54 protein-coding genes (1 of these 54 running past the window's edge) are annotated in these 57,671 nt (G+C 51.8%); 24 read left to right on the top strand and 30 right to left on the bottom strand.

Annotated elements, in window-relative coordinates:
- The 10 genes from AB1656_20780 to AB1656_20825 form a co-directional block, all read left to right on the top strand.
- Positions 1-361, top strand: a 361-nt coding sequence (locus AB1656_20780; protein ID MEW6237829.1) for a hypothetical protein, incomplete at its 5' end; no start/stop codon positions are given.
- A 185-nt stretch (positions 362-546) separates the two neighbouring features.
- A complete protein-coding gene (locus AB1656_20785) occupies positions 547-696 on the top strand; it encodes a hypothetical protein (protein ID MEW6237830.1) in 150 nt (49 codons plus the stop codon).
- Between the two features lie 234 nt (positions 697-930).
- The gene (locus AB1656_20790; protein ID MEW6237831.1) at positions 931-1,365 is read left to right on the top strand and encodes a hypothetical protein; all 435 of its coding nucleotides are present in this window, start codon (positions 931-933) and stop codon (positions 1,363-1,365) included.
- 149 nt (positions 1,366-1,514) lie between these two features.
- Positions 1,515-3,035, top strand: a complete 1,521-nt coding sequence (locus AB1656_20795; protein ID MEW6237832.1) for a DASS family sodium-coupled anion symporter — start codon at positions 1,515-1,517, stop codon at positions 3,033-3,035.
- A 206-nt stretch (positions 3,036-3,241) separates the two neighbouring features.
- The gene (locus AB1656_20800; GenBank protein MEW6237833.1) at positions 3,242-4,204 is read left to right on the top strand and encodes a KpsF/GutQ family sugar-phosphate isomerase; all 963 of its coding nucleotides are present in this window, start codon (positions 3,242-3,244) and stop codon (positions 4,202-4,204) included.
- A 228-nt stretch (positions 4,205-4,432) separates the two neighbouring features.
- Entirely contained in the window at positions 4,433-7,186 is a 2,754-nt protein-coding gene (locus tag AB1656_20805) for a TrlF family AAA-like ATPase (protein ID MEW6237834.1), read from the top strand.
- A complete protein-coding gene (locus tag AB1656_20810; protein ID MEW6237835.1) occupies positions 7,179-8,435 on the top strand; it encodes an ATP-binding protein in 1,257 nt (418 codons plus the stop codon). Before AB1656_20805 ends, AB1656_20810 begins: the two co-directional genes overlap by 8 nt.
- Positions 8,436-8,525: 90 nt before the next feature.
- Positions 8,526-9,371 carry a 3-deoxy-8-phosphooctulonate synthase gene (gene kdsA / locus AB1656_20815; GenBank protein ID MEW6237836.1) on the top strand — a complete coding sequence of 282 codons (846 nt, stop codon included), beginning with the start codon at positions 8,526-8,528 and terminating at the stop codon, positions 9,369-9,371.
- A gap of 111 nt (positions 9,372-9,482) precedes the next feature.
- Positions 9,483-11,015 (top strand): sodium/solute symporter, encoded by a 1,533-nt coding sequence (locus tag AB1656_20820; protein MEW6237837.1) that lies wholly within the window; start codon positions 9,483-9,485, stop codon positions 11,013-11,015.
- Positions 10,999-11,256 carry a hypothetical protein gene (locus AB1656_20825; protein ID MEW6237838.1) on the top strand — a complete coding sequence of 86 codons (258 nt, stop codon included), beginning with the start codon at positions 10,999-11,001 and terminating at the stop codon, positions 11,254-11,256. The genes AB1656_20820 and AB1656_20825 overlap by 17 nt, the downstream gene beginning before the upstream one ends.
- A 388-nt stretch (positions 11,257-11,644) precedes the next feature.
- On the opposite strand, the gene AB1656_20830 is transcribed toward AB1656_20825, so the two are convergent.
- The 4 genes from AB1656_20830 to AB1656_20845 form a co-directional block, all read right to left on the bottom strand.
- A complete protein-coding gene (locus AB1656_20830) occupies positions 11,645-12,328 on the bottom strand; it encodes a hypothetical protein (GenBank protein ID MEW6237839.1) in 684 nt (227 codons plus the stop codon).
- A gap of 112 nt (positions 12,329-12,440) precedes the next feature.
- The gene (locus AB1656_20835; protein ID MEW6237840.1) at positions 12,441-12,665 is read right to left on the bottom strand and encodes a DUF2283 domain-containing protein; all 225 of its coding nucleotides are present in this window, start codon (positions 12,663-12,665) and stop codon (positions 12,441-12,443) included.
- 125 nt (positions 12,666-12,790) lie between these two features.
- Positions 12,791-13,000, bottom strand: coding sequence for a DUF2283 domain-containing protein (locus AB1656_20840; GenBank protein ID MEW6237841.1), 210 nt, complete (start codon positions 12,998-13,000; stop codon positions 12,791-12,793).
- 384 nt (positions 13,001-13,384) lie between these two features.
- Positions 13,385-14,185: an alpha/beta fold hydrolase gene (locus AB1656_20845; protein ID MEW6237842.1), complete on the bottom strand. Its 801-nt coding sequence runs from the start codon at positions 14,183-14,185 to the stop codon at positions 13,385-13,387.
- A 325-nt stretch (positions 14,186-14,510) separates the two neighbouring features.
- Between AB1656_20845 and prfB the strand changes: the two genes are divergently transcribed.
- Together prfB and AB1656_20855 are read left to right on the top strand one after the other, a co-directional pair.
- Positions 14,511-15,614 carry a peptide chain release factor 2 gene (prfB, locus tag AB1656_20850; GenBank protein MEW6237843.1) on the top strand — a complete coding sequence of 368 codons (1,104 nt, stop codon included), beginning with the start codon at positions 14,511-14,513 and terminating at the stop codon, positions 15,612-15,614.
- Between the two features lie 33 nt (positions 15,615-15,647).
- Positions 15,648-17,492 carry a 6-hydroxymethylpterin diphosphokinase MptE-like protein gene (locus AB1656_20855; protein ID MEW6237844.1) on the top strand — a complete coding sequence of 615 codons (1,845 nt, stop codon included), beginning with the start codon at positions 15,648-15,650 and terminating at the stop codon, positions 17,490-17,492.
- A gap of 613 nt (positions 17,493-18,105) precedes the next feature.
- On the opposite strand, the gene AB1656_20860 is transcribed toward AB1656_20855, so the two are convergent.
- The 21 genes from AB1656_20860 to AB1656_20960 form a co-directional block, all read right to left on the bottom strand.
- On the bottom strand, positions 18,106-19,206 hold the full coding sequence (locus AB1656_20860; GenBank protein MEW6237845.1) for a GntR family transcriptional regulator: 1,101 nt from the start codon (positions 19,204-19,206) through the stop codon (positions 18,106-18,108).
- Between the two features lie 594 nt (positions 19,207-19,800).
- The gene (locus tag AB1656_20865) at positions 19,801-20,967 is read right to left on the bottom strand and encodes a rhomboid family intramembrane serine protease (protein ID MEW6237846.1); all 1,167 of its coding nucleotides are present in this window, start codon (positions 20,965-20,967) and stop codon (positions 19,801-19,803) included.
- Between the two features lie 29 nt (positions 20,968-20,996).
- Positions 20,997-21,464 (bottom strand): peptide-methionine (S)-S-oxide reductase MsrA, encoded by a 468-nt coding sequence (gene msrA, locus AB1656_20870; protein MEW6237847.1) that lies wholly within the window; start codon positions 21,462-21,464, stop codon positions 20,997-20,999.
- Positions 21,465-21,630: 166 nt separating this feature from the next.
- Positions 21,631-23,010 carry a sigma-54 dependent transcriptional regulator gene (locus AB1656_20875; GenBank protein ID MEW6237848.1) on the bottom strand — a complete coding sequence of 460 codons (1,380 nt, stop codon included), beginning with the start codon at positions 23,008-23,010 and terminating at the stop codon, positions 21,631-21,633.
- 11 nt (positions 23,011-23,021) lie between these two features.
- The gene (locus tag AB1656_20880) at positions 23,022-24,722 is read right to left on the bottom strand and encodes an ATP-binding protein (GenBank protein ID MEW6237849.1); all 1,701 of its coding nucleotides are present in this window, start codon (positions 24,720-24,722) and stop codon (positions 23,022-23,024) included.
- A gap of 48 nt (positions 24,723-24,770) precedes the next feature.
- Positions 24,771-26,018, bottom strand: coding sequence for a hypothetical protein (locus AB1656_20885; protein MEW6237850.1), 1,248 nt, complete (start codon positions 26,016-26,018; stop codon positions 24,771-24,773).
- Positions 26,019-26,050: 32 nt separating this feature from the next.
- Positions 26,051-27,610: a secretin N-terminal domain-containing protein gene (locus AB1656_20890; GenBank protein ID MEW6237851.1), complete on the bottom strand. Its 1,560-nt coding sequence runs from the start codon at positions 27,608-27,610 to the stop codon at positions 26,051-26,053.
- Positions 27,607-28,239, bottom strand: coding sequence for a hypothetical protein (locus tag AB1656_20895; GenBank protein ID MEW6237852.1), 633 nt, complete (start codon positions 28,237-28,239; stop codon positions 27,607-27,609). The genes AB1656_20890 and AB1656_20895 overlap by 4 nt, the downstream gene beginning before the upstream one ends.
- Positions 28,202-28,765, bottom strand: a complete 564-nt coding sequence (locus AB1656_20900; protein ID MEW6237853.1) for a hypothetical protein — start codon at positions 28,763-28,765, stop codon at positions 28,202-28,204. Before AB1656_20900 ends, AB1656_20895 begins: the two co-directional genes overlap by 38 nt.
- Positions 28,755-30,176 carry a hypothetical protein gene (locus tag AB1656_20905; protein ID MEW6237854.1) on the bottom strand — a complete coding sequence of 474 codons (1,422 nt, stop codon included), beginning with the start codon at positions 30,174-30,176 and terminating at the stop codon, positions 28,755-28,757. Before AB1656_20905 ends, AB1656_20900 begins: the two co-directional genes overlap by 11 nt.
- Positions 30,173-31,537, bottom strand: a complete 1,365-nt coding sequence (locus AB1656_20910) for a hypothetical protein (GenBank protein ID MEW6237855.1) — start codon at positions 31,535-31,537, stop codon at positions 30,173-30,175. The genes AB1656_20905 and AB1656_20910 overlap by 4 nt, the downstream gene beginning before the upstream one ends.
- Positions 31,534-32,409, bottom strand: a complete 876-nt coding sequence (locus tag AB1656_20915) for a hypothetical protein (GenBank protein ID MEW6237856.1) — start codon at positions 32,407-32,409, stop codon at positions 31,534-31,536. Before AB1656_20915 ends, AB1656_20910 begins: the two co-directional genes overlap by 4 nt.
- On the bottom strand, positions 32,406-32,831 hold the full coding sequence (locus tag AB1656_20920; GenBank protein MEW6237857.1) for a type II secretion system protein: 426 nt from the start codon (positions 32,829-32,831) through the stop codon (positions 32,406-32,408). The genes AB1656_20915 and AB1656_20920 overlap by 4 nt, the downstream gene beginning before the upstream one ends.
- Entirely contained in the window at positions 32,801-33,385 is a 585-nt protein-coding gene (locus AB1656_20925) for a prepilin-type N-terminal cleavage/methylation domain-containing protein (protein MEW6237858.1), read from the bottom strand. Before AB1656_20925 ends, AB1656_20920 begins: the two co-directional genes overlap by 31 nt.
- A complete protein-coding gene (gene gspG, locus AB1656_20930) occupies positions 33,351-33,812 on the bottom strand; it encodes a type II secretion system major pseudopilin GspG (GenBank protein ID MEW6237859.1) in 462 nt (153 codons plus the stop codon). The genes AB1656_20925 and gspG overlap by 35 nt, the downstream gene beginning before the upstream one ends.
- Before the next feature lie 20 nt (positions 33,813-33,832).
- Complete coding sequence (locus AB1656_20935) at positions 33,833-35,059, bottom strand: type II secretion system F family protein (protein ID MEW6237860.1); 1,227 nt, start codon at positions 35,057-35,059, stop codon at positions 33,833-33,835.
- Between the two features lie 7 nt (positions 35,060-35,066).
- Positions 35,067-36,806 carry a GspE/PulE family protein gene (locus AB1656_20940; protein MEW6237861.1) on the bottom strand — a complete coding sequence of 580 codons (1,740 nt, stop codon included), beginning with the start codon at positions 36,804-36,806 and terminating at the stop codon, positions 35,067-35,069.
- A 54-nt stretch (positions 36,807-36,860) separates the two neighbouring features.
- The gene (locus AB1656_20945; protein MEW6237862.1) at positions 36,861-37,421 is read right to left on the bottom strand and encodes a hypothetical protein; all 561 of its coding nucleotides are present in this window, start codon (positions 37,419-37,421) and stop codon (positions 36,861-36,863) included.
- Between the two features lie 323 nt (positions 37,422-37,744).
- On the bottom strand, positions 37,745-38,248 hold the full coding sequence (locus AB1656_20950; protein ID MEW6237863.1) for a hypothetical protein: 504 nt from the start codon (positions 38,246-38,248) through the stop codon (positions 37,745-37,747).
- An 89-nt stretch (positions 38,249-38,337) separates the two neighbouring features.
- The gene (locus tag AB1656_20955) at positions 38,338-38,826 is read right to left on the bottom strand and encodes a hypothetical protein (protein MEW6237864.1); all 489 of its coding nucleotides are present in this window, start codon (positions 38,824-38,826) and stop codon (positions 38,338-38,340) included.
- Between the two features lie 26 nt (positions 38,827-38,852).
- Positions 38,853-41,033, bottom strand: coding sequence for an alpha-galactosidase (locus AB1656_20960; protein MEW6237865.1), 2,181 nt, complete (start codon positions 41,031-41,033; stop codon positions 38,853-38,855).
- A gap of 226 nt (positions 41,034-41,259) precedes the next feature.
- On the opposite strand from AB1656_20960, the gene AB1656_20965 reads away from it, so the two are divergent.
- From AB1656_20965 to AB1656_20985, 5 genes are all read left to right on the top strand, one after another.
- Positions 41,260-42,816 carry a DUF1080 domain-containing protein gene (locus AB1656_20965; protein ID MEW6237866.1) on the top strand — a complete coding sequence of 519 codons (1,557 nt, stop codon included), beginning with the start codon at positions 41,260-41,262 and terminating at the stop codon, positions 42,814-42,816.
- A gap of 75 nt (positions 42,817-42,891) precedes the next feature.
- Positions 42,892-43,299 carry a secondary thiamine-phosphate synthase enzyme YjbQ gene (locus tag AB1656_20970; protein MEW6237867.1) on the top strand — a complete coding sequence of 136 codons (408 nt, stop codon included), beginning with the start codon at positions 42,892-42,894 and terminating at the stop codon, positions 43,297-43,299.
- 203 nt (positions 43,300-43,502) lie between these two features.
- Complete coding sequence (locus tag AB1656_20975; protein MEW6237868.1) at positions 43,503-43,931, top strand: hypothetical protein; 429 nt, start codon at positions 43,503-43,505, stop codon at positions 43,929-43,931.
- Between the two features lie 39 nt (positions 43,932-43,970).
- Positions 43,971-44,273: an STAS domain-containing protein gene (locus AB1656_20980; protein ID MEW6237869.1), complete on the top strand. Its 303-nt coding sequence runs from the start codon at positions 43,971-43,973 to the stop codon at positions 44,271-44,273.
- A gap of 46 nt (positions 44,274-44,319) precedes the next feature.
- Entirely contained in the window at positions 44,320-45,459 is a 1,140-nt protein-coding gene (locus AB1656_20985; protein MEW6237870.1) for a hypothetical protein, read from the top strand.
- 144 nt (positions 45,460-45,603) lie between these two features.
- Here AB1656_20985 and AB1656_20990 read toward each other — a convergent pair whose 3' ends face one another.
- The 3 genes from AB1656_20990 to AB1656_21000 all read right to left on the bottom strand — a co-directional run bounded on the left by AB1656_20990 (position 45,604) and on the right by AB1656_21000 (position 47,958).
- Entirely contained in the window at positions 45,604-46,122 is a 519-nt protein-coding gene (locus AB1656_20990) for a ferritin (protein ID MEW6237871.1), read from the bottom strand.
- 125 nt (positions 46,123-46,247) lie between these two features.
- The gene (locus AB1656_20995; GenBank protein MEW6237872.1) at positions 46,248-46,790 is read right to left on the bottom strand and encodes a GNAT family N-acetyltransferase; all 543 of its coding nucleotides are present in this window, start codon (positions 46,788-46,790) and stop codon (positions 46,248-46,250) included.
- 4 nt (positions 46,791-46,794) lie between these two features.
- Positions 46,795-47,958, bottom strand: coding sequence for a DUF1080 domain-containing protein (locus AB1656_21000; protein MEW6237873.1), 1,164 nt, complete (start codon positions 47,956-47,958; stop codon positions 46,795-46,797).
- Positions 47,959-48,045: 87 nt separating this feature from the next.
- Between AB1656_21000 and AB1656_21005 the strand changes: the two genes are divergently transcribed.
- The 7 genes from AB1656_21005 (at position 48,046) to AB1656_21035 (ending at position 55,438) form a co-directional block, all read left to right on the top strand.
- Positions 48,046-49,137, top strand: a complete 1,092-nt coding sequence (locus tag AB1656_21005; GenBank protein MEW6237874.1) for a carbohydrate-binding family 9-like protein — start codon at positions 48,046-48,048, stop codon at positions 49,135-49,137.
- 12 nt (positions 49,138-49,149) lie between these two features.
- Complete coding sequence (locus AB1656_21010) at positions 49,150-50,931, top strand: hypothetical protein (GenBank protein ID MEW6237875.1); 1,782 nt, start codon at positions 49,150-49,152, stop codon at positions 50,929-50,931.
- Positions 50,932-51,323: 392 nt separating this feature from the next.
- Positions 51,324-51,593, top strand: a complete 270-nt coding sequence (locus AB1656_21015) for a YggT family protein (GenBank protein ID MEW6237876.1) — start codon at positions 51,324-51,326, stop codon at positions 51,591-51,593.
- 83 nt (positions 51,594-51,676) lie between these two features.
- The gene (locus AB1656_21020) at positions 51,677-52,570 is read left to right on the top strand and encodes an endonuclease/exonuclease/phosphatase family protein (protein ID MEW6237877.1); all 894 of its coding nucleotides are present in this window, start codon (positions 51,677-51,679) and stop codon (positions 52,568-52,570) included.
- Positions 52,571-52,799: 229 nt separating this feature from the next.
- Entirely contained in the window at positions 52,800-53,459 is a 660-nt protein-coding gene (locus AB1656_21025; GenBank protein ID MEW6237878.1) for a bifunctional 2-keto-4-hydroxyglutarate aldolase/2-keto-3-deoxy-6-phosphogluconate aldolase, read from the top strand.
- Between the two features lie 15 nt (positions 53,460-53,474).
- A complete protein-coding gene (locus AB1656_21030) occupies positions 53,475-54,461 on the top strand; it encodes a sugar kinase (protein MEW6237879.1) in 987 nt (328 codons plus the stop codon).
- A gap of 32 nt (positions 54,462-54,493) precedes the next feature.
- Positions 54,494-55,438: a hexose kinase gene (locus tag AB1656_21035; protein ID MEW6237880.1), complete on the top strand. Its 945-nt coding sequence runs from the start codon at positions 54,494-54,496 to the stop codon at positions 55,436-55,438.
- Positions 55,439-55,481: 43 nt separating this feature from the next.
- Here the strand turns inward: AB1656_21035 and AB1656_21040 are convergent, their stop codons facing one another.
- Entirely contained in the window at positions 55,482-56,099 is a 618-nt protein-coding gene (locus AB1656_21040; GenBank protein MEW6237881.1) for a class I SAM-dependent methyltransferase, read from the bottom strand.
- 95 nt (positions 56,100-56,194) lie between these two features.
- On the bottom strand, positions 56,195-57,671 hold the 3' portion of the coding sequence (locus AB1656_21045; GenBank protein MEW6237882.1) for a hypothetical protein. 143 nt of this gene lie beyond the right edge of the window; 1,477 of the gene's 1,620 nt are visible here — the last part of the coding sequence; its start codon lies beyond the right edge, outside the window; its stop codon occupies positions 56,195-56,197.

Genomic DNA, 57,671 nt, shown 5'->3' on the forward strand with positions numbered 1-57,671 from the left:
TTTATCCTCGCATGACAAATCAATAATTAAAGTATGGAATTTTCAATTGAACGAATATACCTTGATATCGCCTGAAATTAAAATCGGAAACAATCCGAGCAAAGATATTTCGATCAATAACCAATATATATTAATTGGAAATGACGCCGATGGCCATACGACGCGAATTGTAAATATAAAAACAGGAGAAATCGTCAAAACCTTGGATTTAAAGGAAGACATGTTAGGATATAATGATAAAGTGAGTCATGCGAAATTTACTCCTGACGGCAAGTACGCCTTAATATGCGTCGATGAAACGGCGTATTTGTACGACGTATCGGATTTAAATTCCAATATTAAAAGCGACGGCAATTTTTAATAAAATTTGGCAATAATACAAAATGGATGGGCCGATTCGTCGGCCCATTTTTTTTTAATTTTATATGGAGCGGCTATGATGTATAGGTTAGCGGCAATAGCGGCGCAAAAGTACGAAGACCCCATATCCGCCGATTTTCGCGATTTGGCGCTCAACGCCATGGAAAAATCCAACGACGCGAGGCCGTGAATAAGGGTCTGGACGATCTTGTGAAATATTCCAACACGCCTGACGAAAATTCTCAAGCGCTGGCGGTGGTGGAAGCTTTGCTAGGGGATGTGGAAGCGAATTCCTACCTCTTCAGCCAGGCTTCGCTGTCCAAGGCCGAGTTTTGAGCGTCAAAGACGCGGCGAAGAGGCCAAACCCCTTTTCAACAGTAGTAAAAGTCTATAACATGTAAAATATATTTACAAATATCCCAAATAATGGAAATAATAATACGGGTAACTATTGACAACGATCTAAATTCTTACTATAGTAAGTAATAGAGGCGTCGATAATATAGTTGAACATGACAACAAACTTCCAGACGAACGCAGGCGGACAAAAAGAGCTGGAGGTGGAAGACAATGACGAGAAAATCGAAAATCCATTTCGGAAACTGCATCGATTGCCAAAGATACGCCCGGTTGGACGGCGAAGAACGCTGCCAGGATTGCGCACGCAAAGAGATCGAACTCGTCGACGCCGCCTGCCATCTGCTTCGAGATAATCCCAAAGCCTCGCGGGACGACATCGCAGAAGCGCTGAACGTCCAGGCGAGCCGGGTGGAAGATTGGATGCGCCAGCGCAAAATCCGCACCGTCGCCGTCGATTTTACCTGCGAACATTGCGGTAAAATCTTGAAGAATTCATTGACCTGCGATTGCCGTCAGGAGATTTCTTCTCCTCCTTCCCCCAAGCCATCCAAAACGCAGCGCATCGTTTTTCTGGAATACAACGCCAAACGATCTCCCAGAAAACGCCGAAAACTGCGTCTGCGATTGTCCGCCGTTATCGGCTAGCCCACCTGGCGGGCTGCGCTGCGCTTAAAGACTGCCCTGTCGTTCTATTCCTTTGAAATATCTCCCCATAGCCCTATTCCAAGGCAATTCCAATTCTGTTATGTTGTTAAAAAATCGAATTAATCCTAATTTTTTGCAAAGGGGCTATTATGAATGGGGAATCCAAACAAAGCTGGGTTTTCGTTTCCATCCTATTGGCGGGACCGATTGCCTTCCTCGCCATGCTCTTGGCGCCTTGTCCCGAAGCGCTTTCCGAAAGCGGCCGCCGGGTGGCGGCGGTGGCGGTTTGGATGTCGATATGGTGGTTGACGGGAATCATCCCCGTCGGAGCGACCGCCTTGCTGCCCTTCGCCCTGTTTCCCTGGCTGAACATCATGAAGGGTGACAAGGCGATCGCTAACTTCGCCCATTGGATGATCTTTCTCATGCTGGGCGGCTTTTTGATGGCGTCGGCGATGGAGCGCTGGAACCTGCATCGCCGCATCGCGCTGGCCACGATCGATTGGATCGGCGCAACGCCCCGGCGCATAGTTCTAGGATTCATGATCGCATCGGGCTTCATATCCTTGTGGATCAGCAACACCGCGACGTCGCTCATGATGCTCCCGGTCGCCATAGCCGTACTCAAAAAATTCCGCGAGATTGCAAATAAAGAAATCTGCGACCGGATCGAACCGGCGCTCATGCTGGCGCTCGCCTATTCCTGTTCCATCGGCGGCGTGGGCACATTGATCGGCACGCCGCCCAACGGCATATTCGTCAGCCAGGCGAGCAGCCTTTATGGGCAGAAAATCGGCTTTTTGGATTGGCTCAAAGTGGGTATTCCCATGATCGTAGTTTTGATTCCCATCGCCTGGTTCTATTTAGTCCGAATCCAATTTCCTCTTCCCTCCCGCGTCGTTTCGGGAAGCGTCGAAGTGATTCGAGAGGAGCGTAAAAATTTGGGGCCGATGAGCCGGGGAGAAATCGGCGCAGCGGTTATCTTCGTTCTAACAGCGTTAGGTTGGATCTTTAGTTATCCCATAACGATAGGCGATCTGACCATCCCCGGCATTGCCACCTATTTCCCCATGGTCAATAGTGAAGCCACTATCGCCATGGTTTCCGCCGTTAGCCTCTTCTCCATTCCGGTGGATATTAGAAAGCGGGAATTTATCCTCGATTTGAAATCCGCGCTGGGCATCCCCTGGGATATCCTCTTGATCTTCGGGGGCGGCATCTGTCTCGCCAACGGCTTTACGGAATCGGGACTGTCGGAATGGATTGCGAAGCAGTTGACGTTCTTAAGCGGTTTCCATCCCTATATCATCGTTCTGGCCTGCGTAGCGACTGTAACTTTCCTGACGGAAGTAACGTCCAATACCGCCTGCGCCACCATCTTCATGCCCATCATGGGCTCACTCGCCGTAGGCATCAACCAAAATCCCTTCTTGCTGATGATCCCTTGCTGCGTAGCTGTTTCTATGGCCTTCATGTTTCCCGTGGCGACGCCGCCCAACGCCGTCGTCTACGGATCGGGTTTTGTTTCCATCCAGCAAATGTCGCGTGCGGGCTTCGCCATGAATTTCATCGCCATCACATTCATCACGCTGCTTTTTTTGACGATCGTCTCTCCCTGGCTTGGAATAGAGTTGAACGCCGTCCCGAATTGGGCTATAAGCCATCCTTAATGGGGACTGGGAGACTGAGGGACAATGAGACTGGGGGACAATATCAGAATATTTTTGTTTTTATCCTGAAAATCCTGTATATCCTGGCCATCCTGATTCTGACAAAAAGAGAGTAACATCCACCCCATCCCGAAACGCTTTAATATTGAAGCGTAACCTATCATTTGAACTAGTAGAGGAGAATCGTCATCCTGATAACTTCGTACTTGTCCGTCGCCAAGGAAACCCTGAAGAGTGAAGCCGATGCCATATTGCAAGTTTCCTCCCGCTTGGGAGATAATATCGATGCGGCGGTGAAAATCATTCTGAACTATCCCGGCAAAACCGTTGTGGCCGGGATGGGCAAATCCGGCCATATCGCCCAAAAAATCGCCGCCACGCTGTGCAGTACGGGAACGCCTTCCGTCTTTCTCCATCCCGCCGAAGCTCTGCACGGCGATCTGGGCGTCTATGAAGCGGGAGACCCTACGATCCTCATTTCAAAAAGCGGAAGCACGAACGAACTGCTGCGTCTGATTCCCCTATTGCGTTCTTTGAAATCGCCCTTAATCGCCATCATTGGTAATTTGGACTCGCCCTTGGCCAGAGAAGCGGATGTAATTCTGGACGCCTGCGTAGAACGTGAAGCGGACCCGTTGGGCTTGGCTCCCACCGCCAGCGCCATAACGGCGTTGGCTTTGGGAGACGCCCTAGCTTCCGCGCTGATGTCCGCCCGCCGCTTTACGGAACAAGATTTCGCCAATTTTCATCCCGCCGGGCAATTGGGACGCAACCTCTGGCTGAAAGTCGCCGACGTCATGCACCCCAAGAACCGCGTCGCCCAAGCCTCTCCAGACAGCGCTTTGAAGGAATTGATTATATCTATGACGCAATACAACTTGGGCGCGGCTTGCGTGCTGGACGAAAACGAGCGGCTCGCGGGCATCATCACCGACGGCGATCTGCGCCGCGCTTTGTTGAATCATGAAGAGACCTGGACGCTGCGGGCGGCCGATATGATGACGCGCTCGCCGGTAACGATCTCTCCCCACGCCGCCCTCAAAGAAGCCCTGCAACTCATGGAAGATCGCCCCTCGCAGATTTCCGTCCTGCCCGTGCTGGAAACATCCACTAACCGCTGGTTAGGATTGATCCGGGTGCACGACATCTATCAACCGATGCTGGTATGATTTTGATTTTTCAATATTTATATCTTGCTTTGTTATCTTTTTAATAGTTTATATAATCGATCTAAAGAATCCTAAGATTGACTTCATGATATCGTAGAGATAAAGTTCTGTAAGCATTTGAAATTCTTGCATTTGCTAATTCGGCGAATTTACGGCGATCATTTCTTAAAAGAAAGCCCCTAAATTTCTCGTGAGGCCATTTTAATCCACGAAACAAATGGGAGGCAAATGATGGCAGAATGGAAATGGAAAGGCGCACGGTGGTGGAAGTTTGATTTCCATGCGCATACGCCGGCATCCAATGATTACGGAAAAGGGCCAAATCAAGCGCAGCTCAAGCAAATAACGCCGAAGGATTGGCTTCTTAATTATATGCGCGCTGGGATCGATTGCATTGCGATAATGGATCACAATACCGGCGCATGGTTTAAACAACTTGAAGAAGCTTTGTCGATTTTAGATAGAGAGAAGCCTGACGATTATCGGCAATTATCTTTATTTCCAGGGATGGAAATTTCCGTTCAAGGCGGCATCCATGTTCTTACGATTTTTGATACTTCAAAAACTACTTCTGATATCGATGCGCTTCGAGGAAGCATAGGTTATCGCGGAACTCCTGGCCATTGCGATGGAGTAACAACAAAATCCTTCGTGGATGTTGTGAATGAGATTGTTTCTGCTGGAGGAATTGCGATTCCCGCCCATGTTGATGAGGATAATGGCTTATTTCAACAAAAAGGAACTACGCTTGCACAGGAATTAGAATGTGATCAAATATATGCAATGGAACTGATTAATCCTGCCTTTCCAAAACCGCAAATCTATAATGATAAGAAATTATCATGGACAGAGGTTCTTGGAACAGACGCCCATCACCCCACTGGAAATGACGGCCAACAATATCCAGGCAGTCGCTTTACATGGGTGAAAATGGAGGAACCTGATATCGAAGGATTGCGGTTGGCGCTTTTAGATGGGGCGCTTTCGATAAAACGCAGCGACCAAGTTACTGGAGATCCAAACCAACACGCCGACTTGGCTATAGAAGAAATCAACGTCTCTATGGCGAAGTATCTAGGACGCGTAAATCCTTTTGCGCTCCAACTGAATCCCTGGCTTAATGCTATAATTGGAGGAAGAGGGACTGGAAAATCAACTCTCGTGGAATTCTGCCGGATTGCGCTTCGACGAGAGAAAGAATTACCTGAGGATTTGGAAATTGAGTTTAAAAAGTATTCCAATGTATATTCTAGTCGCGAGGACTTTGGCCTTCTCACGGAAGAAACGGAAATCATAGTGGTTTACCGTAAAAACGGAACGAAATTTCGAATTCAATGGAGTACTAATGGCAATTTAGAACCAATTCAAGAATATATTAATGACGAATGGCGCCGAGCCGCAGGAGAAATCCAGCATCGCTTTCCAGTTCGCATCTACAGTCAAAAACAGATATTTCATCTTGCCAAAACGCCGCTGGCGTTGCTCAAGGTTGTGGACGAGGCGCCTGAAGTTGATTATCGATTATGGAATGAGCGCTGGCATGAAGAAGAAGCCCGCTTTCTTTCCCTTCGCGCGAAAGCTCGAGAAATCGAAGCGGGATTATCGGAAGAGCCGAGATTATTAGGCGAACTCGATGACGTAAAGCGAAAGTTAACTGTCTTTGAAGAAGCGGGACATGCAGGAGTATTAAAGGATTATCAAAAAAGAAGCCGCCAACAAAGAGTTGTTGAGTTATGGAGCGAAAGTTTGGCAGACATAGGCGACCGGCTCCGCGAAGTTGCCGGAGATATTGTTCCGGATGAACTAGACGAATCGGCATTTGATATTCAATTGCCGGAGGACGGCGAATTAAAGGATCTCGCAGCATCAACAAAACGCCGCATAGATGAAATTAGGAAAAAACTTGAAGAACTTGCATTGGAAGCCGATCATGCTGTTGCCGAATGGCAGAAAAATAAGGATCAATCAAAGTGGAAGCAAGATGTAAACAAAGCAGTTGGCGATTATGAGTATTTACGCAAGAAACTTGAGGAAGAAGGAGCGGGCGATCCCTCGGCTTACGGGGAACTGGTTCAACGCAGACATACTATCGAACAGCGATTGCAAAACCTGCAGGAACGTAAAAATCAAGTAAACGATCTGCGAAATGAATCGAAAGCAAGTCTATCGCGGCTATTGGAAATCCGCCGCTCCCTGACGGAATTGCGCCGCTCGTTCCTTGAAAGCGTATTGACTGATAATCGCTATGTGCGTATTGAAGTCATTCCCTTTGGAGCGAAGGAAACGATCGAAGAAGAATTTCGCCGTATTATACAAAAAGAAAGTGAAGAATTTAAAAAAGATATTGAAGGGCTATTGGATAATCTATTAATGAACAGTTCGTCTTCATCGCAAAGAGAGGAATTTTTAAATAATATCAAGCAACATATACATGCTATTTATACGGACGCATCGGGATTCATAGAAGTGAAAGATGCGCGATTCAAGAAACACATTAAAAATTTGCTCCCTGAGGCAATAGACCGTCTTGATCTATGGTTTCCCGAAGATTCTCTTGAGGTTCAATATAGCGCAACAGCGGATGGACAGCGTTTCCGCTCCATCCAAGAAGGTTCGCCTGGTCAAAAGACAGCGGCTTTGTTAGCTTTTTTATTATCTTACGGTAAGGAACCTTTGATTCTAGACCAACCGGAAGACGATCTGGACAATCACTTAATCTACGACCTGATCGTCACTCAGTTGCGAGAAATTAAGCAGAATCGGCAGGTAATCGTTGTCACGCATAATGCAAATATTGTCGTGAATGGCGATGCTGAACTCGTCTGCGCTTTAGAGGCGCGCGGCGGCGAGTCGCAAAAAGAATGCGAAGGCTCGCTGCAGAAGAAAAAAGTCCGAAATACCATTTGCGGGATTATGGAGGGGGGACTAGAAGCGTTTAAACGGCGATATCGCCGGATTGCATTGGAGAAATTCAATGTTTGATAGTATAGAGGAATTATTACAGAAAATACGCCTTGGCGAAGACACCTCGCTGGAATTAAAAACAATATCCTTTAAAGGAGACAAAATATCCGGCCCTGCGCGGGAAAACCTTGCCGACGAGCTGGCCGCAATGGCTAATACGCACGATGGCGTATTAGTATTGGGAGTGGATGACAAGACAAAAGAGATCACGGGCATTATCCCTGCGGAAAAACTGGAGACAGTTGAAAAGTTTGTGTTTGAAATTTGCAACGAGAGCATAAAGCCGCCCATCGTTTTTCGGTCGTTTCGATTAGAGTTGCCTGACAGCGCCGGGACATTGCAACCCGTTCTAAAAGTGGAAATACCCCGCAGCTTATTCGTTCACGAAAGCCCGGGCGGCTACTTTCATCGCCAAGGTAGTTCGAAGCGGAAAATGCCGCCCGATTATCTTGCGCGTCTTTTTCAACAGCGCAGCCAGGCGCGATTAATTCGATTCGAAGAACAGCCAGTCCCTCAGTCAGGATTAAACGATCTTTCCGGAGATTTATGGCGCCGGTTTACAACTCGTTCCAACGAGTCCGAAGAAACGGTCTTGCTAAAACGGAATTTGCTGACCAAGGAAGAAAATGGCGTAATCCGCGTTTCAGTAGCTGGCGTTTTGCTCTGCAGCATGCATCCAGAACACTTTCTACCCAATGCCTTTATCGAATCTGTTCGTTATCGTGGAACTCAGCAGGACTCAAATTACCAAATTGATGCGCAACGAATACGAGGGCCGCTGGATCATCAAATCGATCAAGCGATGGCTTTTTTGAAAAGAAACCAACGTATTGCGGCGGATAAAGTTCTTCACAGAATTGATATTCCTCAATTTAGTGAAAGAGCTGTTTTTGAGGCTGTAGTCAATGCCGTGACTCACCGCGATTATTCCATCTTTGGATCGAAAATACGTTTCTTTATGTTTGACGATCGTTTAGAGGTTTACTCTCCTGGCTCTCTTCCGAACACTGTCACCATTGAAAATATTGCCCTGCGGCAAGCAACGCGAAATGAGCTGATAACCAGTCTCCTCGCAGAAACGCCTATAGCAGAATCTATCGAAAATGTTGGACGTGGATTTTATATGGAAAAGCGAGGGGATGGCGTTCCAATTATCTTGAGAGAGAGCGAAAAACTATCAGGGATAAAACCCATCTACAAATTGATAGATGATTCCGAACTACTCCTTACTATTTATGCAGCGCCGACAAGGAGACCAATCTCCTAATTATAAAGCCACCAGTTTCCCCGTCTTAGTATTAATAGTATAAGTTTTGTGAAAACGGTACGCAGCTCGCCAAATTGGAGAAAAACAACCATGCTTGAAGAATCTATTCCGCCCGCCTGCTTCGAACTCGCGCCCGGTGTTGCGATCGGCGGCCATCCCTTTTTGTTGATCGCGGGACCGTGCGCCGTCGAATCGGAAGCGCTTGTCATGGATACGGCGCGGCGCTTGAAAGAAATTACGGCCTCGCTGAAAATCCCCTTCGTTTTCAAAGCTTCTTTCGACAAAGCCAACCGCAGCAGCTTGAAATCCTTCCGCTCCATCGGTTGGGATGACGCCCTGCAAATCCTCGATGGCGTCCGGCGCGAGATCGGCGTTCCCGTATTGACCGACGTTCACGAAACCGCCCAGGTCGAACGGACGGCGCAGTGCGTGGATATTTTGCAAATCCCCGCCTTCCTTTGCCGCCAGACTGACCTCCTGCTGGAATGCGGTCACAGCGGCCTGCCGGTGAATATCAAGAAAGGCCAATTCATGGCGCCGGAAGACATGCGCGGCGCCGTGGAAAAAATCCGCGAAACCGGCAATGCGCGCGTCCTGCTTACGGAACGGGGAACCAGCTTCGGCTACCATAATCTGGTCGTAGACTATCGCTCCCTGCCCATCATGCGCCGCTTCGCCCCCGTCGTCTTCGACGCCACCCACAGCGTCCAGACGCCGGGCGGTTTGGGCGATTCGTCGGGAGGGCAACGAGAATTCGTCCCCACTCTCGCACGAGCAGCAGCGGCGGCGGGTGTGGACGGCTTCTTCATCGAAACTCATCCCGATCCCAGCCGCGCCCTCAGCGACGGACCGAATATGATTCCCTTGGACGAGATGCCTCTCTTGCTGCAATCGCTGCTCGATGTCTCCACAGCCTCTCGTTATAGTCAGGGATAAACCTGAAAACAGCGTTTCACCTTCCCTTGCGCCCAAATTTTTCGTAGGATACCCAATCTGTCGTTATTTTGCGGCGGCGATTTTATCAATGGCAAGCGATGGGACGATCCTATGGAAATGGAAGCATTGAAGGGACTCGATTATCTCGTAATGATCGTCTATCTGGTGGGGACGGTCGGCTTTGGAATTTACCTGGGTAAAAATATTAAGACGGGAAAAGATTTTTTTCTTGCCGGGCGCAAACTGCCCTGGTGGGCTGTAGGCATGTCGATGGTGGTTACGGATATCGGCGCCATTGACGTCGTGGGCATCGCCGGAATGGCTTATTCCTACGGGATCGTTATGGGCAATTTTGACTGGATCGGCTGCATCCCAGTCATGCTGATTGCGGGCTTTCTTTTCATCCCCTATTTCTGGCGCTCCGAAGTCTATACCATTCCCGAATTTTTAGGCAAACGCTATAACAAAGCAGTGCGCACGGCGGCGGCGTTGGTATGGGGCGTATTCCTGGCCTGCAACTTGGGCATCATGCTTAATGCGACGGCGAAAATGATGGAAGTGATGCTGGATTGGCCGATGGTGTTTTCTATTATCGCCACCGCCGTTGCGGTCGGAGTTTATACTTACGCAGGCGGATTGACCGCCGTAGTCTATACTGACGTGATCCAGTGCATCGTCATGTTCGTTGGATGCGCTCTGACGCTCTTCATCGGTCTTTATAAAGCAGGCGGAATTTATTCCTTCGTAGAACAAATTCACAATCTCGGCGATCAATACAAGAACCATTTCGAACTCATTCTGCCCGCCGATACTAAGGCCCCATGCCCTTGGTCGGGCATTCTTCTCGGCCTCGGCTTCGTGCTGGCGCCCGCATACTGGATCGGCAACCAAGCCATTGTCCAACGCTGTCTGGGCGCGCGTTCGGAATTCGAAGCGAAGGCCTCTTTCATGTGGGGAGCGATTTTAAAAACGTTCATCCCCTTCATCATGGTGGTTCCCGGCATACTCGCCCTGGCGCACAATCCCAACATTCCCGACGCCGATCAAGCGCTTCCCATCCTCATCCGCGACGTATTGCCCGTCGGAGTATTGGGGATTTTCTTCGCGGCTTTTCTGGCGGCGCTCATGTCCAGCGTCGATTCGTGCCTAAACTCGGCGGCAACGCTCATCACCAAGGACGTATACGAGCAATACATCCGCCCCAACGCCTCCGATAGGCACTATCTGATCGTCGGACGCCTCATTACTGTCTTCGCCATCGTTTTCGCCGTCTGTTTTGCAATATGGGTGCAGCGGGAAAGCATCTACGCCATGATCCAAACCCTCTTGTCCATCTTCCAAGGGCCGAGTCTCGCCATCATCCTTTTGGGCGTCTTATGGTGGCGCACGACGGGAACGGGCGCTTTCATTGGCCTTGTCGGCGGCATCGCCTTCTCCTGCTCGCTTACGCTAATCAACAACTACGCTTCGCAACCGATATTCCAGATTCAGGAACCCTTCTTATACATCGCCTGGTGGTCGTTCGTATTCGCTTTAATCCTGACGGCGGTTGTCAGTCTGCTAACGCCGCCCGAACCGCAAGAAAAACTGGTTGGTTTGGTCCACCGCTACGTGATGAGGAATGATTATGCAAAATCTAATTGATGGGTTTGCTTCCCTAATTCGCCTACCCGGCGACGCCTTGCGCGAAGCCGTCGTCGCGATTCCTCTCTGGGCCGCCAAAGGGATTTTTCTTTTCTACCCGCTGATTTTATTGATCTGGATCTATTCCATGAGAGAATCCGAGGTGAAAGGCGAACTTCCCGGAGCAAAGAAAATCATCGACTTGCGCCCCTATGCGGCGGCATCTCTTATCATGCAGATCGTCATCTACGCCATTTTTTAATTATTAACTCATGTTACGCATGAGAAAGAGTTAAAAGAATATTCCACAATTACGTTCGAATCGCGTAGACGTGAAAGGAAAAAGAAAAACGCGAAAAAGGAATCCCTTCATAAACCCGCCGTTGAAACGGCGGGCTATTATTGTTTGCCCCTTTAAAGGGGCATTTGGCAATAGCCCAGCCTTTCAAGGCTGGGAGAAGAAATTTCGCGGCATTCGACTCTTATTGCGTTTCGAAAGAACCATAATCATGGAAGCCTCAACGCCTTTTTTGAACGATTTTTCCGATGGCATAAAAATATTGGCTGCGTAACAAGAATTATTAAATTGAAAGAGACCGGCCTCGACGCTGCCGGTCTCTTCCCTTGGCGTTATCGATAAACGCAACCGCTCACTTTTTCTCTTTACTATAGGCTTTCAGGAGGCCAGTTCCCGTACTCGCTTCGGGACGGCCTGGCACCTGCGTCGAAAACGACCACTTAACAAAGCCATTCACGCTGGGATGAAGCCAAAACTCGCGCATAGTAGTAATAGCGACGGCTTGGCCGTCCTGGCCCGTAAAACCGAACGTTTCTTCGCTTATTACGTGAGCGCAGTCTTTGAATTCGCCGGCGGGAGCCTTGATGGATTCATCCTCTACGCGCTTCGCCGTTATTTTAATCGTCATCGGCGGATTCTCGTTCCATTGGAATTTCGGTTCGTATTTCTTCTCTTCCCCCGCTTTCAAGTCCATATAATCGAAAGGAAAGGGAGGATCAATGATCAACGCGGCGTTTTCTCCCATTTCGATCTTATCGTTCATTCTTTTAGCGTCTACATGATGCTTGGCGGGCTGCTCGTCGTTGTCGCCCCATTTTTCCTGGATAATCCACCGTTTTTTCTCGCTTTCGCCCTGAACGGCAATCACTTCCCGCGTGCGGTCTCCCACGATCTTGGTTCCTGGCGGTCGAAACGGGACATCACCCTCATGCTGGTAGGTCCATTTCTCTCCCACCATCCATGGATCGGCGGCGAAAGCCGTCGCCGACAATCCCGCCAATACCATCCCCATTGTGAATAATGCCAATCTCCTCATGCTGGTCTCCTTTTCCTTAGATTTGAAATATGCCGTTGCCTTACCCGTTTAATTAGTATTCTGAAATGGAAAAAAGGTTTCGCGATTTTGGAATTTTTAAACCATAATTCGCTTATCTTAGCGCAGCTCTTATCGGCGCGTTTTCCAGCTCTACGCTAGGCAGATTCCCTTGTCCCACGATTCGGCGAGCGTCCAGGATTTCGATTCCCACCAATGTTTCGTCTGCGGCAAGATTTATACTAATCTCTTCCGTAAGCCGTACGCATTGGCATTGATGGTCTCCCTCCAACAAGCGGATATAGAGAGCGTCCACTTCTTGATCGTAAGAAATTCGCATAAGGTACTCTCCAGAATTTACTAAATGGTTGCTTAATAGATAAGGCTGGAGATTTTGAAGTTATGGTTGGATATTGAATGTTAATATTTCGCCAACAAACTATTCGCTGTTATACAAAAAAGAGATCATGCCACCGACAAGTCGGCCTCCAGCGGATTCTGCTTCTTAAAGCGGCTCACTCCCATGATGCTGAAGCCGATGATATTTCCCTGCCCATCCACGCGCTCCATCACGGCGTCATGATCGGTTTCCTTCATATAACCGGCGCCCTCTTCAAATTGCACTTCGAGATAATCGGCTTCGGCGTCAAACCAGAGTTTCACTTTATGGGCCATATGTCTTCTCCTGATTTTGGTCTGTCCGTCAAGTAAGCTGTAACAATGAATGCATCCTCCTCAAGATATTTTACCACGGCGCATAACCATTTACCACCTACTAGGGTATGTGCAAAAAATTTATAAAACAGAAGCGCCGCCTCATCCGACCGGGAACGGCGAACCAGCGCTGGTATACTCAATACCTGTTCTATTCCATCTCCATACCTTTCATTTCCGGATGGGTGAGGATATGAATAAGTCGCTCCTCTGTCAGCCGCACTTTACGGCCAAAACAGTCTTCCATTAAAAACATTCATCTACCCCTATTCCATTCTCCCATAAAACGCATAGATCATTTAAAAAATCGGTTGCAGGGCGATCAAACCATCAGTGCGCCGCCGATCACTCGAACATCGGCCCTTTCTCTTCCGCCAACAGGTATTTTTCCAGCCACTCCACCGTCCATTGGGTCAGACGCGAATCGTAGGCGTGGCCAGCTCCAAGCATCATGGCGTAGGCCAGATTCTCTTCCGCCTCGGCTACGGCGTATTCGGGATGCAGTTTCTCGTAGAGCTGCGCCGCGAAATGGGGGTCGGCGCGAGTATCTTTCTCTCCCGTTACGATCAGCAACGGCTTCGGCGCCAATTTTTCCAGAAAATTCAGCGGTTCGAATTGTTGGATCAGCGGATGTTTTTCCAAGCCTTTGAATTCCACCAGACTTGTGATTTTGCAGACGGGCAAGAGAGCGATGCAGCATCGCAGACGCCTTTCCTGTCTCAAGGCGTACAAAGCATGCATCCCTCCCCAGGCCAATCCCGCCACCGCCATCTTGGCGGGGTGAGCGATTTTCCGGTCTACGAGAAAATCGAAAATCTTTTTGATATCTTCCATCGCGCCGTAGAAGGGATTTTTCTCCTTATGCGTGATGATCTTCATGAGGTTCTCGATGGCGGGGCGTTCTTTGTTTTCCCGCCTTTCTCCATGGCCGCGCAAATCAACGGAAAAAAGATTGACTCCGAGATCCCGGATCGCCTCGGCGAACTCGAGGTACCGATCTTGAAAAATCTGATTGCGGGATCCATTCAAGCCATGAAAGTAAACCAGGGTCGGCGTCGTCCGTATCTCGTGGCCGGGCCGTGAAAGCAGGCCGTGAATCGCAGGCGTTATGTCCTTGATCGTAACAGGAAAGATATTCAGCGGCATAAGAGAATTCTTTCAATACGAATTTGAATCGTTTTCTTTGCCATGAGAATACGCGAAACCGGCACGGATGAAAAGAGTATTCTTAATTTCAACAATGATTATCCTCGAAGGGGCGTCCCCTCGCGGAAGCCCGAAGATTCAAGGATGATCGGGATTTTTTATCCTGAAAAAACCTGCAAATCCTGCCCATCCAGTTTCAGACATATATTTCGTCAAGTATAATTAAATTCTATGTGGCGCCGTCCGCCGACTCTACTCCTTAAACGATAGGTATAAATAACCATGTACGAAGAAATACGCCGCGAGTTGGAACCTTGCGAAAAACATCTCGAAGAGCTTGGGAGGTTTCTTTGACATCCGGGGCAAACGCTGCGAAGTCGAGCGCCTGGAACTAGAAATGAACGCGCCGGGATTTTGGAACAATCCCCAGGTCGCCCAAGAACACGGCAAGCAAATCAAGCGCTTGAAAGAATTGATTGAACCCTATTCACGCTTGAAAGCCTCCTGCGATGACCTCGCCCTCCTGATCGAAATGACGGAGGAGGAGAAAGAAAAAGGTCACGACGAAGAATTTCAGGCGGAATTGGAACGTTTCCGCGGAGAGCTGAACGAATTCGATCTGCGTTGCACCCTCAGCGGCGAGAACGACGCCGCCAACTGCTTCGTCAACATTCATCCCGGCGCGGGAGGCACCGAATCCTGCGATTGGGCTTCCATGCTGATGCGCATGTACCTGCGCTATGTCGAACGGCGGGGTTGGAAAGCTCAGATCGTCGACTTTTTGGAAGGGGAAGAGGCGGGAATCAAAAACGTCACCATCCACGTTAAGGGCGAAAACGCCTACGGTTACATGCGGGCGGAAACCGGCATTCACCGCCTGGTGCGCATCTCCCCCTTCGACGCCAACAAGCGCCGCCATACCTCTTTCACGGCGGTTCACGTCATGCCGGAATTCGACGACGACATTACAGTCGAACTCAACGAGAAGGATTTGCGCATCGATACCTACCGCTCCACCGGCGCAGGGGGACAGCACGTCAACACCACCGATTCCGCCATCCGCATCACTCACTTGCCGACGGGAACCGTCGTCACTTGCCAGAACGAACGCTCCCAGCGCCAAAATCGGGAGACGGCGATGAAAATCCTCTATGCGCGCCTCTACGAAATGATGCAGGAGGAACAAGCCGAAAAAATCGAGGAAATCTCCGGCGAAAAACGGGATATCGCCTGGGGCAACCAGATCCGCTCGTATGTATTTCATCCCTATAATATGATCAAAGATCACCGCACCGGCGTGGAGCGCGGCGACATTCAAAACGTGATGGACGGCGACCTGGACGATTACATCTCCGCCTATCTGCGCGCTTCTCTAGCTGGCAAAGACCTGAAGGTGAAATCCATCGGCGACGCCGTCGAGGCGGACTGACCGGATCGCCTTCGATATTCCGCGAGGAGCCGCTTGACGCCTGATTCGCCCACATTCAACGCCAATCGGCTCGCCGCCAGCCGATTCCATCCCCATCTTCTCCCCTTCTTAGAGGAGCAGGAGCCGGAGAAGGCGTCTGCGCCTCCCATCGGCGACGAATACGATGCGATTCCATTGGACGAGAATCCGCTCCCCCGTTCCAATCGCTATGCCATCGTATTCGGATTGGGCGAGGGAAAATGGATCAAGGATTTTTTTCGGCAAAACCAAAATTCTTGCCGCCGGCTTTTGATCGACGAGCCGGACGCCGCACTCTTTGCGAATACGATGCGCCGCGCCGATTTCTCGATTCTTTTTAGCGATCCCCGCGTCCATTGGTCGGTCGGCCCTCAGGCCGACAGCGTAAGCGAACGCATGAAGAACGACGCGACGGAAATCGGCGCCTGGGGCGTCTCTCTTTGGATCAACCGCTCCGCCGCCGCCCTCTTTCCGCAATTTTATCGGCAGCGCCAAGAACTCGTCCACCGCTTGGCGGCCATGGCGAAACAAAACGCCGCCCTTCAGATCGACCGGGGATTCATCATCCAACATAACATCCTGCGCAATTTGCCTTGGATGCTGCGCTCCTGCTCCCTCGAACTTTTCGAGAATCGATTTCGAATTTCTCCCGCCAACGTCATCGGCGCCGGGCCGTCATTGGATAAGAACATCGACTCCCTGCGCCAAGCATCCCCAGGCGTATTATTAATTGCAACGGATACCGCACTCTATCCATTATTGAAGCGCAACATTCAACCCCATTTCATCGTATCCTGCGACCCTTTGACGTTGAATGCGCGCCATTTCGAGAATGTTCCCTCTTTAGACGGCGCCATCCTGGCGTTTTTGCCTGAAGTCAATTTCCGTATCTTGGAGAAATATCCCCATCATCCCCATCTACTTTGCCTGCATGACGGGGAATCGAAAACCTTGCGCCGCCTTGCCCGGTTCCTGCCCCCCGGAAACCGATTCCAGAGGCGCATGAATGCGGGATATTGCGCCTTCTCGCTCGCTCGATATTGCGGATGCTCGCCGATTATTCTGGCGGGAATGGATTTAGCCGTCTCTCCGCAAGGCTTCTCTCACGCTATGGAAACGGGAAACGTCTCGAAAGTGGAGATCGATCCCAGCGGGAAATCCGCTAGCTTATCGGGAAATGTGGAAATCCTACAAACGCCCGTGGAAGAAGTGGAAGGATATTACGGCGGAACGGCAATCACTTTCAATCATTTCGCCCAAACGATCCTGAAACTGGAACAAGAGATCGCCCAAATGCCAACGCCCGTCATTGATGCTACCGAAGGAGGCGCAAAAAAACGCGGCGCTATTCGCATGTCGTTGAAAGACGCGCTGCTCCAATATCCCGGAGCAGAAGACATTTCCCAACATCTTCATTCCTTATTATCGGCGCCGCTATCTTCGCAAAACGCCGATCCAATGCCTGAACTCGCCGCCCTGCAATGCGGAGTCGTTGAGGCGCTTCGGCAAATTCGATCGGGAAAAATTCGCCTGTCTCAATGGATGGAAAATCATCGGCAAGGGGAAATGAGCTCCGAGTCGATTCGCATCGGCCTCCAAACCTTTTTTTCGCGTTGGAACGATCTGCTCTTCTCGCCTGGCTTGGACGAGGCGGTGGATATCGGCCTTTCCCGCTGGCGCTTTGAAACGCAGCGCTTCGAATGGCCGCAGAGAATGGAGGATCCGGCGAATGCGGCCTCCTCTTGTCAAATTCTCCAACAATGGCTGGAGGGACTGCAAAAAGATTTAGAATTCTTCGCTCAACTATACGCCTTGGCCCTCTCTTCAAAAACCGCCATTCATCCTAAAAACGGCAGTTAGCAATTTGTTTGAGATTATTAATCCTTGGAGGCTCTTGCAAAATGGATAAAGTCTACGCTTTAATTCTCCCCCCAAGTTTGGGGGGAGTTAGAGGGGGGGTGATTTTATTAGGTTTAAAGCAACCCCCTCCTAACCCAATGTCATTAAGTTAAGACATAACGTGACGAAATTCCATTCCCTCGCCCTCTGGGAGAGGGTTAGGGTGAGGGATTTTAAATTCAACAAATTCATGCTATTAGATTTGTTGATATTTTCGATTAAGGAATTAGTCTATCCTTAACTTAACGACATTGCCTCCTAACCTCCCCCAGGCTTGGGGGAGGAATAATGGAATTTTTCAAGAGATTCCTTGTTTTTTAATAATGATGCGTAATGGCATCCTTCTCACCCAAAAGGTGAGCGGAATGGATTTCATAACTCGCTGAATTTATTATACTAATCACTCGTCACTTGTAACTTATCACTGTTTTTAAGATCATTCATCATTCCAAGTGGGTGGCAAGGGCAAGGTTTTCTTTGCCCTTGAGCGATCTGCGCAACAAGAAAACAGGAGAGAATCCAACGACTCTCTCCTGTTTTATTAAGAAAATCTATGGAAATACTCCAGCGAGACTTAATTGGCCGCCATCAACTCGTTTTTGGAATGAGTTGATTCGCGCAGCAAAAGACGTTGCGAAATAACGATTTCCCTCTCATCATTCGTATACCGAGAATCCATTTCGAGGCCAAGCTCATTGCACAATACACGGATGATGGCGTCTGCATACTCGGACGTGCACGGCGAGACGGTGGAAAGCCGCGGTTCGGAATACCGCCCGTAGCTGAAATCGCCATGGCCGATGATCGCTATGTCGTCAGGTATGCGCAATCCCAGCGTTTTCAATGCCCGCGCCGCTTCCAGCGCGATAATATCGTCATACGCCGCTAGGGCCGTAGGAGGATGAGAGCCGCGAAAGATCGACTCGAGCCGGGTTAGATTGACGTGCCATTCTTTGAACATCGCGGGATTGATTACTAACGCATCCGGATTCCACAAATCTCGTCTTTTCATAGCGTCCTTATAGGCGTTCCACCGTTCCGGAATCGGTCCAAAATCGGATTCGCCGCCTTTCGGTCCCGCATAGGCGATTCGAACATGGCCTTGTTGTAGAAAATGTTCGATCGCTTCACGGGCGCCGCCATAATAATCCCTGCGGACGATATACCAGGAGGGATTGGAATACTCGGACACTTTTTCGCCGATGATGACGGGCTTTTTGTTTTTCCCGAACAAAGAGGCGACGCTGACGTGCTTTTTAGGCTGAACGGGGAACCAGATCATCGCCCTGACCTCTTTATCGAACATCGTCCGGGCCATATTCAATTCCGCTTCTTCGTCTTCCGGCGAGAACATGATCATGACGTTGATATTCTTCTGGATCCCTTCTTCCACGATTTCCGACACCAATCCATCCGCCGAAGAATAATTCACCGGCATGATCAAACCAACGAGATTCGGCTCAGCCGTCTCCTTATCCCCATCGGCCGATCGCTTTACGACGAACGTGCCGCTGCCCTGACGCGATACCAGCCATCCTTGCCGTTCCAATTCGGATATGGCTCTAGTGACGGTGCTAAGGCTTAACCCATGCTCTTTCATGAGTTTCTCTCGCGTAGGAAGCGGATCCCCGGCTTTTAAAGCGCCTTCGTTTATTTGTTCACGAAGATGTAGCATCAATTGAACATACTTGGGTACCCGTAAAGAATCGAAACTTTTCACATTACACCTCGAACCTGATTGTTTTTTCCCCGATATTTAGGGTAACAGCCCATAATGCTTAATATCGAAAAAAAATTCAACTTAAATAAAATCTTCCCATTTTCTTTTTTCAATGAGATTAAGATTCATTTTCTTGTCCTCCAGCTTTTCCCTCCTCTCATCTTCAACAATTAATACGAATTTATATGATATTCGTCTCCAAAATTTTCCCATTTGATCCATTCATGGTTATAATTTTTTTTATTTTTTATATACAACCGAAAAAACCAACAAAAAATACAACCATTTCAATACATCTATATAATCGAATCATTAGAAAAAGCTAAAACATTACACCATTATCTTATCTCTTCTTTTTTATTTTGGAAGGTTTAAGGCAGAAGATGATTAATTATTACAAAATGAAAAATATATTAACAATTATTAATGCTATAATTCCCCAGTTTATACGGTAACAAAAACACCAACCAGCGTCAGGTTTGAAGGAAGAAATTTATGGGATTAATAGGATTATCTTCTTTGATTGTAACGATTTAGCCTTAGGAAGGATTAATACTGTTTTGTGAGAGAATTAACGAATTGTTTCTTCTTATCCAAATCTTTCCAAAGCATCCAGCCGATCAAACCTGCCGCCGCGCCGCCGAGCTGAGCCAAAGCGGATGCGTTGCTGACGCCGGCGATATGCCATTGGGCGAGTATCAATTGATAGCCGATCCACGGAAGAAATACTATGCAGGCGGGAAATTTTAACCAAATCCAGTTAAAGGTTAATGGATAGCGGAAAACGAATCCGAATTTCCGGTCATGGAATTTCAAAGCGTAAAAAACCATAATCCCGGATATGCCCCCGCTGGCGCCGATGCAAGGAATATCCGGATGAGGATCGAAGAGGACGTGCTCCATGCCTCCCGCGAGGATCGCAAAAAGCAAAAATAGGAGGTAACGGGATTTCCCCAAGAAATCTTCAACATCCGGGCCTAGCATGTTGAAAAAATATAGATTGCCCAGCAAGTGGACGATTCCGCTATGGAGAAAAAAACTGGTCAGAAACGTTAGACCCGCCATGCGCCGCGCTTGATTGGGATAAAGAGCAAAATGTTGAAGGGATGAATTGAAATTTTGAAAAGCCAGTACGCTGGCTATGGCGATGGCGGCGAGGAGGCCCCAGGTAAACCAGGGAACGGTTATTCTCGCATCCTCCTCCATCTTAACCGGCAACCCCAAAAGCAGGCTTATGGCGCTTTTCATGCTTGAGGAAGGTCCATCGTCGCTTTCCCAGAAAGAGCGTTGGTCGATTTCCTTGAGATGTTCGGCGCAAACTTTGCCGAAAGCAATCGCTGCGTCTTTGGGGAGTTTATGGCTTTGGAGAGGACGCCAAGGCATCAGTGGAAATTTTTCGTATTCGCCAGCGTCGAACCAAACGAATTGGCAGGGAACGCATACGTCAAGAAGGGGAAGTTCGGAACGGGAGGATGAATCCACTTCCAGCATTTTTTGCCCGCAAGCGGGACAGGAGCGCTTCTCGGTACCTTCGCCATTCAGCGCTTTTTTCCAAAAATAATTGACGGTTCCTTTCTCCAATCGCTTGCGTAAAACCGACATATTGACGGCGCCGCCGCCGCATTGAGGACAAAACCAAAAGAGATTGCCTTCATGATTCAACGAAGAGAGTTCAATTTGGCATTCTGGACAATGATAAACCATCTCCGAGGTCATAAGCGCCTCTATCCGCAAATTATATTTTCTTAGATGCTACAATGCCCTCCATGCTTTTCATAGTATCGTTGATGGTATTCTTCCGCTCGGTAAAACGTCTGCGCCGGAACAATCTCCGTAACGATTTTTCTTTTGTAGCGATGGGAATTTTGCAGCCGTTCTTTCGATACGATCGCCTCTTGCTTTTGTTTGTCGTTGTAGTAAAAAATCGCGGATCGATATTGGGTTCCGATATCAGGTCCCTGCCGGTTCAATGTCGTAGGATTATGATTCGCCCAAAATACTTTTAAAAGTTCTTCATAAGAAACTTGGGCGGGATCGTATTCCACATAAACGGCTTCGGCGTGTCCCGTTCGATCCGTACAAACGTCTCTATACGTGGGATTCTTCGTGGTTCCGCCCATATAACCGGCCGCCGTCTCTGCGACGCCTTTCACTTTGCGAAATGTCGCTTCTACGCCCCAAAAGCAACCGGCGGCGAATGCGGCTTTTTCCATTTTGACATCCTTTCTCGCATTAAAATGAGCGGCTTCGTTTCGGGGTTTAAGCTTATAGAGTCCCTTCACCGCCGGAGCCAATAGAATAGCCAACAGTAAAACAAACAAGAAGAGAATCCATTTTATAGTTCGGCGCGAGAAAAACAGGTTAGATGAAGAGCCGGAATCATTCGGGTTCGATAACATGTCCTTGCTCCTTGAACCGCCGCAGTTTGTAGATCAAGGCTCGGCGGCTGATGCCTAAGGCGCGGGCGGTTTCCGTGCGGTTGAAATTGCGATCGCGCAGCGTTTGCAGAATGGCGATGCGCTCGATCTCTTCCATCCGGTTTCCCCGGGATTCGCCGCCGCCCTCTTCGCTTGTCTTCCGGCCCGCCGCCTGAATTCGTTTGGGCAGATGTTCGGGCAGAATCAATCCGCCTCTCGCCATCAGAGACGTCCGCTCCATCGCATTGCGCAGTTCCCGTACGTTGCCGGGCCAATCGTAAAGTTCCAGGCAAGCGGTTACGGAAGCGGACAAGCGCGGCTTGCCTTTGGAAAATTCCTCCGCGAAACGGTTGGCGAGAGGAAGGATGTCCGCCCGGCGTTCGCGCAGCGGCGGGACGTAGATTTCCATCACGTTGAGCCGGTAGAACAAATCCTCGCGGAATCGTTTTTCCTCCGCTTCTTTTTCCAGATTCTTGTTGGAGGCGGAAAGAATGCGCGCATTGGTTTTTCTCTCGGCGTTCGATCCAATGCGCTGGAACGTTCCATCCTGCGTTACGCGCAGCAGTTTCGCTTGCAGCGAGAGCGGCATTTCTCCAATCTCGTCCAGTAGGATCGTCCCGCCGTTCGCTTCTTCGAAACGTCCTATCCGTTGATTGACGGCGCCGGTGAAGGCGCCCTTCTCGTGGCCGAATAGTTCGCTTTCCAGCAGCGTTTCGGGAATGGCGGCGCAGTTGACCTTGATAAGCGGCCCCGAAGCGCGTGCGCTCCAGGCGTGAATCATATCCGCTACGACTTCCTTGCCCGATCCGCTTTCGCCATGAATCAAGATGCGCGTGTCGGACGGCGCCGCCAGCGCCGCTTCACGGAATACGTCCCGCATGGCGGGGCTAAACGCAATGATGTTTTCCGGCAATTTCAGGTCATCGGGAAACCTCGGCGCGGCGCCTTGTTCCATGCCTACCGCCTGACGCACCGTTGACAACAGTTCGTCGAGGTCGATCGGCTTTTCGAGGTAATTGACGGCGCCGTCGCGCATGGCGCCGACGGCGTCTCGGATATCCGCGTACGCCGTCACCAGCAGCACGGGAAGAATGGGATGCTTCTCCCGCGCCCGGCGCAGCGTTTCCAGACCGGATACGCCCGGCATCCGCACATCCGATACGACCATACTAATACTTTGCGCATCGAGAATGTCCAGGGCTTGTTCCCCCGAAGAAGCCGTTACGATATCAAATCCCTGGCTGGAAAGGAAAGATTGGATTAGGCCGCGTTGTCCCGCATCGTCGTCGACGACGAGAATGTGCGGCTCTATATGTGAATCATCGTCTGTGCGAATGGCCATTGCGATCGAACCTAGGAGGCGGCTTTCATTTCGCTGAGCCGGAAAATCGAACCATGGCCGCTGGAAACGTATTGAATATCCCAGCCGTGCGCCAACACGATTTGCATCACGACGGCCAATCCCAATCCCGTGCCATTCTTATTGGCCGTGTAATAAGGCCGAAAGATTTTCTCCACTTCGTGTTCGGGAATGCCCGGCCCATCGTCCCGCACTTCCAAAGAATACTCATCCGGCCGGGATTTTGCAATCCGAATTTCGATCTTGCCTTGGCGCGGCGAGGCCTGAATGGAATTCAGCATCAAGTTGAACAATACTTGACGCAGCAGCAATTCGTCGGCTTGGACGACCGTCTCCGGCCCCGATATTTCGAATTGGATACTCTTGTCTTCCATATCGCTTTCCAGCGTGCGCGCCACGTCTTTGACTACCGCGTTGAGAGGAATAGACGCGGGTTTCGGCTCGCGGGGACGCGAATATTCGATGAATTCGTTCAACTGGGCGGTAACGCGATCTACTTCTTCCGTAATATCCCGCGATCGGGCGCGGACTTCCTCCGAGGCGTCTTCCCGTTTGGAAATCAACTGAGCCAAGCCTCTGACTATATTCAAGGGATTGCGGGTTTCATGCGCCAGTCCGGCGGCGGCGAGATTCATTTCCCGCAAACGGGCGTTCATCTCGCTGGCCCGAATCAATCGCAATTGCAATTCCGACGAACGCGCCATGTTGCGCCAGGCGGCGCCCAAACCGACCACGGCCAATAGGGCGATGATGCTCATGGCCAGACGCAGCCACATGTCGCGTCTGATTTCCGCCCAATAGGAATCGGCCGACATCAAGAGAACAAAACCGTGCAAGCCTTGCTTTTTGATCATCTCGTTATACTGTGCTTCGCTCAACCAGGGAGGACGTCCGAAAAAGCGCGGCGGCCTTCTCGGCTCTTGAAAAAAGAGGGGCTGGCCGCTCGCCGCAGCTATGGCTGCCGTCGCGTCGGGAGGGAACATTCCCGGGCGGCGGCGCATCACCATATCCGCGGTGATAGGAATCGTCGCTCCTCCAATTCCAAATGGCCCTCCCATCAATTCCTCTCCGGGAGGCGGAGGAGGCGGGAAAAACTCGTCGTCTTGGATTCCGCCTGGACCTCTTCTGTCCGGTTCGTCCCCCCGCTGACCGTCTCTTCTTCCCATGCCGGGCGATTGGCCTCCGCGATTGTCCGGTCCTTTCCGATCCATCCCGTCATCCCGCCGTCCGTCTCTTCTCATCATATCCGTGACGGGTACAACGATAGTAGCCGAGGATTGTTCGGGAATATCCCGGCGTTCGTCCAAGCCAAGATCGACCAAATTTACGAAAGTTACTGAGTTACCGTTCCAACGCTCGCCCTGTTGGGGCAGATCCTTCGCATTCAAGTTGAGAGGTTCCCCAGCGGAAGCCACTACCTCGCCGGTTGAATTCAATAAAGCAATGGATATCAATTCGTCCGATTTGGAGAGTTCCTGCAACGCCATTTCCAACCGAGGCTGCAAAACGAAGCCGAAATGGCGCTGAGACCGAATGACGACGCTGAGGGAATTCGAGATATCGAGGGCGCGGTTGAGCAGCGCCGCCCTGGCTCCTTGCTTCACTTGATGGTGTTCGAGAACATGCCACACGCCGATCGTTCCCAACACGACCGCGAGCAATCCATAAACGATGTAATTTCGATCGATTCGCATGAGACTTTCGGCATCCTGCTTCTGGAGAATGGCATTACCGGCGATTTCTTATTTGCCGGAGCGGCTTCTGATTTTCGACATCGGTCCCGTTGGAGAAGGTTTTCTGCTCTTTACGGTTTCTTCTTTGACGACCGGCTTTTTGGGCGATTCCGAGGTTTTCTCCGCTTCGGCGGGCTTTTCCGCTTCCGCCCGCGCGGGGACGCCTTCGAGGAATTTGTTGATTTGTTGTTCCGAGAAGACCTTCGGAGCCAATTCCGTTTTCCCCTTTTCGTCGTTCGTCATTTCGGCGAGTTGATCCGTTCCTTCTACGACGTACGGCGTAAGAAAGATTAAGAGCTCCGTCTTGGAATTCGTTTTAATCGTGCGCTTGAAAGGATATCCCAATAAAGGAATATCGCCTAGCACGGGAATCTTACGCACGGTCTCGGTTTTATTATCCTCCATCATGCCGCCGATGACTACGGTTTGGCCATGAGGAACCACTACCCGCGTTTCCGCCGATCGTTTGGCGAAAACCGGCGCGTCGATGGTGTCGGAAATCGGCACCGTTTCGCCCGTCAACGTCGAGATTTCGGGCGAAAGGTCCATCTCCACCAGTCCATTATCGCTGATATAAGGCGTTACGCGCAAAATGATGCCTATATCGTCGTAAACCACGGTGTTGATGGTTTGGCCGTCCTGCGTAATCCGGCTGTTGCTGATGAACGGCACTTCCTGGCCAACCGTAATCACCGCTTCTTCGTTGCTCCTCGTCATGATGGACGGTCTCGACAACACTTCCAACTTTCCTACTTCGGAGATAGCGCGCATCGTCGCTTCCAGATCGTTTTCTATGATCTTATAAAAACCGCCCCGCGTCTCCGCCGCCAGACCGAAGAGCGATTGCAGAGTATTGGCTTGACCGCCGCCGAATTTGATAGTCCCCTCGATGCCGAAATCCAAGTCGTCATTGTGCGTTACTTCCAAAAAAACGACCTTGATAAGAACCTGGGCAACGGGTTTATCCAAATGTTCGATGATTTGACGGATATGTTCGTTCGTCTCTTCGTCTGCGATGACGATGATCGACTTCGTATCCGGATCGGTCTGAATTACGGCTTGCCAGGCGCGTCCAGGAGTATAGGAATCCGCCTGGTAACCGCTTCCGGAAGATGAGGAAGAACTGGAGGAGGAACGTCCCGTGCCGCCCATGCCGCCCATGCCTTGGAAAAATTGCGCCGCCGATTCTCCCGCCGTCCAACACGCGATGGCGGCGAATAACGCCATCTTTATTATAATGCGTTTATAGTTATTCATCGTCTTTCACCTCGATCTTTCGTTAAGCCGTTTCATCTGGATGAACCCATAGAAGAACTATCGCCGCCAAAACCGCTGTTGGAAGAATTGCGGCTGCTGGAGGAGCTGTTGCTCGTCGATGAATTTCTGCCGGTGGCGCTGGTTCGGGAAGTCGACGAGGTGCGGCTGGTTCCCAGCGATTGTTCCTGAAACATTCCACTCAACACGTCCGCCACGTAGTCCACATCCGCATTTTTGAGAGTGTAGATATAGACTCGCTGCGTTTTGGATGGATTGGCGTCGAGTTGTTTTATCATCTGTTCGATCTGCAGCATCAGATCCTTCGAGGCGCTGACGACGACGGATTTGGTGCGGATGTCGGCGACGGCCGTTACCGTCTCCTGCGCGAGTTTACGTTCGCTGTCGCTTTGATTCTGCTGGCTTGGTCCGCCCGGCCCGCCGGGCATGCCCGGCATGCCCGGCATCGCGAAACGGCGTCCGCCGAATAGCCCCCGCTGTTGGGTTTGATTGGAAGTAGTTTGGTCTTGGAACAAGTCCGTAATCAACTGCGCCATTTCTTCCGCATCGGCGTTTTGCAGGCGGAACACCCGGATTTCCGTCAGTTCTTCCTTGGCGGCGTCCACTTGTTCCACCAAATGTTCGATAGTGGGCATGACCTCTTCCGGCGCGCTGACGATCAGCGAATTGGTCTGCTCGTCGGCGGCGGCCGTGATGCGGAACGCGGCCTGGCGCGCTTCGCTATCCCCGCCTTCTGGAGTTTGTTGCTGCATCCCCGGCGGACCGCCAAACATCATCTGGAAACGGTTTCCCCCCCGCTGGCGGTTGCGGCTGCTGGCAGTGGAGCCGCTTTCATCGTTTTGGAAAAGATCGTTCACGACTTGGGCCAGTTCGGAGGCGTCGGCGAATTTTAACGGAAAGACTTTGATGGACGATACGCCCGAGATGGATGAATCGAGCGCCCGGATGATTTCGGCGATGCGGCGGATGTTGGCTTGCGTATCCGTCAAAACGATGGCGTTGCTGCTTTCGTCCGCCGTCATGGTGGCGTAGGACGCGAGCAAGGGGCTGAGATTGTCGATCAGTTTCACCGCGTTGGCGAAGCGAACGGGAATGATTTGCGTTACCATCTCATCCGTTTTGGGAATCGCCGCCGGTTCGTTGCCTTTTTTGACGGGAATGTTCCGCTTCTTGGCTTCCTCGCGGGTGACGATCGTTAAAACCCGCTCGTTGCGCACGGCGGCGAATCCTTTTTCGTTCAAGACGGTGTTGAGCAAATCGACGGCTTCGTCTTTGTTGAGCGGTTGATGGCTCCACACGTCCAGCTGGCCGTCGACATTGGCGTTCTTGATAATCGTGAATCCAGCCGCCCGGCTGAGGTAGTCCAGCACTTCATCCAGAGAAGCGCCGCGAAAATTAAGGCGCAGCCCTTCGCCGTTGTTCGCTCCCGCCACGCCGGTGACAGTGTTGATCTTGAATGCGGCGGCGTTGTTTACCGGCTGGGGATTTTGCGCCGCGATCGCCGGACTATTCAAAGCGATCGTCGCGCAGACAATGGTTAAACGAAATATGAGATAAAAAAACTTCGTGTTCATGGCTTCATCTCCTGACTTCGGCGTTGCCTTAATTTGGCGAGAACGTCTTCGCCTCCCTTATCGCTGGTTTCCGCCGCTCTCGTTTCGGCGGCAGTTTCCGCGCGATTATCGCTTCTATTGGAATCGGGACGGCGGCCTTCATCGCTTCTCATCCCATCCCCAACTTCCCATTTTCCCTTCTCCCGCTCGATGAGGCTTTTGCCGACGGGAAGATCGAGTTGCTCGTTTTCCCGCATTAAGATTACGCCTTCCGTCTCGATCGCCGCGATGCGGAAACCGGCGAATTCGTCCCCCAATTTCGCCACGCGCCGATAATCGGATTGCGAACCGTCGAAAAACGCAAAACTGCCTTCTTCGAAAATCATCGTTCCGCTAAGCGAAATCCGATCCTCGGGGGGAGGCGCCGCAGGTCTGGGAGCTTCTACCGCATTGCGCATAGCGCGGCGATTGGGATTGAAAATATTTTTATCCCATATCATGCGATAGGAATCGAATGACGGTTGAGCCGCCGCCGGCTTCTCTTCCGGCCAAACCGAAAAGACGGACGCACCCGCGAGGCCGATCAACAAAACGCCGATCGCGATGCGCCGGTTATAAATGGCTGGAAACGGATTTCGTATTCGTTTCATTTTTTACCTCAAGCAGCCGGACGCCGCTGAACGCTACGCTGAACGTCAAGTTCTGTCCATTTTCGTCCTTGCTCGAAATCGTGATCTCTTCCACTTTCAATGCCAGCGGATCGCACTCCAATTCGTAAAGAAACCGGGCGATGGCGCCGATGCCGCCGATGCCCGCCGCACGGCATTCCAACTTGATGGAATCGTCTTCCTCAATCCATCGCGGCGTAAGCGACGTCATCGAGAGTTGGCTGGCTTCCGCCCAGCGATCGTAGGATTTCAATACCTGGCTTTGGGCGTCCGACAGCGCATCGGAAAGGTCTTTTTCCATCATAGAACGCCAGCTATCCTTGATAGCCTCTTCGCGGCTTACAAGTAGGAGTCCTTTGTTGACCGATCGTTCCAACTCGGCAATCCGTTCCGATCGCGCCTTCCATAGATTTTGCAGCGGCGTTACGGCTAGGCGGTCGGCGGCCAATAGGGAAAAACACAATATCATCGCCATTATCAATAATTTCTTCCGGCGCTTAGACTCCATCGGCCACCCCTCCTTTCCAGCGAAAATTCAATGTAAATTGCATGGGAGACCCTCCTCGGAACTGTTGCGCCTGCAATTCGCCTACATCCTGGTTTTCTCGCAGGTTATCCCACATCGCCAACCATTCTTGATTGGTTTTTGCATTTCCTGAACAGGAGACCTCCGACAAATCTTTTATTTCCAGCGACTTGACCCAAACCGATCCTTCTTCGGGAAAGGTTTGCGCCAACAAGAGAAGAATATTCAAACTGGGGACCGAATCGTCAAACCAGGACCGGAATTTTCTCACTTGCTTTTGCAGCGCTTCCACTTCGGCGGCCTTTGGTTTTAAATCTTTCCATTGCGATTCCAGTTGCGATAATTGCCAATATTGATACCAAAAAGCGGCGATGCCAAACAGAAGGATGGCCGCCGCCGCGCCGCCCAGCCAAAGAGCGCCGCGAGAGAGAACCAAGCCGGTCACCCTTTTGAAACGGCTCTCCTGGGGAGGGAGAAACTCGAGAATGGATGACCGGCTTGATAAATAGCCCATAGCGGCTCCGAGAGCCAAAAGCGACGTTTTCTTCAAGAGGCTTGGATCGGAAAACCGATCGCGGGGAAAAGCGTCGCCCCTTTCGATTTCCATACCCATGCGTTCGGCGGCGCCGCGAAAATCCTCCAGCAAAGGATCGGCCGCATCGGATATTCCTGCGAGGCGTATGGCGGAAATGGATTCTCTTAAATCCGGCGGCAAATTTCCCAGCGTGATGCGCGCCTGCCTGACAATGGAATCTACATCGAAGCCCTCGTCTCCCTCTTCCGTTTCCTCCAAGGTGCGCAAGGCCGCGATTTTCCCATTGGCGAATACGGCCAGATCGACGCCGTTCTCCCGCGCCAACAACAAGGCCGAGCCGTCATGGTTTTTGCCGGCGGCGCTATCTAAGAAGGCGTGGCCAAGCGTAACGCTGACCAGCCGCAGGCGAGCCGCCTTCATGACTTTTTGCGTAATGGCGATTCGGTTGAGGGGAATAGCGGCGATGGCGGCTCGTCCCATATTTTGCGGCGTGCGGTAACGCGAAACCGCGATAGACAATTCGTGGGGAGCCAGAGGAAATTCCCGCTCCGCTTGCAGCGTAAAGAAACTCCGCAAATCTTCTTCGGGGAGGTCCGGCGCTTCGGTTTGGAGAGTCAGCGCCCATTTTAGGGGCGCGCTTACGATGCATTGCTTTTCCCGGATTCCTGCTTCGTTCAAACGGTTGCGGATTTCGCGGCCCGCCAACTCCGGATCGCTGGTCAACAGATCCAGCGAAAGCGCCGTCTGATAGGATTTCAAAATATGAAAACGATCCCCGGCGCGGCGAACCACGACCGCCGACATGCGCCTGCCTTCGAAAGCGATAGCTAAGATGGATGAACGTTCAGGCGTTTTCATGAAATGCCCTTTCCCTTCGCTCCGGAAATAATCTCGCGGCGCAACTCGGCTCCCAACGGCCATCCCAGGCGGCTCGAATCGCGGCGGTAGACGACGATAGGGGAGTCTCCGCTGGCGTCGATCACGAACGCCGTACGCCGAAATCCCTTCCCATTCCGCCCCACCGCCGCCGCATCGGCGGTGAATTGATAACTCTTGGTTGTGATATAGGGTCCCGCTTGGATGGCGCTTTCGTCATCGATCGCTTCCGCAACCCATGCCAGCGATTCCAATTCGTCCGTTTTTCCTTGGCGATAGGCGGCCATTTTGCTTGCGTTTTCCGTTCCGATTCCGGGAAGACAGGCGAGCACGGCTTCGCTGGCCGTGTTGACGTTGACCAGCCCTTCGATGGGATCGTCGCTGGAAGCCGTGAGATCGTCGTCGACTTGGGCGAATTCATCGGCCGTCATCTGGCTGCGGATATAATATTCCAGGACGCTGGCGACGGTATTTCCACTCGCCGCCTGCGTGATTTGGCGCGCTCTGTCTTCGCCGAACGTTTCTTGAAACAGCGTATCCAATTCCTGATTGTTGTTCTCCGTCACATTGATGCGCGCCGTTCCGTCGCTGCGCTTGTTGGATTCACGGCTGTAGACGGTGAGGTATTCCAAAATCCCCATATCCAAACGGCCGTCGCGGTTATCGTCGGGAAACGAGGCGTTCCCGTCGTCTTCGTTGGAATCCAGGACGCCGTTGCGATTGGCGTCTTCTCCATAGAGAAGAGTCCAATCGGCGTTAATGACCAGGTTCAATTCGTCCACCGTTTCGAAATTTCCGTTCTTGCAATAATATTTTGGACTGCGCAACAAGTAGGCTTCCGACTCCGCGCCGTCCGGCGAAGCTTCCTCGTCTTCGTCCCGCCAGTCGATAATGGAAGCGGCCAGTTCGGCGGTCATATTCGGCAACGCTTCCAGCATTTCCCGCGTCGCCGTGTTAAGATTCAATTTGGAGCATTCGTCCACCAATCCAAAAACCGGCTGCTTCGAATTGTCCTCTACATCGCTTCGTCCAATGAGCCAAAAGCAGGCATCGCCCACATAGGCTCCCTCAGGCGTATAATCTTCCACGGAAGGAACCGTCCCCGGTTCTTCCAGATTTTTCAATATATAAATTACATACCGGCAGGCGCTTTCGACGGCTTGATCCGCTTCCAATCCCGCCTCCGAGGCGACGGCCGCCCGGTATTCGAGCATCATCGAATTTCCGAACAACAAGGCGACGCTGACCAATCCTAGTGCGATCCACATAACGATGATCAAGACCGTTCCGCGATTGTTGGAAGAAGGCGTCCTTAAAGGAGAGAAGAGATTCGTTTCCATCATTGTCCCATCCTTGCGCCGCCCGGTTGGCCGCCCGTTCCGCTTGGTTGACCGCCTGGTAGACCGCCCGTTCCTCCGCCTGTATCCTGTTGCCCGCCGGCGTCTTCCGTAGAACTTTGAGTAGTGGATTGGCTGCTTTGCGGCGTTTTTTCCACTATGACGGGGATCACCCAATCTATGGGCCGCGTCAATCTGTCCGCGTCGCGCGGTTGAAGAAAATCGACGCGCAGACGGATGGCTAATAATGTCGTTTCTTCGTCCTGAGACGCCGTACTATCTGTTGTAGACTCTTCCGTCGTCGTGCTTTGCTCCGTCGAACTCTCCGATACGGCATCCCATGAATCCAGCCAATCGGTTCCGTCGTAATAGAGGAAAGCTAACGACGCTGCGCCGGTCAACAATCGCGATTCTTCGACTTCCGGCTCCGTAGAGGGAAGCAGGTTGCGCGTTACGGCGCGGACTAAATCGAATCCTTCCCCGCCGTCAGTAAATTCGGGATCGGCTAAGTAATACTCCACTTTTTGAATATCTCCCCACGGGGAATCGGCAGTGATGACGCCGGAGGAGGTATAGAATTCCAAGCGATCGCGGCGCATTCCGCCGTCGTCGATCTTTTCGCCGATCGTGGAGCCAGCGAGTACGCCTCCCGGCGGCATGAGGCCGCTCAAGTCCCGCTTGACAATGGATAAAGCGTAATCCTTGGGCAGCGCTTTTTCGAACGCATCGTAGGCTTTTTCTCTCAACCGCAGCGCGCCATAAAAAACGGTATAGACGGCGCCAACGACGATGGCGTACATCACGCTGGCGAGAAGCACTTCCATCAAAGTAAAACCGCCGTCTTGAGAATGGCGCTTTGGGAGAATGGTCCCGATCATGCTTCTTCCTCTTCTTCTTCCGCCAATGCGCTCAAGCGCACGTAATATTCCCGGTCTTGAACCAAGAAAAAAACCGTAATGGATACGACGCGCATGGCGTCCACCGTCCACTCTTCATCGACCAGAACCCAGCGATACTCCGGCCAATCCGCGCCGAAATCGCCTTTTTGCTTGGAGGATCGCCATTCCTCCGTAACGATCATTTCGTTCAAGAGGCTTCCGGCCAGTTGGACGGCGATCCTCGTCCTCTCCGCCGCGACTCCCGCCCGGTTGGCGATCGTCAATCCTTGAATGGCGGCGGGAATGACGATGGCCGCAAAAACCATCGCCGCCAGCAATTCCGCGAAGGTGAATCCCCGCTCGGCGCGGAGACGGGGAGTTTTTTTTCCCGCTAGCGATTCAATTTTCGCGTTTCCGCCCATCGCAGCAGTTCCTTTTCGTCGTCGATAAGGCTGTAGCCCAAGCCGTAATCCATCTGGACGACGCCGATTTGTTCCAGGTCTTTTCCCGTTCGCCCTTCGTCTTTTTCGATAAGGAGAAAGGCGATGGCGCTGCGTTCGTCCAAGGAGCCGTCCGACCAGTAGAGAATGGCGGCGGCCTCCTTTTCGTTCGAATCGTTGCCCGGGGTTTCGATGCGGATATAGCTGGGAAGATGAAATTCGACCGGCTTCATCGCTTCCGTTTCCAAATCTTCGAATCCCGCCGCCGGGCGCAATCCATACCAACCGTTTTGATCGTCGATCCATATCTCTATGGGAAGAGAGAGGGAGACCGCCTGGCTGCGCGCGTATCGCGTCAAAGCCAGAAATCGCCGCGCCTCCTCTTCCAATTTCCGCCCGTAGGAAAAGCGGCTCAGCGACGGGGCCGCCAGAGCCATTACGACAGCCAACATGGTCATCACGACGATCAACTCGACGAGAGTAAATCCGCGTAGGGCCGTCTTATCTCTTTTGAATCTGCCAGTTCGTGATATCATCGTCGCCGCCCACGCGGCCGTCCGGCCCCATCGACATAATGTCGTATCCCCGTTCGTTGCGTTTTCCGGGGCATTCGTAGATGTAGGCATTGCCCCACGGATCGTTAGGTATATCCTGTTTCAGATAGGGGCCGCGCCAGTTCTTGGCGTCGCGAGGCTCTTCGATCAAAGCCTGCAATCCATTGCCGCCCCTGGGATAGAATCCATTATCGATTTCGAAGGCGTCGAGAACGGTTTCGAAATTGGAAATCTGCGTTTGCGCCGCCGTGACATTGGCCTGTTCGGTCCGCCCGGCGAACTTGGGGACCACGATCGCCGCCAACGTCGCCAATATCACCAGCACCAGCAACATTTCCACCAGAGTGAAACCCTTCTCGACGCCGCGTGGATCGTCTATCTTCCGCCATGGTTTTTCGTTTGCGTTCATGTTGGCGTCTCCTTTTCAACTCATTTGATATAATCTTGAATGGTAAATATGGGAATCACCATTCCCACGAAGATCGTTCCTATAAAGCTGGCGATGACAAACAGCATCAGCGGTTCGGCCAGAGCCACGGCCGTCTTCATCCGCCGGTCCAATTCCCCTTCCGTTACCGTCGCCAACCGGACAAGCTCCTTGTCCAACCTTCCCGTTTCCTCGGCGACGGAGATCATTTCCAAAACCGATCCCGGAAACAATTCCTTGCAATCGGCCAGACTGACCGCCAGCCGGTCGCCCTGTTTGACGCGTTCGATGGAGGCGGTGACGGCGTCTACTAGCGTTTGGTTGCCGATCGACTTTCGCGATACGTTCAACGCCTGAATCAGCGGAACGCCCGCGCCCGCCAACGATCCCAACATCCGGCAGAAGCGCGCCAAGGCGAATTGCGCCGTCAACTGGCCGATGACGGGCAGCCTCAATAGCAACGCTTCCCATTCCCGCCGCCCCCGGTCCGATTGCAGCCAGCGGCGGGTTGCCCAGCCTATCGCAAACAAGACGGCGGCGACGTACAATCCATAAGTTCGAACCGCGCGGCTGGCCGCCACAATGGCCAACGTCAACATGGGCAGTGAAGCGCCGAATCCGTCGAAGATGGTTTGAAAGCGGGGGATGAAAAAGACCATCAAGAAGACGAGAACCCCAATGGCCAGCGTCAGCAATACGGCGGGATAAATCATCGCCGCCAGCATCTTGGCCCGCAGTTCCTTTTCCCGCATTTGGAAATCGGCGATTTGCGCCAATACTACATCCAGGAATCCGCCGGTCTCGCCCGCCTGGACCATCGCCGTATAAACGCGGGGAAAAGTCTCCGGCGATTGCGCCATCGCGTCGGCCAGGGATGCGCCGTCGATGACGAGATCGTGAATTTCCTTCCATTTCTCTCGGGCGGAGGCCGCCGAGGCCTCTTTCGCCAGGATTTTCAACGCCCGGCTGAGAGGGATGCCCGCTTCCAATAAGCTGGAGAGCAAGCGGGTGAAATTTTCCATTTCGCGATAGGGTACTTTTTTTCTCTTCCATTCCAGACGAAAACCGGTTGTTTCTTCTTTAGTTTTTTGGCCATTTTCGGAGAGGGAGACGGGCTTCAAACCGCGCTTTTCCAGTTGATGATAAGCGTCTTGGCGTCCATTGGCCTCGATGCGTCCATCGGCCAAAACGCCGTCCATTTGCAAAGCGCGGTAATAAAAGATCGCCATGATTCGTTCAACTCCGTCCTATTGGAGCAGTAATTCCATTTCCCTCTCCGGAATAAGCAAAAGAATGCCCATTGCGATAAACCGGTTCGTTGACTTTCTCGTCCTTCGTTACCCGCAATACCTCGTCCACAGTGGTTGCGCCTTCGGCTACCAGCCGCCAACCGTCTTCGCTCAAAAAACGCAAACCATTGCGGCGGGCGGCTTCACGAATCTCGCCTGAAGAACAATCCTTCAGAATCATCTGCCGGATTTCATCGTTCAGCTCCATCAGTTCGAATACGCCCCGCCGTCCGTGATAACCGGTTTGACGGCAAAAACGGCATCCAACGGGCCGATAGAGCGGTTGTTCGGGCGGCATCCCGATCTTATCGCGGTAATATTTCGCCTTGGCCGATCGGTCCTCCTCTTTGCAATGAGGGCAAAGGACGCGCACCAGCCGTTGAGCCAGCACCGATTCCAGAGACGAAGCCACGAGGTATGGTTCCACGCCCATATCCACCAGACGGGTCAATGCGCCTGGCGCGTCGTTGGTGTGGAGGGTGGAAAATACTAAGTGGCCCGTCAAGGAGGCTTGGACGGCGATTTGAGCCGTTTCCGCATCGCGGATTTCGCCGATGAGCAGAACGTCGGGGTCGTGGCGCAGTATCGCCCGCAAGCCGCGGGCGAAGGTCAATCCCGATTTTTCCGAAACCTGGATTTGGTTGACGCCCCGGATGTGATACTCGATGGGATCCTCAATGGTGATGATTTTGCGCGAGGCGTCGTTAATTTCGTTGAGAGCGGAATAGAGCGTAGTCGTCTTGCCGCTGCCAGTCGGCCCCGTAACCAACACGATGCCATGAGGCAGCTGGAGCAAATCCTTGAATAAACAAAGTTCCCGCTCGCCCATGCCCAATTCCGCCAGGTTCATCAGAGAGGCGTCCTGCCGCAGCAGCCGCATGACTACCGCCTCGCCGTGCAGCATGGGGATGACGGAAACGCGCACATCCACCTCGTGATCGACCAGCCGGATTTTGATGCGTCCGTCCTGCGGCAGCCGCTTTTCGGCGATGTCGAGATGGCTGAGAATTTTGACGCGGGAGACGATCGCGGGTTGAAAGCGTTTGATCTGGGCGGGGACGGGAACATCCTGCAGTACGCCGTCGATGCGGTAGCGGATGCGCAATTCGTCCTCGAACGGCTCCAAGTGGATATCCGTGGATCGCAGCGCGATGGCGTCGCCGAGAACCTGGTTGACGAAGCGTACGATGGAGGCGTCTCCCGCCGCGTTTTCCAGATCGGCGTCTTCATCCTTGTTTTCGTCTACGACTTGCAGCGTGGATTCCTCTTCCAACGTGCCGAGGGTGTCCGCGCCGACGCCGAGGCGTTTTTTCATCTCCCGCTGAATAGCTTCGCAAGGCGCCAGCACGGGAACGATTTTCATCCCCGTCAATAATTTAAGCGCATCCATCCCCTCGGCGTCGTACAAACGGCTGACGGCGGCTTCTACGACTCCATTCTTGCGCTGCAGGGGCAGTATCTCGTGCTTGAGCAAAACCCGGGCGGGAAATAGCGACAACAGTTGCCGATCCGGCTCTACGTCTTCCAGATCCGTGTAAGAAATTCCATACTCTTTCGCCAGCCATCGGAGAACGTCTTCCTCCGATTGCGCCGCCGCTTTTCCCGCCGCGGTTTCTTGGTTCAAGACTTCCACGTCTACGGACGAGATTTGTTTGGCCTCGATCATCTTTTTTAACAATTCGTTCATGTCGTCCGCTCCGCGTTTACACTCGTTCTTTCCGTCAATCGCTTGGGTGCAGGACTATTCTAACATGCCCATTAAAACCAGCGTTGCTTCCTGCTTGAGGGTCAGGACTTGCACTAATTCTTCCCGCGCTTTTTGCAATTCCGCCGCTTTTTTCTTACGGGCATCGCGAAGAGCGGTGAGTTTCGCCTTGATTTCATCTTGGGATGGATTGCTGGAATCTAACACGGCTTGCAGCGCTTCCATCTCCGGATCCGGTTGGCCGAAACCTCGCCGTCCTTGTCTCTGTTGATCTTGCCCTTGGGGTTGATCTTGCCCTTGCGGTCTCTGACGTCCCATTCCCAGTCCTCCCGGCCCGCCCATGAAGCGCATCCGTCCGCCCATGGATTCGCGTTGCAGGGTCATGACCTTCTCTACTAGCGGGCTAATGGCTTTCCATTCCTCGTCTGTCGCTTTTAGCGCGTCTTTGTAGCGTTCCTGCATCATCTGCTGTAACTGCGCCGGATCGAATCTCTGACCGCCGGGGCCGCCTGGATCCTGCGCCAGAACGACTATGGATCCCGCCAGCAGCAACAATGCCATTCCGCCGATCGTTACTTTTCCCATGCTCTTGTTCATTTGGGTCATCCTCCGATTGGTATGGATTTAGTTTTACGCGCAGGAGAATTGTTTTTCTCCTATGCGTACGCTTAGAAACAGCAAGGGCTAAGCCAATATGATAAGTTATAGATTAGTAAGTAGTTACGAATATTCGGCGCGCATTTTTTTAACGAAAAGCTTCGATAAGGCGCGCAAAATTTGCGCGCCTCTTGCGGGATTGGATAGAAGGACTTGGATTTCTGCGCCGGTTTATTAATCTGTAGAGAAAACCAAAAACGTCCATAACGATTTTCAAACTATGGACGCTTCACAAGACTGATTCAACGTACTTGAAAACGAATCTAATCCGCTTTATTGGCTTCATCGATGCGTAAAAAAACGATTTCGCCCACCTTTTCCGTTGAAAGAAAATAGTGCATTCGTTTGACTCCAACCGCCGTATCGATGTCTTGATAGGCAGGTTGCCTTAAATAGCTTTTTCCCGTGGCGTGCGTTTCCATTATTAATTTGCGAATGGCGCAGGCTTTGCAATGAACGGTATTTCCGCAACCTTCCGGCTGGGATGCGTTGATGCATTCCATCACGTCTCCGGGAGCATAATCTTCTATAACGTCAATATCTTTCTTTAATGCCTCGCAAGCCATTCTATTAGCCGTTTTGACGATCCCTTGATCGTCGACCAAAAGAACCGGAGCTTCAATCATATCAAGAAAGGACGATAAATGTTGTCTTCTCCCTGCCATCATAGATCGGGCGCAGGGGAGACATATTCCATGAGTGATCAATCCATCGGAGCCGCCTGTTTCGCCCATTTCTTTTCCGCACCAAGCGCAGATTCTTTTCATTCGCAGCATCCTTTTTCCTGTAAAATGAGCTACTTATATAAACATTCCTTATAGATGGAATCATCCTTTTCTTCCATACGATCTAAATTTTAATCATTGATTCTCAATATGACGAATTCGCCCACCTTCTCAGTCGATAGGGATAAAGCAATCTGTTTGACTCCTTCAGGCATCATGATATCTTGGTAAGCCGGTCGTCCTAAAATGCTCTTTCCCGTCGCATACGTTTCATTGACCACTAGTCGAATAGTGCAGGCTTTGCAATGGACGGTTTTTCCGCATCCTCCCGGTTGGGAAGCATAAACGCATTCAATAGCCTCCCCGCCAAAGTATCCCTCGATCTCGCGTAAATCTTTCCCTAAAGCCTTACGCGCCAGATTATTGGCGATTTTGACAACGACGTTATCGTCTACTAAAAGAATTGGAAATTCGAACTTATTAAGATAGGCCCGCAGACTCCTCTTTTTGGAAAAAGCGATATTTTGAACGCATGAGGCGCATATTCCATGCGTGATTATTTCTTCGGAGCCTTCCGCCTCTCCCATTTCTTTCCCGCACCAGGCGCAGATTCTTATCATCACCTTACCCTATATCAAAGAGAATATTACTGCGCCGATTTCTTCAATTTCACAATAGCGCTCTGAAAACTCCCCCTGACGAACCAGGGGATGCCGTAATTCATCAACGCGGCGCCGGAAGCTTTGCCGCCGCGTCCGCCGGACAGTTCGTAAACCGCGTTTGGCTCGAGGCCGCGCAGGCGGACGGTTTGTTCGTCACGGCTGGTGGGCGCAGCGCCTTCGCGGTTTTCGAAGAGGCTGTAGAGGAAGAGGACGGCTTCCGATCCGTCACGGTTGACGTATTCCACAGCGGCGCGGTTGCGCTCGAAGGGGGAAATAAGCCGATGGCAAATCCCATCCTGAACCAGCGGGCGGATTTCCTTATATTCGGCGATGAATTTCGCCGCCTCGGCGCATTCTTCCTTCGTCCATTTAGTCAAATCCATGCCAATGCCTAGCACGCCGCTCATGGAAGAATGGAAGCGGAATGGCAGCGACGGTTTGACATGATGCCAATCCTCATCGGTGATCCAGGCGACCATCAGTTTCGCCGGAAAGGCGTGCAGAAAGCCGTATTGGATTTCAACGCGGTCGGCGGGGTCGGTGTTGTCGCTGGTCCAGATTTGATCCATAAGGGAATATATCCCCAAATCGTTGCGCCCGCCGCCGCCGGAGCATACCTCGAAGAGAACGTCGGGAAAGCGCTTTTCCAAATCGGCGATTAATTGATATAAATTGAGAGTATAACGGATGCGGACTTCGCGCTGGGTTTCAGGATCGGCGGCAGGCCAGCCGGGATCGGTGAGAGGCCGGTTGCGGTCCCACTTGACGAAGCGTATGTTGTTTTCGCTCAAAAGCGCGCTCAACGATTCGTAGAGATAGGCGCAAACGTCTTTGCGCGCCAGGTTGAGCATCAGCTGATTGCGTCCTTCATGGCGAACGCGCTTAGGATAGTAAAAAACCCAATCGGGATGGGCGCGATAGAGATCGCTGTCGGGATTAACCATCTCCGGCTCCACCCAGAGGCCGAAATCCAAGCCTAGATCGTTGATCTTTTGGATCATGGGTTGAAGACCGTTGGGGAATTTATTCTTGTCCACCGTCCAATCGCCCAGACCGGCGCGATCGTCATTGCGGCCTTTGAACCAACCGTCGTCGATGACGAAGAGTTCCACGCCAATCTCCTTGGCGGATTTGGCCAGGGCCAATTGCTGTTCTTCGTTTACGTTAAACGTGGTGGCGTACCAGCTGTTGTAAAGCACCGGCCGCATCGCATCGCGGAAAGCGGGGCGCATAACGTCGCGCTTAATGTATTCGTGCATCCGCAGCGAGGCGCCGCCCAATCCGTCGGGAGCGTATCCGAATACGATTTTCGGCGTCGCAAATTCCTCGCCGGGATCGAGCGTCCAGGACGAATCCCAAAAGTTAATCCCGCCGCAAATTTGCACGTCCCCCCATAAGACTTTCTCGAAATCGAGGCGCCAGTTGCCGCTCCAGGCCAGGCTGCCGAACCAGACGCCGCCCGACGTTTCGGATATCTCCTCGGCGGGCGCCGCGGCGAACCAGGGTGGATTTTCATGCCCAACGAAATCCCGCTGCTGGATCGTTTTGACTCCCGGCGTCAGGCGAGCGCGTTGCAGCATGAACTCCCGCCCCCATTGCCCGCTGAGATGAAAGAGATCGTATTCGCCTTTAGGCAACTGAATGGAACCTGATTGCGCATTTTCAATCAGGATTTTTTCTTCTCCCGCATTTTTCAATACCAGCCATTTTTCCAAAATATCCTTCTCGGCGATTACGCGGATATAGGAAGAGACGCGTAGGCCGTATTCGGGATCTTTCAGATCGATGCGCAGCGCGGGGCGGCCATCGATCTCCAGGATGGCGGAGGATTGATAGATTAAATCCGCGTCGCGCGTATGATCGGCATAAACCACTTCCACCGCGGGAATTTGACGGACATAACCGCCTCGGAAAGGAACTTCGCGCACGGCGCTGCCGACTTTGGGATTCACCTTAAGCGGAGCGCCGTCCAATTCCAGGAAATTCGCTGTAGGACCATAATAAATAGGAATTACGGCGCCATCGCTGGCTATGGCGGTTTGATAGGTGGAAGAATTCGTTTGAATAATCCACCCCTGAGGATTGTTCGTTGGGGTAATCACATCGGCGCCGATCGGCGAGATAAAGATAACGCATGTTAGAAAAAAAGCGTACTTTCGAAACATAAAAAATCCTCCCTGGACAAGTAAGATGCTTCATTATTGCAAGACCGGCATTGAAAGAAAGGGAGGATGGAGAAACTTCGATTTTCCTCAAGTCTTTTTCGCGGAACTTTACATCTTTCCATGCAGGCCAATAATTCATTGTATCGCCGGGAAATGTTAATGAGAATTTTTTTTAAAAATTGTCGAATATTCGGCGTGAAACGATTGCATAGAAAGGATCGTCGAGATGAATAGCCTGCGCCGCCGGGCCGCCGCATCGCTGGCAGGATTCGCCCTAGTTTTCTGCGTCTTTGCCATAACCGCCAACGCGAGGCTATGGCGCCATGAGGGACTGCTTATCGACAGTCTCGACATGACGTATATCCAAGAACATTTGAATCGGGAGCCGTGGAAAAGCGCTTGGGAGGATTTGCAAAAACGCTGCCAAGACGAGACGGAAATAGCTCCCGAACGCGAATTCCCCCTTTTATACGATCGAATCGCCGCTTTGAGCGTCCGATGCGCCATCCAAAAGCAATCCGGCGACGTCAAGCGGCTTGTGCAGGCGATGAAGGCATTGCAGAGCTATTCCCAAGAGCGCAGCGGCTCCGCCTTGAACGATATTCTTCTCGGCGCCATCGCTTTTGAAAACATCCGGCAAAACGAAGCAACGCCGCCCGATTTTCAAAAAGATATTCAGCAATGGCTCGCTCAGGCGCGTTTGGAATCGTCCGAAAACGATCCTTGGCTGGCGCCTGTCCGCATGGCTGTAGGCGTTGTCAACGAAAATGAGCCTCTTTACCAACAAGGGGAACAGGTTTTTATCGATCTATTGAAAAATCAATACAACGACGACGGCTCGCCTCGAGAATCCTTGCCGTTGGAAGTTCAAGTCAATAGGATTTCTCCGCTTCTGATCGCGGCGGAAATCGCCAACCATCACAGCGACCTATTCTACGGCAACGATCTTTATCACTACTCCTTCGGACCCAAAAATCTGCATCGCCTTTGCGTCTATCTTTTCGGTGAATGGAAGAAAAATCGAGAAGTCAAGCTTGATCGTTGGGGTTGGCTGGAGTTAGCGGCGAAAACCTACGGCGAACCCGAATGGCTCAATGCTATCGGCCAACTCCGTCCCATCTTCGACAACTGGTTCGGCGGCCCCGTAACGCTGACTCACGCCCGGCAGTTAGAAACGGGCTTGCTGGATTTCGGCCTTGCTCCCGACGGCTTCTTTTGGTTGTACAATAAAAAAGACTTGACCGGCTGGCAATATTCCGCCCGCAAGCCGCATAATATCGATCCCAACGATTTTTACGTCGAAGACGGCGTCTTTTATACGAAGGGCGCCAGCGATCATTGGTTGATGACCGACCGCATGTACGATTATTTCATCCTGCGCCTAGAATACCGCATCGGCGTTGGCAGCAACAGCGGCATCCTGATTTGGGCGCCCATTCCCGGCCGCCCCTCCAAAGCGGGATTCGAAGTCCAACTGCTCGACGACGCCGGACAGCCGCCCAAGATCAACGGCTCCGGTTCGCTCTATAATGTCGTTGCTCCCACAACAAATGCTCAAAAACCAGCAGGAGAATGGAACGAAGTAGAAATTACTTGCGACAATCCCCATCTGAAGGTTAAGTTGAACGGCCAAATAGTGCAAGATATCAATCTCGACCAATTTCCGGAGACGCAGGGGCATCGCCGCCGCGGCTATATCGGCTTGCAGGATCATTCTCACAAGGTAGCTTTCCGCAACGTGCGGATTCAATGCCTGCTCCCCGCCGAGCTGCGACGACAATAATGTAGAAGAGCCATCTTGGCTCTTAACATATTTTATTAAAAAAGAGCCTGGAAAGCTCTTCTACCAAGGATTCGTATGAAAAAAGAAACTCTGCGCGTTAAAACTCATTCTCGGACAGATTTCGTTCCGCTGGCGAAGCAAGTTCAAGATGTGGTGACTAAAATGGGCGTGCGCGACGGCGTCTGTACGCTCTATGTCCCTCATACTACGGCGGCGGTATTCGTTAACGAAGGCTACGATTCCGACGTGATGCGGGACGTGCAATACGCCCTCGACCGCATTATTCCTTGGTCGGGCGGCTACGCTCACAGCGAGGGAAACGCCGCCGCCCATATCAAGGCGGCCGTCATCGGCAATAGCCGCCAGGTTTTGATCGAAGGGGGGCGGCTGTTATTAGGGCGCTGGGAAGAGATATTCTTCGCCGAGTTCGACGGACCCCGTTCGCGCGAATTGATCGTCTCGGTATTGGAATCGGCTCCTTGATGAAATATTGACGGGTGGCAAGGGCTAGGCGTTAGCCAGCCCTTGAGGGATCAAGCAAAGGCAGACTTACCTTTGCCTTTGCCACTCCATCATTCATCATTCATCACTCATCATTCATCATTGAACTCGTCTTCCTACCGCCTTTCCCTTCCTTGTGGTAATCTACGCTCCATCAACGCTTTTTCGGCGAAAGGAGAATCGGCATGTTGAAATTATCCGAGAATCAAAAATACATTTTGATCCGCTTATTGAAGGATTTGGCCTTGCAGGACCGCAATTTCGACGGATTGGAAGCCATCCGCATCCGCACCATCGGCCTGAAGATGGACATGGCAATGGCGAAGATCGACGAAGCGTTTTACGAAGATTTTCAGACCGTCGAACAAATTTTGGACAGCCTGGGACGCTTCGAGACGGCGGAACAGAAGAATTTCGTCTATCAGCAATGCGCGTCGTTGTTAATGTCCGACCGCAAAATCTCATCCGAAGAACAATCCACGCTCGAACAGCTGCGCCAGGCGCTCGCCATCGGCGAGGAGAAGCACCGGCAAATTCTCACCTGGGTGCAAGAAGGCATGGAATGGGAAAAACGGGGGGAGGAACTCGCCGGCGGTTCCCTGGAAGATTCCTAATTCTTCCTTCCTCGATTTTTTCTCTACAAGGAGAAGACGATGAAGATCGAAATAACGCAGACGGAGGAAGGCGTTATTCTTTCCCTCGTCGGCGTCCTCAAAAAAGCGGAAGCGATCGAAGCGGGGGATCAAATCGCCAAGATCGCCCGGCAAAAGCCGAAAAAACTGGCGCTCGATTGTTCGCAACTGGCGGCTCTTTCCTTGGACAGCGCGCCATTTCTGGTTTCCGCCCTTGAACGGGCGCGGTTGGGAAAAAATAACGTAAGGGCTTTCGGCTGCAATTCCGTCGTCGAGCGCACCCTGCGCGGCGCCGATTTCGAACGGGTGGGGATTTTGGAATAAATCTATCGGCTCGCCGTTAGAGCAAACGGTCCACGGACAATCGACAATGAATATTCTGCTTCGTTTATTTCTTTTCTTTCCTTTCTTTCCTTTATTTTTTATCTCTCCAGCGATGGGCGCGGCGGATGCTTCTTCCCTGCCCTCCAATCTTCACGCCTTGGGCGCGACGGACTCCATCCGCGCTATTGATGTCCAGGCGGTTTACTATATTTATTCCGATGCAACGCCCCTGGCCGATTGGCGCGAACGGATCGAATATCATTTGCGGCGCGCCCAAAAATTCCACCAACGCGAATTCGGCGGCCTTTCGGCGATGAATTACTCGATTCATCCTCAGCCTTATATCGCCTCGGCCTCGCGGGAAGCTTTTCCCAAAGACGATCCCAACAATTTTTTCTGGCATATCGTCAATGACGTTTTGCAATCCGGCGCAATCCATTTTCAATCCAGTTCTTTTCCCATTCTGTTGGTATTTTCCGATATGAATTTTTCACCCGGCTATAGCGATTGGACGCGGGAATGCAGCGGCGAGGGTTGTCCTTTTCCCCCTCCGCACTCCGATTGCAAAGGTTGGGTGACGGCGGAGGGCGAGGACCGCCCCGGATCGCGCTGCGGAGGGGCGCGAGCGGTTTTCTGGCCCGAGAAACATATGGGCTTGGGATTGGTTACAGCGGACGGATGGCGCGTTCCGATTAAAGGCAGCGACTGCGTGGTATATCATGAAGGGATCGGCCATTCCATCGGCCTGCCTCATCCCGAACCTCTTAACAATTCCGTCATGGGTTTGGCGCAATACGTGGACGGCATCCAGAAGACCTGGATCGACGACGATCAGAAAATGCAACTCGGCTGGCCGAAAATGGAAATCAACCGCGCCGATTTTTTCTCTTCATTCGAAGCGAATCATATCCACAGCAAGCCCAAGCCGGGCGTTCCCGTGAGCTTAGCAGCGAAGTTTCCCGAAGGTTTTACTATGAAATCCTGCTTGGCAGTTTATCAAACCGCCGTCAATGAAGCCTTTACCCCATTGCCCAAGCCAACGATTACGAAGAAGGACGGTTTCGTCTATTTGAATTGGTTTATGCCGCCGCGAAAACTGGGGGAAAGCGCAGCTTATCGCGTTCGCGTGGAAACGATATCGGGAGAGACGGAGGAATTTTGGGATTATTACAAAATCAGGGAATAATCATCACTCATTTTTGTTCTTAATGATAATCAGAAAAGTAGGATGGGTCGCGTTTTTTGACCCATCGGTTTTAGGGAATGGCGTAATTGATGGGTCAAACGACATGAGCCATCCTACTTTTCTTGTCACTCGTCACTGTTTTACCTATTGCAAAGCCGCCATCGCCGTTGGCGGCAGCGTCCGGGTTCCGAGTTCGCGGTCCATCATAAACAATCCGCCTTTGGCGTCGCCCATTAGTTTTAAATTTTCTACGACGCTGGCGACGTTCGCTTCCTCTTCCACCTGTTCCGAGACGTACCATTGCATGAAATTGTTCGCCGCATGATCGCTCTCTTTGATGGATAGATCCACAAGTTCGTTGATGCAGCCCGTAATGTGGTTTTCATGCTCCAAGGCGGCTTGAAAAGCGGCGAGGGGGGAATCCCATTCCTTTTGCGGCGCCTCGATGGCGGCTAGCTCGACTTTACCGCCCCGATTCAGGACGAAATTGAAGAACCTGGCGGCATGGATCAATTCTTCCTGAACCTGCACCCGCATCCAGACGCCGAATCCTTTCAGATTGATCGACTCGAAGTAGGCGGCCATCGACATATAGAGATAGGCGGAAAAAAATTCTTCATTGATTTGTTGATTGAAGGCTTTTTGAATTTTTTTGTTCATCATGGTATAGTTTCTCCTTATGATTCGAACCTTGCGTTTCCCATCGGTTTTTTATCTTTAAAACGATTATCAATTATACCCGCCCCTGCGCCGCTTCGCCAAGAAAGCGCCTCGCTCCGGTCTTTCGCCTAGGCGATCCGTCCTTCCAATTCTTTCAAAAAGTACAGCGTATCCACTCCTTTTCCTCTATCGTCGGCGATTGTATGGATCGCGGCGAAACCCAGCTTGCGCAACAGGGGAATATGTCCGGCGTTCGCGCTCCACGTGCGGGTAGAAATATAGCGAACGCCATTTTGTTCGCACCAGCGAAAGAGAAAATCGTAGAACGAACGGCCTATCCCCTGTCCCCGGCCAGCGGGAGAGACGCAGATCGTCGTTATGTGAGCAATGGGAAAATAGGGCGTCAGAATCGGCGTATCCGGATTCAACCGGAACGAAAGAAAACCGATAATCTTCCCGCCGTCGTCCTCCGCCAAAATGGCGCGTTGTTTCAGGATTTCAGTGAAATAGGCGTCAAGGCCCGCCGCTTCGCTTTGATTCGCGAAATCGGTTTGCATCGTCCCTGTTCGATCCGATAAGGGCGGGAAAAATTCCTTATCGCAAATCCGCAAGATTTCGAAGAGGGAATCCTTCACGCGGTCGTCGTAACTTTCAGCCAATGCAATGCGCATAGTTTTACTCCGGTTTCGCCAAACGCTTCACTCGCACGTTGCGGTATTGAATGGCGCCGTCGTAATTCTGAAATCCCAGATATCCCTGCCGCGGGCGCAGTTTCAGCGGATGTTCGGACGGCTTCTCCTTATCCAAATCGGCGTTGACGATTTCAATTCCATTCAGATAGACGCGGATGAAATTCTTTTCGGCGGCGATTTCCATGGTTTGCCATTCTCCCGCCTTGCGGAAAACGCGGACGGAGGGAGCGTATTCGCGATAGATCGATCCCGTCATTTGCCAATCCTGAAGTTTGCCCCAATGCGTTGCGTCGTCGTCGATCACCTGGATTTCCATTCCCGCATAAGCCCCGTCGCCCTGGCCGGGATGGCGGATGAAAACGCCGCTGTTGCCTTCCTTGGGAACGTTGAATTCCAATTTAAGATCGAAATCGGAATAATTGTTTTCGACGGTTCCAATCCAGCCGCCGCCTTGCCCTTTGCAGACGAGAACGCCCTCGTCGTTGAGCGACCACGCTTGCGGATCGCCCTCTTTCACTTTCAGATGCTTGAAATCGCGCTCCTTGCCCTCCAGCAAGTTCGTATAGCCCAGTTCCTGGATGCGGACGTTGCGGAAGAGAAATTCGCGGTTTTCCGCCTGAATGCCGATGAAGCCGCGTCCGGGTTCGAGATCGTCCTTCTCCCAAATCGGTTCGCCGTCGACTTGCAGGCTGGCTTTTTGCCTTTCCGCCCGCAGAACGATTTTACGCCAGGTTCCGAAATCTTCCGGCTCCATGCGCGCTTTGAGAATCGCCTTGTAGCCCACGACGAGGTCGCCCATGCCGCGGTCTCTCAGATTGATCTGATACCCTTTATCCGGCCAAGGCTTCCCTTCCAGATTGGCGCGGAAGAAAATGCCGCTGTCGTAGCCTTCCACCAAAGGCTTGGCTTCGAGTTCCAGGATAAAATCATCAACCATTGCGTCCGTGCGCAGCCAACCCATGCCCTCTACGAGATGGAGTTCTTTTTTTTCCGGATCCACAGTGAACTTAACGTCGTTCATCCCCGTCCAGCCCGATAAATCCTTGCCGTTGAATAGGTCTGTCCATCCGCTTTCTTGCGCCGATGCAGAAACGGAAATCAGCGCCGCTATCCCTATCGCCGTCATGATCTTTTCTGATTTCAACATATCCGCCCCTTTCTTAATCCAGCTGACAAATTAAAGTAAAGCGATTTGCCATATTACCTTATCCGATCGGATTGGAGTAGCCAGCCGATGTTCGAAAAAATCGCCCAACCTATTCTTGCTATAACCTGTTTTTGCATCTTGATGCAGGATAGTGCATTCGCCGGTTATCCTTCCTTTCTCGACGGCGAAACGCCCAAAGACTACGTCTGTTGCCGCGCCTCCAGCCTCATGAATATTGACGGCCGTTTGGACGAATCGTCATGGGCCGACGCTTCCTGGACCGATCCTTTTCAGGATATCGAAGGCGATAAGAAGCCTGCGCCGCGCTATGCCACGCGGGCGAAGATGCTTTGGGACGACGAATATTTTTATATCGCCGCCTACTTGGAAGAACCGCATGTGTGGGGAACCTTGACGGAGCGCGATTGCGTGATTTTCAACGACAACGATTTCGAAGTCTTCATCGATCCCAACGGAGACAATCACGAATATTACGAATTCGAGATGAACGCTTTAAACACGGTTTGGGACCTCTTCCTGCCTAAACCGTATAAAGACGGCGTAGAACCGCAAAACGACTGGAATATCGCCGGACTTAAGACAGGCGTTCATATCGACGGGACGATCAACGATCCCTCGGATGAAGATAAAGGCTGGTCGCTGGAAATCGCCTTTCCCTGGAAAGCGTTGGCGCAGTACGCCCATTGTCCCGCGCCGCCGCAAAACGGCGACTATTGGCGCATCGATTTTTCCCGCGTGGAATGGCAAATTCGAATCGAAGACGGAAAATACCGAAAAGTTCCCCGAACGAAAGAAGACAACTGGATATGGTCGCCGCCCGGCGTCATCGACATGCACCGCCCGGAGCGTTGGGGGTATGTTCAATTCTCCACAGCGAAGCCTGGAGTGGATTCGTTCCAGCCCGACGCGGCGTATGGCGCCAAAATCTATTTGCATAAAATCTATTACGCGCAACGGGAATTTCAGAAACAAAACCAACGTTGGGCGAATAATCTGGAAGAATTGCAACTCAACCAGATTGCTCTTCCTCCAGGAACCTCCGCGCCCCGCATCGAATCGACAACGGATGGTTATACGGCGTCGTTGGAACTGACGTTGCCCGGCGGCGCCGTGAAAAAATGGAATATCCGCCAGGATTCGCTTCTTTGGAAAGACTGACACAGCGGCATTATGAAGATAAAAGATAAAATCTCCGCCGTTCTCTCCCATCGCCAAATGCCTTGGATCATGGCGCTTCTGGCCATGTTTTTGATCCTTCCTTCCCTGCGAGTCGGTTGGCAACTAGACGATAACTTCCATCGCCTTATTCTTCTGGGGAAAACGCCGCCTAGCGGCGTGAAAATATCGCCTCTCAGCTTATTTTCGTTCCTTAATGGCGATTCCGTCAAAACTCATGCTTTGATGGACGAAGGGTATCTTCCCTGGTGGACGTTGGAAGATATCCGCATTCGCTTTTTCCGCCCGCTTACGATTTTCACGCACTGGCTCGATTACCGTTTATGGCCGAACAACGCCGCGCTGATGCACCTGCAAAGCATATTATGGTATGGCGCCTTGATCGCGGCAGCGGCGTTCTTCTATCGGAGAATGTTGGGAGCGGGATGGGTGGCGGGACTAGCGGCGTTTTTCTACGCCGCTGACAAAGCCCATGGAGTGCCCGCTGGATGGCTGGCCAATCGCAATGCGGTGCTGGCGGCGTTCTTCGGCCTCTTGACGCTGATCCTTCATGACCGCTGGCGGCGGGACGGTTGGCGTCCGGCAAGAGCGCTGGCGCCGCTTTCCTTCCTGCTGGCGCTTCTCTCGGCGGAATTCGGAGTAGGAACAGCGGCGTATCTATTCGCTTACGCCGTCTTCATCGAACGAGGAAGACGCTCCGATAAATTCCTATCTCTGCTTCCTTACGGCCTTATTTTGACGTTATGGCTTGTTGGCTATCATGCGTTCGGCTACGGCGCCTGGGGATCGGGGTATTACGTGGATCCGGCGAGAGAACCGCTGGAATTCATGAAGTCGATCGGATTTAAAGCTCCTTTGTTGCTTGCCGGGCAATGGTTGGGCTTCCCATTAGGCCCCGCTGCTGTCTTGCCTACGAATGTTGTTCGCATCGCCTGGCAAATTTCGCTTGCCGCGTCGGTTGTTATGGTTGCAGCGCTATCGCCTTTGCTGCGCCATAACGCCCTCGCTCGTTTTTGGGGATTGGGAATGTTGTTGTCGCTTCTCCCGATATGCGCCGTTTTCCCCAACGAACGCCTTTTCTTTTTCGTAGGGATTGGAACGATGGGCCTATTGTCTAAATTCATCCAAACGTTGCGGGAACATCCTTCCTGGTTTTACCGGCGTCGTTTTTGGCGCTTCTTCGCCTATGGCTTATCTGGCCTATTCCTCCTCATCCACGGAGTTCTCTCTCCGATGCTTCTGCCTCTTTCCTCTTTGGGTTCCACTTTTGTAGAACCTTTTATTGCCAAAGCGGCGGAGAGCCTCCCCAACGATTCTAATATCACTCAGCAAGATTTAATCCTCGTCAATCCTCCGCTCGTCTTCTTCGCCCATCACCTTCCTATTACGCTCTTTCTCCAAGATCGGCCTCTTCCGCATACCTTTCGCGTGCTCGCCCAAGGTTCCAGTTCGCTGCAAATCAAGCGCATTGGGGAACGCTCGCTGTCGATTCGACCGCAAGATGGTTTTATGAACACGGTAAACGAGATTCTCTTTCGCAGCGCCAGTCATCCTATGGCCGTAGGGCAAAAAGTCCTTATGACGGGCATGAGCGTAGAGATAGCGTCCCTTACGGCGGATGGCCGTCCGGTGGAAGCGATTTTCCGGTTCGACGTTCCTTTGGATGAGGCTTCCATGCGCTGGATGCAATGGAAAAATGGAGTTTACGTCCCATTCGTTCCTCCATCCATCGGGCAAACGATAACGTTGTCTCCAGTAACTCTTTTCGATCGATAACTCATGTTACGCGCAATGAAAACTAAAGGGATCTATTGCGAATGTCTTTTGAATCGCGAAAACGTGAAATAAAAAAGAAAAACGCAAAAAAAAGAAAATAAGTTGGCGCATGGGATCGCGCCGTGAAATCCTTTTTTTCCGTGAAATCCAAAAGAATCCCCGATATCCGTGATTCAAAAACTTCGTGGAATTCGAGATTTTTCGTGGTTTCGTGATTCAATAACGTAAAAAAATGAAATCCTTGTGCTCTTTTAAACGATTCTTATACTTGGCGTTGATATACCAACTCCGCAAGATAAAAATCATTGGCAGCATAACATTATTTAATGCGGATTGCCTCCTTTTCCATCGCGTGGCAAGATACAAAGTAAAAATTAGGCGAGCGAAGAGTTATGTTATCCATCATCCGGTTGTTGGATCGAATTCTCTGGTTGTATGAAGCGATCATTATAGTCCGATGCATTCTGTCATGGGCGCAAGCGTTGCCCAACAATCCTATTATCCGCTTTATTTACCAAATCACGGAACCGCTTATGGACGCCGTACGGCGCGCTTTTCCCTTTCTGGCGATGGGAGGATTCGATTTAAGCCCCATTGTCATTATTCTGCTAATTGACTTTACCCGCCGTTATCTTTACTCTTTGCTTATTCCTTTTTATTAAAAAATTACTTTCGCAGATTTCCAGAAGGGACAAAGCCGCCGCGAGGGCGGAGATGTCGACGAATTGAATAGGGGGCATTTATTATGAAACGTTCCATGTTCTTGTTTGCCATTTACGCATTTGTTTTTATGCCGCATTTGGCGCGAGCGGCGGACGATTCTCTTTCGATCCAAGCGATGACGTACAATATCCGCTACAACAATCCCGACGACGGCATTAACGCCTGGCCCAACCGCAGCCATCGCGTGGCGGAAATGATCGGAACCCGTTATCATGCGGATTTCGCGGGTCTGCAGGAAGCGAAATACGACCAGATTCAAGACCTGGAAAAGGCCCTTCCCGATTACGGCTGGTTTGGCGCGGCGAGAGACGACGGCGATAAAGCAGGAGAATTTTGTCCCATATTTTACCGAAAAGACCGATTCGAATTGCTGAAACAAAATACGTTCTGGCTGTCGGAAACGCCGGATGCCGCCGGTTCGAAATCGTGGAATTCCGACTGCGTCCGCATCGTTACGTGGGGGCAATTCCGCGATAAGAAGAGCGGAAAAATCTTTTATCATTTCAATACGCACTTCGACCACCGCAGCGAACTGGCGCGAGTGGAAAGCGCGAAGTTGATCTCCAAAAAAGCCGTCGAGATCGCGGGCGATTCGCCGGCGTTTTTAACGGGGGATTTCAATACGCAGGAAAAATCCCAACCCTACTCCATCATCGTAGGGAAAGAGAGCATCGGAGATTTCCGTTCCAGCTTCCAGGACGCCCGCTATCTATTGAAAGAGGGAAAGCATGAAGGCCCCACGTCCACTTTTACGATGGAAGGATGGACGAAGTACGGCGCTCCGGAAACCAAGATCGATTTCATTTTCATCCTTAAAGGTTTTGCGGTATTAAGGCATCGCGTATTGGACGACCAGTTCGACGGGCGATTCCCCTCCGATCATCTGCCGGTTTTGGCGGAGATCGAATTGCAATAGTTTTAGGGGATGCCAGATCGTTATCCGGTGAATTTGATAATAAAAATTGAGGCTCTTGCAAAATGGATAAAGTCTACGCTTTAATTCTCCCCCCAAGTTTGGGGGGAGTTAGAGGGGGGTTGATTTTATTAGGCTTAAGGCAACCCCCTCCTAACCTCCCCCAGGCTTGGGGGAGGAATAATGGAATTTTGCATGAGGCTCAATTGACAATCATTCCAGGAGTGTTTTTATGATTACTCCCACGCGCAAAGATCGAAACATGAAAATCATCCTAGACACCGGCATCGTCGCCGTGATCCGGGCGCAAAGCAGCGATCAACTCGTCCGCGTATTCGACGCGCTGATGGAGGGCGGCGTCAAAGCCATCGAAGTAACGATGACGACGCCCAACGCCCTCGACGTAATTCGCGATTTATCCAATAAGATGAAAAACGAAGAGGCCGTCGTTGGCGTCGGCACCGTCCTCGATCCCGAAACGGCGCGCGCCGCCATTCTGGCGGGAGCGGAATACGTCGTCTCCCCCACGCTCAACCTCGAAACCGTAAAAATGTGCCGCCGATATTCCGCCGCCGTCATTCCCGGCGCCTATACGCCTACGGAAATCCTGACGGCGTGGGAAGCAGGCGCGGACATCGTCAAGGTTTTCCCCGCTACTACGCTGGGGCCGGGCTTTTTCAAGGATGTTCTCGGCCCTCTGCCGCAAGTGCGCTTATCGCCAACGGGCGGCGTCAGTCTGGAGACGGTCAAAGATTTTATCAAAGCGGGAGCGTGCTGCGTGGCAGTCGGCGGCAACCTCGTGAGCAAAGCGGCGTTGGCGGAGCAAAACTGGAAGAAAATCGCCGAAACGGCGAAACAATTTATCCAACTCATCCAAGAAGCGAGAGCGTAGGAGAAAGGGAAGGTCATGGCTGATATCGTTACGTTTGGAGAAGCGATGGTGCGGTTGGCGCCGCCGGATTTCATGCGCTTGGAGCAGACGCATACCCTCGACGTCAAAATCGGCGGCGGCGAATATAACGTTTCCGTTGGCGCGGCGCGTCTGGGCTTAACCAGCGTCTTCGTCACCCGCCTGCCCAACAATCCTCTGGGCCGCATGATCGCCAACAAGGCCCGCGAGCACGGCGTCGATACATCCCATATCGTTTGGACCGACGGCGACCGCGCGGGTTTGTATTTCGTCGAGTTCGGCGCCAAACCGCGCGCCAGCAGCGTCCTCTACGACCGCAAGGATTCCGCCATCAGCCGCATCAAGCCGGGCATGGCGAATTGGGACGCCGTTTTTCCCGGCGCGAAAATTTATCACGTCAGCGGCATCACGCCCGCTCTTTCTGAAACCGCCGCCAAGACCACAAAAGAATCGATGCTGAAAGCCCGGCAATACGGCGTGACCATCAGCGTCGATCTCAATTACCGCGCCAAACTCTGGTCGGAAGCGGAAGCCCAAAAGTGCATGACGGAATTGATGGAATATACCGACATCCTCATCACCACCGAGGAAGATTGCATGCGCGTCTTCAAAATCGAGGGCGATAATTACGAAGAAGTGGCAAGCAAACTGCACGACCGCTTCGGTTTTAAAGCGGTGGCCATCACCCTGCGCGAAAATCTTTCCGTCTGGCGCAACAACTGGACCGCCATCGTGCTCTATGAAGGCAAGATTTACGACGCTCCCAACTACGAAGTGGAAATCGTTGACCGTGTCGGCGGCGGCGATTCCTTCTCGGCGGGTTTTCTGGCAGGCTATCTCACCGGCGACATTAGCTACGCCGTCAAATTCGGAGTAGCCTTCTCCGCTTTGAAACATTCCGTTCCCGGCGACCTCAACTGGTGTACGAAGACCGAAGCGGAAGCCCTTATGAAAGGCGGCGGCAACCTGCGCATCGTCCGCTAAAACCGCGCCGGTTAAACGTAAAGTGAAGAATCATGACAACCATTCGCACTCTTACGTTGAATCCGGTCATCGATTTGATCTATAGCGTGGATCGATTCGAAAAAGGCTCCACTTTCCGTTGCGACGATTTTCTTTATCTCCCAGCGGGAAAAGGAATCAATGTTACCAACGCCCTAGCCTGCATGGGAGAATCATCCTGCGCTTATCTACCACTGGGAAAAGATGATGTTCCGCTTTATATCGCCGCTTGCCGTCAACGGCCTATCGAATTGCATTATGCCGCGGGGGATTTTCGAATTCGCCGCCATTGCACCATTCTGGAGAGAAAAACCGGCTCCGTAACTCATGCGCAGACGCGCGGCGAAACTATGCCTCCCGCCCTTATGGATGAACTTGTGGAAGAACTTGTTGGCGGGATGGAACCGGAGGATATCGCGATTCTTTCCGGCAGCGTCCCGCCGGGCGTCTCTCCTTCGATCTACGCGGAAATCATAACCCGCTGCCAAAAAAAAGGCGCGCGAACGATTTTGGACGCCAGCGGCCCGCCGCTTCGGGAAGGCGCCGCCGCGCAACCTTTCCTGCTCAAAATCAACCAGAATGAAACGGAGCAGCTCCTGGGCGAATCCATGACGGAAGCGGCGGACATCGTCCGGGAAATTCATCGCCGCTTTGGGATTCCGCGCATCGTTATTTCGCTGGGAGAAAAAGGCGCCGTCGCGGGCGGCGAGGAAGGAATCATACGCCTGCGGCTTCCAATGGATCCATCCGAAGTCCGTGATACCGTAGGCTGCGGCGACGCGATGACGGGCGGGATCGCCTGGGGTATGAAAAGAGACCTCCCCTGGGAAGAAATCTGCCGTTGCGGCATAGCCTGGGCTTCCGCCGCCGCCTGTTGCGCTGGTCCCGCTCATTTGGATCCGCATTGCGTGGAAAAGATGCTTGATCGCGTGGAAATCCGCCGCATGGTTTCCCTATAAACTATAGGGCGAAAGAAATTCTCCATCCTTCAAGCAGGCTTCCTTATTTCTTAGCTAACATCAAAAATAAGGGATAGTCTTTATCCACTCCAGCGGCTGTTTTTTTCTTGATGACGTAAGGCGTGGAAAATCGGATGGAGTGGAATCCTATGTTTTCCGCCATTTTGGCCAGCGGCTCTCGATCAAAGCCAAAATGTTCGACGCCATCGTTATCGGAATGGAAATCGCCCTCTTCTTTATCCAAATCGACAAGGGCTAATTGCCCCGGTTGTTTAAGGGAATCGTTGAATTGCGATAATATCGAGTCCGTATTCTTGATATGATGGAATGTCATGGAGCAGATGGCGATATCGTATTCCCATCGGGGAATCGCATTCTTCATTCCATCCAACCATAGGAGGCCGATGTTATCCATTTCCTGTTGTCGGATTTTTCTCTCTAAAACCTCCAACATTCCGCGAGAAGAATCGATCGCCGCGATTTTTTTCACCAGCGGCTGGAAATGCAGAGTAACCAATCCCGTGCCCGCCCCATATTCCATCAGGGACATGTCAGAACGAATTTCCAACGAATGGATCATCGCATGTGCAATGGCGTCAGCCGCTTCAATGCGCCGGGATTCGTTATCGTAGGTTTGGGATTGGTTATCGAATGGATTCATGGCGTTTATCTCGTTGCTCCGATCGCCTCGTCCAGCAAAAAAAACAGCCTGCGAAAGCAGGCCGTTTTATTAAGCTCGCTTGAAACTATGCACTATCAATCCGCTCCCGTAATCTGCGTATAGCTGTCAGTGATCGTAGTGTAATCGGCGGTTACGTTGCGATATTTAGGAGCTAGGCTCGACGCATACGTTTCGCCGCCGATAACGAACAAATCGGAGCCTGGCGAGACGATAGCGCCGGGAGTGAAGATTTTCTTACTGGGATCGCCTGGCAGCCAGAGCGGAGTGGTTTCAATAGCGCGGAACGAATCGGAGAAGTTGGTAACGGGAGCGCCGTTGTTGCCGGTATTGGAAATATCATAAGCATTGGCTAGACCGACCGGATGCACCGTTCCATCGCCGGTCAGAACCAATAACCCTGTCGTCGTCGAATTCGCCGCCACGCCCAACTGCTTGTTCTCCTTGTTGGGAACCAACGCCAAATCGCGGGCGATGGGGAAGCCGAAGAAGGGTGGAATCGAGTTGACGGGAATCACATTGCCGTTCGAATCGATTTTCGGCGGGAAGGAAAGCGCCGCATCGCCGATGGCGAACACTCCGCCATATTCGTCGAGGAGATAGAAGCCCTTGCCGCTGGGGGTGATTTCAACATCTATGGCAACATCCCACCCGAAATAGGGTAGGTCGCCTTTATCGGCTTCCCAGGGACTGGCGAGGACGATGTTGTTGATCGGCTTGCCGAAATCCTCTTGCAGCATATCTTTGTCGTAAAGAATTTGGTTATCATTGTCCACATCGAAATCAAGCGCGAGACGGTTGGAGTGCACGGCGCCGAAACCGTCCAGAATGTAATAACCATTCGTCATGGCGATAGTTCTGTTTTCGATCGCGCTGGAATCGCTTTTGGATGGAGCGGTCAGTTGCGCGTATTCCGCCGATATTTCCAAGTCGCGGGCGATATCCGAACCCGAACCGAAATAGGCGAAAATTGGAGTGACGCTTTTTACATTTTGATTGAAATAAAGACGATTGACAGGATAATTAATGGGGCCGCCTTTTAGAAGGTCATTGACGGTAACTTCCGAACCGGAGATGTCGATCGTGCCCGGATAAAGGCTTTCGACGATTTCGGGCTCGCCGGTTTGAAGATTATCGAAGACGTAAGAAGGAAGATTGGTTGCGCCTACGGGATGCACGACGCCGTCGGCGTCCAGAACGAAGTAGCCGCGATAGCCGTAAGTTTCGTTTCTCCAGTCGGGAGAGATTTCAAGGTCTTTCGCTACGTCCCAGCCGAAATAAGGGACGGCGGAAAACGTAGAGTGCATTGCGCCTACCTGCGCCGGAGTCGATATCAAAACCGGCGTGGAATCCGGCGCGGTAACGGAAATCGGCGTATCCAACGTCAGGGAAAATTGACCGCCCAAAACATCCAAAGCGTACGCTCCTTTCAAGGAGCCGTCAGGATTGCCGACTAATTCGATGTCTTTGGCTACAGGAAAAGGAAACTGGAATTGGTTGGAGGTGTCAGCCAACTCTTTGAAAAGATAAGAGCTCAATTGATCGCCATTCTGG

The organism is Candidatus Omnitrophota bacterium (genome assembly GCA_040755155.1).
Classification (GTDB): domain Bacteria; phylum Hinthialibacterota; class Hinthialibacteria; order Hinthialibacterales; family Hinthialibacteraceae; genus JBFMBP01.

Excerpts from the sequence above, each read along its gene's own strand:
- AB1656_21020 (MEW6237877.1), top strand. The coding sequence starts at position 51,677 with ATGAAACGTTCCATGTTCTTGTTTGCCATTTACGCATTTGTTTTTATG.
- AB1656_20955 (MEW6237864.1), bottom strand. The coding sequence starts at position 38,826 with ATGATAAGAATCTGCGCCTGGTGCGGGAAAGAAATGGGAGAGGCGGAA.
- AB1656_21005 (MEW6237874.1), top strand. The coding sequence starts at position 48,046 with ATGTTCGAAAAAATCGCCCAACCTATTCTTGCTATAACCTGTTTTTGC.
- AB1656_20810 (MEW6237835.1), top strand. The coding sequence starts at position 7,179 with ATGTTTGATAGTATAGAGGAATTATTACAGAAAATACGCCTTGGCGAA.
- AB1656_20995 (MEW6237872.1), bottom strand. The coding sequence starts at position 46,790 with ATGCGCATTGCATTGGCTGAAAGTTACGACGACCGCGTGAAGGATTCC.
- AB1656_20875 (MEW6237848.1), bottom strand. The coding sequence starts at position 23,010 with ATGGCCATTCGCACAGACGATGATTCACATATAGAGCCGCACATTCTC.
- AB1656_20895 (MEW6237852.1), bottom strand. The coding sequence starts at position 28,239 with ATGAAACGAATACGAAATCCGTTTCCAGCCATTTATAACCGGCGCATC.
- AB1656_21030 (MEW6237879.1), top strand. The coding sequence starts at position 53,475 with ATGGCTGATATCGTTACGTTTGGAGAAGCGATGGTGCGGTTGGCGCCG.
- AB1656_20795 (MEW6237832.1), top strand. The coding sequence starts at position 1,515 with ATGAATGGGGAATCCAAACAAAGCTGGGTTTTCGTTTCCATCCTATTG.
- AB1656_21010 (MEW6237875.1), top strand. The coding sequence starts at position 49,150 with ATGAAGATAAAAGATAAAATCTCCGCCGTTCTCTCCCATCGCCAAATG.
- gspG (MEW6237859.1), bottom strand. The coding sequence starts at position 33,812 with ATGAACGCAAACGAAAAACCATGGCGGAAGATAGACGATCCACGCGGC.
- msrA (MEW6237847.1), bottom strand. The coding sequence starts at position 21,464 with ATGGAAAAAGCCGCATTCGCCGCCGGTTGCTTTTGGGGCGTAGAAGCG.
- AB1656_20935 (MEW6237860.1), bottom strand. The coding sequence starts at position 35,059 with ATGGCGATCTTTTATTACCGCGCTTTGCAAATGGACGGCGTTTTGGCC.
- AB1656_20860 (MEW6237845.1), bottom strand. The coding sequence starts at position 19,206 with ATGCTACATCTTCGTGAACAAATAAACGAAGGCGCTTTAAAAGCCGGG.
- AB1656_20865 (MEW6237846.1), bottom strand. The coding sequence starts at position 20,967 with ATGACCTCGGAGATGGTTTATCATTGTCCAGAATGCCAAATTGAACTC.
- AB1656_20825 (MEW6237838.1), top strand. The coding sequence starts at position 10,999 with ATGCAAAATCTAATTGATGGGTTTGCTTCCCTAATTCGCCTACCCGGC.
- AB1656_20990 (MEW6237871.1), bottom strand. The coding sequence starts at position 46,122 with ATGATGAACAAAAAAATTCAAAAAGCCTTCAATCAACAAATCAATGAA.
- AB1656_20900 (MEW6237853.1), bottom strand. The coding sequence starts at position 28,765 with ATGGAGTCTAAGCGCCGGAAGAAATTATTGATAATGGCGATGATATTG.
- kdsA (MEW6237836.1), top strand. The coding sequence starts at position 8,526 with ATGCTTGAAGAATCTATTCCGCCCGCCTGCTTCGAACTCGCGCCCGGT.
- AB1656_20835 (MEW6237840.1), bottom strand. The coding sequence starts at position 12,665 with ATGCGAATTTCTTACGATCAAGAAGTGGACGCTCTCTATATCCGCTTG.
- AB1656_20980 (MEW6237869.1), top strand. The coding sequence starts at position 43,971 with ATGAAGATCGAAATAACGCAGACGGAGGAAGGCGTTATTCTTTCCCTC.
- AB1656_20925 (MEW6237858.1), bottom strand. The coding sequence starts at position 33,385 with ATGATATCACGAACTGGCAGATTCAAAAGAGATAAGACGGCCCTACGC.
- AB1656_20910 (MEW6237855.1), bottom strand. The coding sequence starts at position 31,537 with ATGATGGAAACGAATCTCTTCTCTCCTTTAAGGACGCCTTCTTCCAAC.
- AB1656_20915 (MEW6237856.1), bottom strand. The coding sequence starts at position 32,409 with ATGATCGGGACCATTCTCCCAAAGCGCCATTCTCAAGACGGCGGTTTT.
- AB1656_20845 (MEW6237842.1), bottom strand. The coding sequence starts at position 14,185 with ATGCCGCTGAATATCTTTCCTGTTACGATCAAGGACATAACGCCTGCG.
- AB1656_20885 (MEW6237850.1), bottom strand. The coding sequence starts at position 26,018 with ATGAATAACTATAAACGCATTATAATAAAGATGGCGTTATTCGCCGCC.
- AB1656_20975 (MEW6237868.1), top strand. The coding sequence starts at position 43,503 with ATGTTGAAATTATCCGAGAATCAAAAATACATTTTGATCCGCTTATTG.
- AB1656_20890 (MEW6237851.1), bottom strand. The coding sequence starts at position 27,610 with ATGAACACGAAGTTTTTTTATCTCATATTTCGTTTAACCATTGTCTGC.
- AB1656_20960 (MEW6237865.1), bottom strand. The coding sequence starts at position 41,033 with ATGTTTCGAAAGTACGCTTTTTTTCTAACATGCGTTATCTTTATCTCG.
- AB1656_20880 (MEW6237849.1), bottom strand. The coding sequence starts at position 24,722 with ATGCGAATCGATCGAAATTACATCGTTTATGGATTGCTCGCGGTCGTG.
- AB1656_21015 (MEW6237876.1), top strand. The coding sequence starts at position 51,324 with ATGTTATCCATCATCCGGTTGTTGGATCGAATTCTCTGGTTGTATGAA.
- AB1656_20965 (MEW6237866.1), top strand. The coding sequence starts at position 41,260 with ATGAATAGCCTGCGCCGCCGGGCCGCCGCATCGCTGGCAGGATTCGCC.
- AB1656_20950 (MEW6237863.1), bottom strand. The coding sequence starts at position 38,248 with ATGAAAAGAATCTGCGCTTGGTGCGGAAAAGAAATGGGCGAAACAGGC.
- AB1656_20920 (MEW6237857.1), bottom strand. The coding sequence starts at position 32,831 with ATGGGCGGAAACGCGAAAATTGAATCGCTAGCGGGAAAAAAAACTCCC.
- AB1656_20970 (MEW6237867.1), top strand. The coding sequence starts at position 42,892 with ATGAAAAAAGAAACTCTGCGCGTTAAAACTCATTCTCGGACAGATTTC.
- AB1656_20790 (MEW6237831.1), top strand. The coding sequence starts at position 931 with ATGACGAGAAAATCGAAAATCCATTTCGGAAACTGCATCGATTGCCAA.
- AB1656_20945 (MEW6237862.1), bottom strand. The coding sequence starts at position 37,421 with ATGAACAAGAGCATGGGAAAAGTAACGATCGGCGGAATGGCATTGTTG.
- AB1656_20805 (MEW6237834.1), top strand. The coding sequence starts at position 4,433 with ATGATGGCAGAATGGAAATGGAAAGGCGCACGGTGGTGGAAGTTTGAT.
- AB1656_20830 (MEW6237839.1), bottom strand. The coding sequence starts at position 12,328 with ATGAGGAGATTGGCATTATTCACAATGGGGATGGTATTGGCGGGATTG.
- AB1656_20985 (MEW6237870.1), top strand. The coding sequence starts at position 44,320 with ATGAATATTCTGCTTCGTTTATTTCTTTTCTTTCCTTTCTTTCCTTTA.
- AB1656_21000 (MEW6237873.1), bottom strand. The coding sequence starts at position 47,958 with ATGTTGAAATCAGAAAAGATCATGACGGCGATAGGGATAGCGGCGCTG.
- AB1656_20820 (MEW6237837.1), top strand. The coding sequence starts at position 9,483 with ATGGAAATGGAAGCATTGAAGGGACTCGATTATCTCGTAATGATCGTC.
- AB1656_20905 (MEW6237854.1), bottom strand. The coding sequence starts at position 30,176 with ATGAAAACGCCTGAACGTTCATCCATCTTAGCTATCGCTTTCGAAGGC.
- AB1656_20940 (MEW6237861.1), bottom strand. The coding sequence starts at position 36,806 with ATGAACGAATTGTTAAAAAAGATGATCGAGGCCAAACAAATCTCGTCC.
- AB1656_20840 (MEW6237841.1), bottom strand. The coding sequence starts at position 13,000 with ATGGCCCATAAAGTGAAACTCTGGTTTGACGCCGAAGCCGATTATCTC.
- AB1656_21040 (MEW6237881.1), bottom strand. The coding sequence starts at position 56,099 with ATGAATCCATTCGATAACCAATCCCAAACCTACGATAACGAATCCCGG.
- AB1656_21035 (MEW6237880.1), top strand. The coding sequence starts at position 54,494 with ATGACAACCATTCGCACTCTTACGTTGAATCCGGTCATCGATTTGATC.
- AB1656_21025 (MEW6237878.1), top strand. The coding sequence starts at position 52,800 with ATGATTACTCCCACGCGCAAAGATCGAAACATGAAAATCATCCTAGAC.